The following is a 56,171-nucleotide window of genomic DNA, read 5'->3' on the forward strand; positions in this document are numbered from 1 at the left end:
TGAACGTCCCGTAGCCGGCCGCGGCGTAGCGCGCGAGTTCGTCGGAGACGACCCCGTAGTCGCCAACCAGATACGGGCAGAAAGTCTTATAGTTTTCGAACGGCACCAGCCAATAGGGCGTGTTCTGGGTGACGGCCGTCTCGGCCGAGAGATCGGACATCTGCTTGTGCCACGCCGAATCCGAGACCTTCATGGCCAGCTTGTGCGCCAGTTGCCCCTTCTTGTCGGTCGGGAAGCGTTCATGCGCGACCCGCCAGGCCTCCTCGGCGCTAGCGCGGGCGATGATGCCGACGCGCACGCCCGAGCCGACGCAGTCGGCGTCCGCCTGCCCGTACTCTGCTGCCGGCTTGGGATACTTCACCGGCGTCGCGCCCAGCGTCTTGGCGGCCGCGAGCCCGGCTTCCGAGGAGCCCGACACGAATATGCCGGGCAGCAATTCACGCGGCAGCGGTGGCGTCATCCTCAAATTGCGGACGGCATGGAATTCGCCTTCGAGCGTCACCGGCCCGGCGTTCTCCAGCAGCAGCTTGCTGATGCCGGTGTATTCGACGAGCCTCGCGTACCGCTTGTCGTGCGCCGTCGCATCGCCGAGCGCCGCAAGCTCGGTCGTGTAGCCGCCCGCGACCATGTTCAGATAGAGCCGGCGTCCGTACATATGCGCGAACGAACTCACCATCTTGGCGACGCTGTACGGGTGCATGTAGACCGGCTGCACCGCCACCAGAGGACAGAGTTCCTTGGTGTTCTGCAGGATCACCTGCGAGACGAGCCAGGGATCGACCAGGGAGTTTTCCGTATAGACTAGGATTCCTTTGCAGCCCGCCTCTTCGCTCCAGCGGGCGACGGCCTTCACCCGCTCGACATAGTCCGCCGCTTGCACCGCGCCGGATTGCGGGCACGTGCTGAAGACTTCGAACCGAATGTCGGAAAACGTATCCATCATCCACCTCCGTCCAAAAGGCGTCGAAACACCGTGGCTGGTGGAGAATCGCCATCGTAGCAGATGCGTTCGTGAGCTCCCCCGACGCAAAGGTGGTACTCCGTCAAGCGGGGAACGGATGCTCGGCCGACTATTCGGGGGCGGCGCACTGCACTTATGCGGACCTTGATTTCCGCGGCCTCTCTGCAACGATGCCGCGGCACCTGCTCGAATTTCCCTTGAGCGTGATCCGTCCAGGGGGTGTTGAACATGGCAAAAATAATCGGCATCAGTGGATTCGAGAGCTCGATTCCCTTCAAGAAGAAGCATTGGCCGGGCCTGGAGGAGCGCGAATATCGGATCTCACAGGGCCACGATTCCGCTGCGGTGCTGGTGGTCGACGGCAGGATCGTCGCCGGTGCTGCCGAAGAGCGCTTCAACCGCAAGAAACACAGCGGTGATTTTCCGATCGGCGCGATCAGCTACTGCCTGGAGACCGCCGGCCTGAAGCCATCCGACATCGACGTGATCTCTCACGGCTTCGACTATGCGCCCTACAAGGCCGCCTTCATGCTGGATCCGACCTCCGCCCGACAATACAGGGAGGTGTTATCGCGCGAGAAACTGCTCTCGCAAGTCGATCAGCACCTGCCCGGATTTCCGGCCAGCAGGGTCCACCACGTCAACCATCATCTGTCCCATGCCGCCAGCGCCTACTACACCTCCGGCTGGGACGAATGCCTGGTGGTGATCCTCGACGGCATGGGCGAGGTCCACGCTGTCACCGTCTATCACGCGCACGACAACGCGATCGACAAGCTTGCAGAAATCACCGCCCAGGATTCGATCGGCATTCTCTATTCCACGCTGACGCTGCATCTCGGCTTCGATTTCAACTCCGACGAATACAAGATCATGGGACTCGCTCCCTACGGCGATCCCGCCCGTCACCGTGCTTTCTTCGAGCGGACCGTGGAACTGCGCGACGACGGCCTGATCAGGATTCCGCTGCTCCGCCTCAATACCGAGCGCCATGATCGCGAAACCTACGGCGCGACGCGACGCCATCTCGGAGAGCATCTGATCCCCGCTCGCGCGCCCGACGGCGACGTCACCGACGACCATCGCGACGTCGCCGCGGCGCTGCAGGAATGCCTCGACAGTGTCATGCTCCACATCTGCGGCCATTTCGGCCGCAGCACCGGCCTGCGCAGGCTCGCGATGGCGGGCGGCGTCGCGCTTAACTGCACGGCCAACGGCCGCCTGCTGCAGTCCGGCCTGTTCGACGAGATCTACGTTCAGCCGGCCGCAGGCGACGATGGCGCCGCGCTCTGGTCGGCATCGCGCGACAGCGGCGTGAAGAACGTCCGGATGCCGGTCCCCTTCCTCGGCCCCGCACACGCGCAAACCGAGATTTACAGTGCGCTGGCCGACACTGCCGGCCGCATCGAGATCACGCGCTTTCCGGATCTCGACGAGACCTGCGCGGCGGCGGCCAGGCTGATCGCCGCCGGACGCGTGCTCGGCTGGTACCGCGGACGCATGGAGTTCGGCCCTCGCGCGCTTGGACACCGCAGCATCCTGGCCGATCCCGGTCATCCTGACATGCGCGACCGCATCAACGCGATGGTCAAGATGCGCGAGGCCTTCCGCCCGTTCGCGCCGGCGGTCAGCCTTGAGCAGGTGCATGACTGGTTCGAGGTGCCGAAGGGGCTTGAGCTTCCCTACATGATCATGACCGCCGACGTGCGCCCCGAACATCGCGCCGCGCTGCCGGCGATCACGCATGTCAACGGCTCGGCCCGCGTGCAGACGGTCGGCGTCAGGGACAATCCGGAATTCCACGCGTTGCTGCGCGCGGTCGGCCGGGCGACCGGCCGCGAAATGGTGCTGAACACGAGCTTCAACGTGAAGGGGCAGCCGATCGTCAACACCCCGCGCGAAGCCATCGACACGTTCCTCGGCACCGGCATCGAGTATCTCTTCCTCGAGAACGTGCTCGTCCGCCGCCTGGGACAGAGGTAGCCGGCACTGGAGCGAAAAGGTGAGGGGGCCGAAGCCCCCTCGCGGATGATTAGCGCCGGTGTCCGCCGTGATGTCCGCCACCGTGATGGCCACCGCCGTGATGGCCACCGCCGTGATGGCCGCCGCCACCATGATGTCCGCCGTGATGACGGTACCCGTGATGATGGCGGGGGTAGACGTGCGGACGATGATGCCATCCGTGATGGCGCGGTCCGTAGCCATAGCCCGGTTGCCAGTAGCAGCGGCCCCAGCGATCGCAGACCTGGCGCACCTTGTCGACATTGGACGTTTCGCCTGCGATGTGGCTGGCCTGCGGAAGCCCGTTCGGCATCGCCGATGCCGCACCGGACGTCAACGCTGCGCTTCCGAGCGCGGCCAGTCCAATAATTGCAAGCTTGATATTCATTGAGATCTCCTTGGTTGAAGCCTGAAAACGTCCGTGTGGCCGCTTCGTTGCTGCGACAAGAAAGCCAGGCACATGCACTCGGTTTTGGCGACGCCGGTTCAACGCAGGAAATGCGGGAGTTGTGAGGTCGCTCGGTGCGCGGGCGACAATTGGCCGCGCGACAGAATGGCGAGGCGCAAACAAAACGTGATGACGTTTGGTCGCGCTTCGCGGAAAAGCACTCTACTGCGTGGTCAGGGGATGTTCGGCGGCCTTGTTGAAGAAGGCAGCTTCCTCTGCGGCGGCTTCGAGGAGTTGCTGGTCCTGATCGTAGACGTCGTTGCGGAACTGGATGGTCCGGTCCTTCGTCATCCACGCCGTGAGGTAGATCCAGGCCACGGGCACCTTCTTCAGCATGCGAACGTCCTGACGCTGTCCGGTGGCGATCGCGGCATCGATGGCCGCGCGGGCCCACTGCGGCTGGTCCTTCAGCAGCCATGCCGCGAGATCGCGGACATTGTCGACGCGCGAGCAGCCATGCGAATCGAAGCGATAGTCGTCGTTGAACAGGCTGTGCTGATTGGTGTCGTGCATGTAGACCGAATAGGAGTTCGGCATGTCGATCTTGACCGCGCCGAGCGCATTCCATGTGCCGCTCTGCTGACGCACCGTGATGTTCGGCGCGTGATCGCCCGACCAGTCGACCGAATGCGGGTCGATCGGGTTGTCGTGGGCGTCGAGCACGTCCATGTGCATGCGCGACAGGTAGGCTGGATCCTTGCGCATATGCGCTGCGATTTCCGTCTTGATGATCGACGACGGCACCGTCCAGGTCGGATTGAGAATTACGTCGGTGATCTCGGACGTCAGCGTCGGCGAGGGTTTCTCGGTCTTGCCGACAATCACGCGGTAGCGCCGCACGACCTTGTCGTCCTCGACGGCCTCGGCGAAGGTGGCGGGAATGTTGACCACGACATAGCGCTGCCCGAACTGGAAATCCATCTGATCAAGCCGCTCCAGCGAGGCCTCGAGCTGCTTGATCCGCTTCTGCACGGGAACGTTGAGCGCTGCCAGCGTCCGCGGCGTCACCGTGCCGGTCGCCGCGAGCCCGTGGCGTGTCTGGAAATGCTTCACCGCGTGGGCCACGACTTCATCATAGGCGCCGGCGGCCTTGTCGGCGGCAAGATCGCCGGTGATGATCAGACGCTTGCGCAGCAGATCGTCATTGACGCCCTGGACGCCCAACGCAAATTTCGCGTCCGCGGGGATCGTGGGCCAACCGCCGCGGGCGGCGAGATCGGAATAGCTCTTCACCACGTCGCGAATGCGTTGTGCACTGCCCTGGTCGTAGGTCGGCTCGCGCGACAACGCGAGCGCGGCAGCCGATCGCGTTTCCGCGACCGACGCGGCCGGCTTGGCCTGGCTTGGCTGGGTGGCTGCCGGTACCGCAGCCGGCAGCGCATGATGAGGCGGGACCGCCGCAGTCGGGTCGGGCGCGCCGGCGGTTTGGGCGAATGCCGGTAGAGCCGCAAGCATCGTGGCTACGACGACGAGTGTCACTCTCTGCATATCTCGATTCTCCGGACTGCGTCGCTTGCGCGAAAAATCGGAAGGCTCGGTCCCGGCCGCATGAATGGGGGGCGGCGCGTTCGTTCGGAGGTGATGATCTATCCCGAGACCGTTGCGTCTTGATTAAGTTTTGGTTGCGGTCGGAACATTACCGTGACCGTCCAGCCGGCCCGGGGCTGCCGCCATCGTCGGCATGGCGGCCGCACGACCCTTATGGCGCACATCAACGCGGAGACCGCTCACTCGTTGTGCCGAAGCCGGGGGCAGGGACCTGGCCGTGCCGAACGGTCAAAGAAAAAGCGCTGCCATCGCCGATGGCAGCGCTTCGATATCTTCTCGGTTCGACCGGCGCGTGGCGATCCCAATGACCGGTCGCTGCCGATCCGCTCGCCCTGGTCGATCGCGTTCGCGGTATCGCGATCGTACCTGTGCTGCCGTTCAGTCTTCGTTGGCGGCGATCGATTCCATCAGCGACACCAGCTGGCGCTGCACGGTCTGATCCTTGATCTTGCTGTAGGCGCGCAGCAACCGGAGGCTGAACGCGCTGTCGAGGAACAGCAGGCTCTCGACTTCGCGGGCCTTGTTGTCGCCGTCGTAGAAGAAGGTCACCGGCACGTCCAGCGCGGTCGCGATCTGCTGAAGGCGGGCGGCGCCGACGCGGTTCACGCCCTTCTCGTACTTCTGGACCTGCTGGAAGCTGACGCCCAGCTTGTCGCCGAGTTCCGCCTGCGAGATCTTCTGCTCGACACGGCGCAGACGAATCCGCTTGCCCAACTCAATGTCCGGCTTGCCGGCGCTGCGCTGCTTCATCTTCTTTGCTGCTGATCTGTTCATTCTTGTGACCCGTCCTTCAAATCGAGAATCCCTGGCCCGGTCGGGTCAGGGACACGTTCATGATGTACCGCGTTAAGCTCGAGTGGATCGTCAGTTCGTCTGAACGACGAAATCCAAGAAGATCGCGGGATGGTATCCAAACGCAGATGTGCATCGGAAGCACCCAAGTACCGACTCGGTCGACTACCTGAAGTCGACCGCGCCAAGGTGTCTATCGACACCCCGCCCTCTACATTTGGCAAAATATTGACCAAACCACAACTAGCGCGAGTTTGATCGACACAGATTTTGCGCGCATGCTTACTGGGCGGCATTGCACTCGCCCGTAGTTCTACGGGCAGCCAATATTGTACGAGCGTCCTAGTGTGGATGCAACCCCAGCTAGTGCATCCTGAGGTCGCGGCGACGGTCTGCGGTTGCTTGACGAAAGCGCCGCCAATGCGAAAAGTTTGACGTAAGTCCAAGTCAGGCTTTCGGAATGTTGCTGGACAATTGCCTAAAAGTTCTGAATCATCGGGAACAATTGTGCGCCTACGGAAAGCCGGCGAACTCTGGCAGGAGAGGCCAAATGAAGCGGAAGAGGGGAACACCTCGACTCTACCTCGCGGCTTCGGGAGTGGAAGATATGCCGGTCGCAAATACGGAAGAACGGTTGCTGGCGCTGCTGGCAACCTTGGAAGAGTGTCAGGCATTTCTGACTGACCGGGCGAACACGGAAACGGCGCGGCTGTTGTCCCTTGCCATCCTCGAGCTGCGGATGGAGCTGCACAAGGTGACGGATTCCGAGTTGAAGGCGCTGTGTGACATGATCGCGTCGGACGAGCCGGTACAGGAACCGGCAACCAGGCAGTTGCCGCCGTATCTGCGGCTGATCAAGTAAGCCGGCGCCCCGCGCCATGCGCGGGACGCCGCCGCCCAGCATCGCGTGGCTCAGCCCGCGGTGACGTCGACCGCATCAGCGCCTTCGAGCACGCGACGGGCCTTGTCCCGGTCGAGGTCACCTTCCCATGCCGCGACCACGACGGTGGCGACGCAGTTGCCGATCAGATTGCCGACGGCGCGCGCCATGCCGATGAACCAGTCAACCGAGAGCACCAGCACGAGGCCGATCGCCGGGATGCTCGGCACGGCGTTGAGCGTCGCCGCCAGGATGACGATCGCCGAGCCGGGCACGCCATGCGCGCCCTTCGAGGTGATCAGCGACACGCCGAGCACCAGCAGCAGGTCACCGAACGACAGCGGCGTGTTGGTCGCCTGCGCGATGAACACCACCGCCAGCGTCAGATAGATCGAGAACGCGTCGAGGTTGAACGAATAGCCGGTCGGAATCACGAGGCCGACCACCGAATCCTTGACGCCGAAATGCTCCAGCTTGCGCATCACCTGCGGCAGCACCGCGTCGGAGGATGCGGTGGCGACTACGATCATCAGCTCCTCGCGCAGGTAGCCGAGGAACTTGAGGATATTGATGCCGGCAAGCGCCATCACCCCGCCGAGCACGCCGAGCACGAAAATCGCGACCGAGACGTAGAACAGCGCCACCAGCGACAGTAGCTGCTTCAGCGAGCCGACGCCGTATTTGCCGACTGTGTAGGCGACGGCGCCGAGCACGCCGATCGGCGCGAAGCGCACGATCAGGCCCATGGCGCGGAACAGCACGGTGGAGACCGCGTCGATGAACGAGGAGATTTTCTCGCCCTTCTCGCCGCCGACCAGCGCGAGGCTGACGCCGAAGATGATGGCGAAGAACAGCACCTGCAGCACGTCGTTGCGCGACAGCGCGTCGAACGAGGTGCTCGGGATGATGTTGAGCAGGAAGCTGCCGATGCCTTCGCCCTTCAGCTTCTGCGCATTGCTGGCATAGTTGCCGAGCGCCTTGGCATCCAGCGTCGAGGTATCGATGTTCATGCCGTGACCGGGCCCGAACAGGTAGGCCAGGATCAAGCCGACCACGAGCGCGACCGTCGTCATCGCCTCGAAATACACCAGCGCCTTGACGCCGACGCGTCCGACCTTCTTGAGGTCGCCGGCGCCCGCGATGCCGTGCACCACCACGCAGAACACAATCGGCGCCACGATCATCGAGATCAGTTTCAGGAAGGCATCGCTGAAGATCTTCAGCCCGATCGCGAAATCGGGTGCCGCCATGCCGATGATGATGCCGAGCAGTAGCGCGACAAGCACCTGCACGAACAGCGATGTGTAGAGCGGCTTGCGTGCAACTGTAGCGTCCGCGGCGATGGTCGACATGAACTCCCCCTGTTTTTGGCCGGTGTTCTTGCCGGCCGATCCCGCCCCATCTTAGCAACTTGCGTGCCAAGATGTCGCAGGATTGGGGCCATTTGCCCGGTCATTCGCCGGTTTCGAGGGTGCTGGTCACCGTGTAGACCACGCCGTGGGGCAGGAAATCCACCGTGGCCTCGCCGCCGAGCTGGTCGCGGGCGCTGCGCTCGATCAGCCGGGAGCCGAAGCCGCGCTGCACCGGCGCCGCGACCGGTGGGCCGCCGGCCTCCGTCCAGATCAACCGGAGCATCGGTCCGGGGCCGTCCGCGAGGATCTCCCAATCCAGGGTCACCGTGCCGGTGTCGTTGGACAGTGCGCCATATTTGGCGGCGTTGGTCGCCATCTCATGCAGCAGCATCGACAGCACCAAGGCAAGCCGGGGCGACAGCGGCACGCGCGGCCCGAACATCCTGACCCGTTCGGAGGCGTTCAGCAGATAGGGCCGCAGCACGCGGCTGACCACGTCCTGCAGGTCGGAGCCCTGCCATTTGTCGGTCGAGAGCAAATTGTGCGCCTCGGCGAGTGCGCCGAGCCGTCCCTCGAACTTGTCGCGCTCGGCGCGGCTCGCGCTGCGGAAGGTCTGCGTGGCGATCGATTGCAGGATCGCCAGCGTGTTCTTGACGCGGTGGTTGAGCTCCTCGATCAGCAGGTCGTGCAGCATCTCGCCGCGCGCGATCGTGGTCGCCATCCGCACCGCAAAGCCGAGGCCGACCAGGAGCAGGACGCCACCGATCACGCTGGTGATCGCAAGCGAGCGCCACAGCGGCGCCACCAGCGAGTTCTCGGCGATGCCCGCGGCGACCGTCCAGCCGGTGACGCGCGACCGGGTGAAGCCCGTGATCAGCGCCACGCCTTCGAGCGAGACGGTCGGCAGTGTCGCCTCGCTGCGGCGGAACATCTCGGCAAACAACGTTGGCGATGCGCGCTGTCCGATGGTTGCCTGCGGATTCGGCACGCGGGCGAGGTTGACGCCGTCGCCGTCGAAGATCGAGATGGTCCAGTCCTGGTTCAGGCGCTGCCGCTCGATCATGGCCTGGAAGACCTCGATCGGCGGGCTGAAGGAGATGTCGTACAGCACTTCGCCGTCGCGTATCACCGGCACCTCGACCGTGATGATCAGTTCCTGCTTCACCTCGCCGAAGAACAGGTTGGAGTATTGTGGCTGCCGCGTCGTAAACACCTTCTCGACGATATCGAGATTGTTGCGCGGCGGCAGGCTCGCGGTGTCCGGCGTCAGCGAGGAGAACGCCTGGCGTCCCCTGCGGTCGGCGACCAGCACCACGCCGTCTTTGCCGTATTGGTCGAGAAAGCCAGCCGCGACGCGGCGGAAGTTGTCGAAGTCGCTGTTGCGCAGCGAGTTGGTCAGCGCCAGCACCTGCAGCCCGCCGGTCATGCGCTGCATTTCCGCATCGAGCAGCAGGCGGATGCTGCGCGCCGTCTCCAGCACGCGCTGCGTAGCCGCCTGACGATCTCGCTGGTAATTGTGGAAGACGATCCCGACCGCGAAAACGATCAGTGGCAACATCGTCCCCGCGACCAGAAGCGCGAGACGCACTGGCAATGTCAGTTTCGGCACGAGGTCCCCGGGTCGGTGCCCGTTTGCGGTGAGCTTAGGGGAAGCGGGAAAAGTCCGCCAAAGGAAATGACCGGCAATCGGAAAAATTCCGCGGCGCACACCGTACGCCGCGGAAGAACTTTTGGTCAGAGATTGCTCTCGGTGATCGCGGCGTAGACCATGGTGCGCAGCTCGCGCCGCAGCGGATAGGCGCTCGAGGGCAGCACTTGGGTCATGAAGATCGTGATCAGCTCTTCGGCCGGATCGATGAAGAACGACGTCGTCGCGGCGCCGCCCCAGTTGAATTCGCCCGGGCTGCCCGCGATCAGCGTCTGCGCCGGGTGCATGGTGACGGCGAAGCCGAGGCCGAAACCGATGCCGTTATAGGCGGCCTCGGCGAACATCGAACGCGACATCGCCGGCAGGTCGACGCCGCCGGGCAGATGATTGCTGGCCATCAGCTTCAGCGTCTTCGGGCCGAGCAGCCGGACGCCGCCGAGCTCGCCGCCGTTCAGCAGCGCGCGGCAGAAGGTCAGATAGTCGGCCGCGGTCGAGCACAGCCCGCCGCCGCCGGAGACCAGCGAGGGCGGCGACAGGAACGAGCTGGCGGCCGGATCGTCCTGCAGCGTCAGCGTGCCCTTGCGCTCGGCCGCGAGCGGGTTGAAGCCGCCTTGCGGGTCGGCGGAATAGCAGGCGGCAAAGCGGTGCGCCTTGTCGGCCGGCACGAAGAAGTCGGTGTCGTTCATGCCGAGCGGTTTGAAGATGCGCTCCTTCAGGAACTGCTCGAACGGCATCCCTGAAATCTTGCCGACGAGATAGCCGAGCACGTCGGTGGAGACCGAGTAATTCCAGGCTTCACCCGGCGAGAACTCCAGCGGGATCTTCGCCAGGTCCTCGATCATGCTGTCGAGCGTTCCGGCCTTGAGGACCTCGCCGATCTTCTTCTCGCGATAGGCGGCGTCGACATTGGAGCGCTGCTGGAAGCCGTAGGTGAGGCCCGAGGTGTGGCGCAGCAGGTCGACGATCAGCATCGGCCGGGTCGGTGGGCGGGTCAGGAAGGCGGGCGCGGTGCCGGCGACGAACACGCCGAGGTTCTTCCACTCCGGAATGTATTTGGCGACCGGCTCGTCGAGCGCCACCTTGCCTTCCTCGACCAGCATCATGAAGGCGACCGAGGTGATCGGCTTGGTCATCGAATAGATGCGGAAAATAGTGTCGTCCTTCACCGGCACCTTGCGTTCGAGATCGGCAAAGCCCTGGACGGTGGAATGCACGATCTTGCCGCGGCGGTAGACCAGGACCTGGGTGCCGGGAAAGCGGCCGGAATCGATGTAGCGGCTCTTCAAATGCGCTTCGAGGCGGTTGAGGGCGGTGGTCGACATTCCCGCGGATTCGGGCGAGGCAGGCGTGGGAGCTAACATCGGGCATTTTCTCCGGCTGGCGAGGCAGCCTTGATAGCCGAAAAGTGTCCGCTGCAGCAATCGGCCGCCGCTTACCGGCACCGGGCCGGTAGTGTACGGTCGCCCCTGCAATCGCGCCCTCAAGGGATACGGGAAACGCCGAGATGACCCAGTTCAACGAAACCGAGCTCACCACAGCCGTCATCCGCAGCTTCGACCAGACGCCCGATCCGCGGGCCAAGTTCCTGCTGCAGGAACTGGTGAAGTCGCTGCACGATTTTGTGCGCAAGACCGATCTCACCTTCGAGGAATGGGACCACGCTATCGGCTTCCTGACCCGTACCGGGCAGAAGTGCACCGACATCCGCCAGGAATTCATCCTGCTGTCCGACGTGCTCGGCGTGTCGATGCTGGTCGATGCGGTCAACCACAGGGATCGCGACGGCGCGACCGAGACCACCGTGCTCGGCCCGTTCTATGTCGGCGAGCACAAGGTGACGCCGCACGGCACCGACGTTTCGGCAAGCCTGCCCGGCGAGCGCATGTTCGTGCAGAGCCGCGTCACCGATCTCGACGGCAAGCCGCTGGCCAATGTGCCGGTCGATATCTGGCACGCGGACGACGACGGGTTCTATGACTCGCAGAAGCCGAGCTATGCCACCGAAGGTCCGTCGTCGCGGGCGCGCTTCATCACCGATGCGGACGGCCGCTTCTTCTTCCGCACCATCGTGCCGTGCAGCTATCCGATCCCGACCGACGGTCCGGTCGGGCAGATGATCACGCAGACTAACCGTCATCCGATGCGGCCGGCGCATATCCACTTCCTGGTCAACGCCAAGGGCTATGAGCCGCTGATCACGCACGTGTTTATGGAAGGCGACAAATACATCGATTCAGATGTCGTGTTCGGCGTGAAGGACGAACTGATCGCCAAGGTCGAGCAGCGCACCGATCCCGTGATGCCCGATGGCCAGCGGTCGGATGGCCCGTGGAGCCTGATGACCTACGAATTTCGCGTGAAGCCTGGCGGCGGAATGGCGCCTGCGCCGCTCGGCACCAAGGTCGCCGAAAACGCCTGATCACTGTCGTCCAAGCGCTCTGCCCAATTCATGCGCGGCGCACAAGAATTGGGCGGATCGCATTTTTTGGCAGCGCACGGAGACTCCGCGCGCGATGCGACAAGTTGCGCAAAACATTGCGATAAAATCGATTTTTGCACTGCGGTAGCTTGGCACAAGGCTTGAATAGTCATGTGCCGACGCCATTGAAGCCGTCCCTCGAGGCCACCCCATCGGATTTCTGACGCCGCCAGTCCGGGGCATCCCCGGTGCATGCCCTTTTGCGCCCTGCGCGCGTCGCCACCCGACGGACGGTGCTCGACGCAAAGACGCAACACCGTAATGCAACGACGCAAAGGACGACCGATGACCAAGCCCAGCAACAAGCCCCCAGGCCGCGCGATCAGCCGTCGCCAGCTCCTGAAGGCCACCAGCGGCGCCGCCGCGCTGCTCGCCGCAGCCAAGCTCAACTTTCCCGCCGGCGCATTCGCGCAAGGCGCCGGCCCGGAAGTGAAGGGAGCCAAGCTCGGCTTCATCGCGCTCACCGATGCTTCGCCGCTGTTCGTCGCCAAGGAGAAGGGCATCTTCGCCAAATACGGCATGCCCGATGTCGAGGTGCAGAAGCAGGCCTCCTGGGGCACCACGCGCGACAATCTCGTGCTCGGCTCCGAGGGCAACGGCATCGACGGTGCGCATATCCTGACCCCGATGCCGTATCTGATCTCGGCCGGCAAGGTGACGCAGAACAATCAGCCGACGCCGATGTACGTCATGGCGCGGCTCAATCTGAACGGTCAGTGCATCTCGGTCGCCAAGGAATATGCCGATCTCAAGGTCGGCATCGACACCGCGCCGTTCAAGACGGCGCTGGAGAAGAAGAAGGCCTCCGGCAAGTCGGTGAAGGCCGCGATGACCTTCCCCGGCGGCACGCATGATCTGTGGATTCGCTACTGGCTCGCCGCCGGCGGCATCGATCCCGACAAGGACATCGAGACTATCGTGGTGCCGCCGCCGCAGATGGTGGCGAACATGAAGGTCGGCACGATGGATTGCTTCTGCGTCTGCGAGCCGTGGAATCTGCAGCTGATCCATCAGGAGATCGGCTACACCGCGATCACGACAGGCGAGCTCTGGGACAAGCATCCGGAGAAATCGTTCGGCCTGCGCGCCGCCTGGGTCGACAAGAATCCGAAGGCCGCGAAGGCGCTGCTGATGGCGGTGATGGAAGCGCAGCAGTGGTGCGAGAAGGCGGAGAACCGCGAGGAGACCGCCGCGATCTGCGCCAAGCGGCAGTGGATCAACTGCCCGGTCGAGGACATCACCGATCGGATGAAGGGCAAGTTCGACTACGGCACCGGCCGGGTGGTCGAGAACTCGCCGCAGCAGATGCGGTTCTGGAAGGACAACGCATCCTATCCCTATCAGAGCCACGACCTCTGGTTCCTGACCGAGGACATCCGCTGGGGCAAGTACGAGGCGGGCTTCGACACCAAGGCGCTGATCGCCAAGGTCAACCGCGAGGATCTCTGGAAGGAGGCGGCCAAGGAGCTCGGCGTGCCGGCATCGGAGATCCCCACCTCGACCTCGCGCGGCAAGGAGACCTTCTTCGACGGCAAGGTGTTCGATCCCGCCGATCCCGCCGCGTACTTGAAGTCGCTGTCCATCAAGCGCGTCGACGTCTGAGTTGAGCCCATAGGGCCGCACGTTGCGCGGCCCGTTCTTCGACCACGGAGATCATCTGTCAATGTCGATGCCTGCCATGAAGACCGATATGTCGGCGGTGGCGATTCCGCCGGCCGCTGCCGCGGCGCCGGTCGTAACCATGACGCCGAAGCGCGCGCCGCGCGCCGAAACCTACGCAAAGATGGCGAAGGAGGCCGCGGCGCGCGTGGTGCCGCCGCTGATCGTGGTCGCGTTGCTGCTGGTGGTGTGGGAGCTGATCTGCCGGCGCGCCGGCTCCAGCCTGCCGCCGCCTTCAAAAGTGTTCAAGGACACCAGGGAGCTGATCCTCGATCCGTTCTTCGACAATGGCGGCATCGACAAGGGTCTGTTCTGGCATCTCTCCGCCAGCCTTCAGCGCGTCGCCTACGGCTATTCGCTGGCGGCGATCGCGGGCATCGCGCTCGGCACGCTGGTCGGCCAGTCGGTCTGGGCGATGCGCGGGCTCGATCCGCTGTTCCAGGTGCTGCGCACCATCCCGCCGTTGGCCTGGCTGCCGCTGTCGCTCGCGGCATTTCGCGACGGCCAGCCCTCGGCGATCTTCGTCATCTTCATCACCTCGGTGTGGCCGATCATCATCAACACCGCGGTCGGCATCCGCAACATTCCGCAGGATTACCGCAACGTCGCCGCCGTGGTGCAGCTCAATCCGCTGGAGTTCTTCACCAAGATCATGATCCCGGCGGCCGCGCCCTACATATTCACCGGCCTGCGCATCGGCATCGGGCTGTCGTGGCTCGCGATCGTCGCCGCGGAAATGCTGATCGGCGGTGTCGGCATCGGCTTCTTCATCTGGGATGCGTGGAATTCCTCGCACATCAGCGAAATCATCCTGGCGCTGTTCTATGTCGGCATCATCGGCTTCGTGCTCGACCGGCTCATTGCGGGCCTCGGCAAAGTCGTGACCCGCGGCACGGCTGCGAACTGAGGAGGACCAGTCATGCAGGCCTATCTGAAGCTCGATCACATCGACAAGATTTTCACCCGCGGCAGCGCCACTACGGAGGTGTTGAAGGACATCAACCTGACCATCGAGAAGGGCGAATACGTCTCGATCATCGGCCATTCCGGCTGCGGCAAGTCGACCCTGCTCAACATCGTCGCCGGCCTTACCGGCGCCACCAATGGTGGCGTGCTGTTGGAGAACCGCGAGGTCAACGCGCCGGGGCCGGATCGCGCCGTGGTGTTCCAGAACCACAGCCTGCTGCCGTGGCTGACCGTCTACGAGAACGTCAAGCTCGGCGTCGACAAGGTGTTTGCCAGGACCAAGAGCCGGGCCGAGCGCGACGCCTGGGTGATGCACAATCTGAGTCTCGTGCAGATGGCGCATGCCAAGGACAAGCGGCCGAGCGAAATCTCGGGCGGCATGAAGCAGCGCGTCGGCATCGCGCGTGCGCTCGCGATGGAGCCGAAGGTGCTGCTGCTCGACGAGCCGTTCGGCGCGCTCGACGCGCTGACCCGGGCGCATCTGCAGGATTCGGTGATGGCGCTGCACCAGAAGCTCGGCAACACCATCCTGATGATCACCCACGACGTCGACGAGGCCGTGCTGCTGTCGGACCGCATCGTCATGATGACCAACGGCCCGAGCGCGCGGATCGGTGAGGTGCTCGAGGTGCCGCTGGCGCGTCCGCGCAAGCGGCTCGAGCTCGCGACCAACCCCGGCTACCTGAAGTGCCGGCAGCGCGTGCTCGAATTCCTCTATGAGCGCCACAGCTTCGTCGAGGCGGCATGAGCAGCGCGTCGCTCACGTGAGAGCTTTTTCTGCCTCGCCGCAATGGCGCGGCGAGGAAGCAGCGTGCACGGAGGCACACATGACGGAAGACCAGGTCAAGCTCGTCCAAGAGACCTTCGCCAAGGTCGCACCGATCTCGGAGCAGGCGGCGGTCATCTTCTATGACCGTCTGTTCGAGGTCGCACCCGGCGTCAAGGCGATGTTTCCCTCAGATATGACCGAACAGCGCAAGAAGCTGATGGGAACGCTTGCCGTCGTCGTCAATGGATTGAGCAATCTGCCGTCGGTGCTTCCCGCCGCGAGCGCGCTCGCCAAGCGCCATGTCGGCTATGGCGCCAAGCCCGAGCATTATCCGGTGGTCGGCGGCGCATTGCTGTGGACCCTGGAGAAAGGCCTCGGCGAAGCCTGGACGCCCGACGTCGCCGCCGCCTGGACCGCGGCCTACGGCACGCTGTCCGGCTACATGATTTCGGAAGCCTATGGCAACGCGCAGGCGGCGGAGTAGGGCGGCTGGTTCCGCTGTGAGCGCAAGCTCTATCCGCGTCATTGCGAGCGAAGCGAAGCAATCCATAGCTCGATTTGTCGAGAGATGGATTGCTTCGTCGCTTCGCTCCTCGCAACGACGATGGGGACGTTTGGCCGCTCAGTTGATTTCCTCTATGGTCCCACCCGTTCCGCCAACGGGTGAACCAGAAAAATGATGTTCCTGGAAACGCCGCCGAAACTCATCCCGACCGAGATCTTCTCCGCCGTGCCGACCAAATTCCGCCGCAAGGTGGCGAGCGAATGGGCCGACGCCAATCGGCCCGGCGTGGTGACCGACTGCTTCATCGAGGGACCGTCGTTCGATGTCGCTGGCAATCTCTACATCGTCGACATTCCGTTCGGCCGCATCTTCAGGATCGCGCCGGACAAGTCATGGACGCAGGTCGCCGAATATGACGGCTGGCCGAACGGTCTGAAGATCGATCCGATGGGCCGCATCCTGATCGCCGACTACCGGCACGGGCTGATGGAGCTCGATGCCAGATCGGGCGAGGTCACGCCGCTGCTGCGTTCGCGCAATTCGGAATCGTTCCGCGGCTGCAACGATCTGCACATCGCCTCGAACGGCGACATCTATTTCACAGACCAGGGCCAGACCGGGCTGCACGATCCGACCGGCCGGGTCTATCGGCTGCGCGCGAGCGGAGCGCTGGACTGCCTGATCGACACCGGCATCAGCCCGAATGGGCTGGTGCTCGATCCGCACGAGGCGGTGCTGTTCGTCGCCATGACGCGCGACAATGCGGTGTGGCGCGCGCCGTTCATGAAGGACGGCAGCATCTCCAAGGTCGGCCGCTTCTGCTCGCTGTTCGGCCCCAGCGGACCCGACGGCATGACGATGGACAGAGCGGGGCGGCTGTTCGTCGCCCACGCCTCGCTCGGCCACGTCTTCGTGTTCGCGCCGAACGGCGAGTGCATCGCGCGGATCAAGTCCTGCGCCGGGCAAAGCTGCACCAATGTCGTAATCGGCGGCGCCAACCGCGACCGGCTTTACATCACGGAATCGGTGACGGGCACGGTGCTGGTCGCCGATATCAGCGGGCTCGGCTAGGCTGCGTCACGCGGCCTTTCCGGGAATGGCGAGTCGTACAGCCAGGCCAGCTTGTCGCAGAACTTCTCGAGGCTGGTCTCGCGGATGAGTTGATTGCGCAGCAGCGCGTGTACGCCGGCCGGATGATAGACGTGGGTGCCGAGCTCGCGGGCCTGAAGCTGGACCCGCGCCGTGCGCATCAGCCGAACCTGCCGGTATTTCTCCAGAGCTTGTTCGAAGCGATCCGGCATCTCGCCCAGCAGCTCGGCGAGCCAGACCGCGTCCTCCAGCGCCATGCAGGCGCCCTGGGCGAAGTATTGCAGCATTGGATGCGCGGCGTCGCCAAGCAGCACCGCGCGCCCGTCGACCCAGCGCTCGGTGGGATCGCGATCGCAGGTCACCCAGGCCTTCCAGTCCTTGCCGTGGTGGATGATTGCCTTGGCGCGGGGATGGACATCGCGAAAGCCCTCCAGCACCTCCTCATGGGTCACGGGCCTGGCGGCAAGCGCTTCCGCTGGATCGTTGTGGCAGGTGATGGCGAGGTTGAACACCTTCCAGCCCGACAGCGGGTAGTGCACGAGATGGCACTTGGCGCCGGCCCATAGGGTCGCGGCATTCCAGCGCAGATCCTCCGGCATCTGTTCGGTCGGAATCACCGATCGATAGGTGGTGTGGCCGGCGATGCGCGGTGGACCGTCGTCGACCATCTGCTGGCGAATGCGTGACCTGAGCCCGTCGGCGCCAATCAGCAGGCAGCCTTTGATGCGCTCGCCGGATTTGAGCCGCGCGACAACCGTCTCGCCGTCCTGGTCGTATCCGATCACGTCGCAATCGCTACGCAAGGCGATGCCTGGATGTGCCTCGCAGGCGCGCAGGAAGATGCCATGCAGGTCGCCGCGATGCACCACCGCATAGGGATTGCCGAAGCGCTGGCGGAAATAGCTGGTGAGATCGATGCTGGTGATCTCCTCGGCGGAAATGGCGTCCATCAGTCGCAACTGATCGATGAACACCGCAATCGAGCGGGCGGCATCGCCGAGATCGAGATGGTCGAAGGCGTGGAAGGCGTTCGGTCCGAGCTGGATGCCGGCGCCGATCTCCTGATAGCGCGGCGCGCGCTCCAGCACGGTGACCTGGAATCCCCTGCGGGCCAGCGCGACCGCCGCGGCCAGTCCGCCGATGCCGCCGCCTGCAATGATGATCGGATCCCTGCGCATGTCCTCTCCCTGAGTTTGTGGCTCTATTTCCTCGGTATCTTGCGCTGGCGGCCCGCGCTGCCTTTGGCGTCGCGCTTGACGTCGACCTTGGGCTCGCGCGTTTCTTTCTGCACGGCCGCTGCAGGCACCTCGATCAGGCCGGCCTCGACCTCTTGCTCGAGCCGATCGAGATTCTTGTAGAGTTCGACCAGCACCTGCTTGAGCTCGGCCGCTTCCTTCGCCGACATCGCGCCGGTTGCGACTTCCTCATAGTGTTGGGCGATCGGCATCAGCCGGGAGGCCAGCTCGGCGCCCTTGGGCGTCAGCGCGACCTGAAGGCTGCGCTGGTCGTTCTCCGGCCGGTCGCGCGTCAGCAGCCCGGCGCGGCTCATCTCGGCCACGATGCGCGACAGCGTCGAGACGTCGGCCGACGTCAGCTCGGCGATCTCGCCGAGCCGCAGCGGGTGTCCTTGCTCGGAAAGCGCGGCGAGCGCGCGGTACATCGGCAGCGTCAACTTCTCGTGACGGATGACGCGGACGAAGAGGTCTCCCATCCGCACGCCGAGCCGGGCGAGCAGATAGGGCAGCGAATTTGAAAATCGGTACATGGGCTTAGGTCCGGGCTTAGTTCCTGGCAGCAGACGTCCGCCCGGAATAGCCGCCGGTCTTCGCATCGACAACAGTTGCATCTCAATTATTTGCATTTGCAACTTTCGCATTGACAAATATTTGGACCGGATGTTTTGTCCTGTCAACACGGAAACGAGGCACGAGCCGGAAAGGACGACGCCATGCAGGGAAAGATCGCGCTGGAAGAGCACTTCGCCATCGAGGAGACGGTTCGCGACAGCGCAGGCTTCTCGCCCGCCGACGACTGGGTCGAGCTCAAGGCCCGGCTGCTCGACATCCAGGACCGCCGTCTTGCCGAGATGGATGCGCACGGCATCGAACTGATGCTGCTGTCGCTCAACGCGCCGGCGATCCAGGCCATTCCCGACCGCAACCGCGCGCTCGAACTGTCGCGCCGCGCCAATGACTTTCTGGCCGAGCAGGTCGCGCGACGGCCGCAGCGCTTCCAGGGCCTGGCCGCGCTGCCGATGCAGGACCCGGAAGCCGCCGCACGCGAGCTCGACCGCTGCGTGAGCGCATTGAAATTCCGCGGTGCCCTCGTCAACGGCTTCAGCGAGGTCGAAGGCCACGACGGCGCTGTCTATTACGACCGCAAAGAGTTCTGGCCGTTCTGGTCCGAGGTCGAGCGTCTCGACGTTCCGTTCTACCTGCATCCGCGCAATCCGCTGGCGAAGGACGCCGCGATCTACGAGGGGCATCGATGGCTGATGGGGCCGACCTGGGCGTTCGGCCAGGAAACCGCGGTGCACGCGCTGCGCCTGATGGGTTCGGGATTGTTCGATGCCTATCCGCGGCTGCAGATCATCCTCGGCCACATGGGCGAGGGCCTGCCGTATTCGATGTGGCGCGTCGACAACCACAACAAGTGGATGCGCGCCCAGAACGTCTATCCGGCCAAACGCAAGATCGCGGATTACTTCCGGGAGAATTTCTACATCACGACGTCAGGCAATTTCCGCACCCAGGCGCTAATCGACGCGATGCTCGAGATCGGCGCCGACCGCATCCTGTTCTCGGCCGACTGGCCGTTCGAGAACATCGACCATGCCGCCGAGTGGTTCGACACCGCGACCATCGCCGAAGGCGACCGCACCAAGATCGGCCGCGACAACGCCCGCAGCCTGTTCAAGCTCTAAGACGCGTGATTTCAACCTGCCGCAGAGCAGGGCGCAGCATCAGTTGCAATGGAGGAAACCGTGAGCACTTCGCCTGACATCGACGTGCATGAGGAGTTGTCTAGTGCGGCCGTCGGCCGGCTGCACATCCTTCTCGGCATCCTGATCACGCTCATCACGCTGTTCGACGGTTATGACACGTTCAATCCGGCCTATGTCATCCACTACGTGGCAAAGCCATGGGGACTGTCGCCGAGCCAGGCGGGACTGCTGGTGAGTTCGGGCCTCGTCGGATTCCTGTTCGGGGCGGTCGGTCACGGCACGGTCGCCGACCGGCTCGGCCGGCGCGGCACGCTGCTGGCGGGCCTCTGGATCGTCAACGTCTTCACGCTGCTGACTGCAACGATCGGCAGCGATTTCTGGAGTTTCTGCGCGCTGCGCTTTGCGACCGGTCTCGGTCTCGGCGTGCTGTTGCCGCTGGGCACGACCTTCGTCAACGAACTGGCGCCGCGCCGTGTCAGCAACGCATTCTCATTATGGGGCGTGACGCTGGGCTGGTCGCTCGGCGGCGTCTGTGCCGGGCTCGTCGGTGTCTATCTGACGCCGCATTACGGCTGGCAGATCCTCTATTACCTCGGCGCGCTATCGATCCCGCTGACCCTCGTCGCGCACGCGGTGCTGCCGGAAAGCCCGCAATTCCTGGCGGCGCGGCGCCGCACCGAGGAGTTGCGCGCATTGCTGGCGCGGCTTCGCCCGGAACGGGCCGCGGTCTATCGCAGTGCGAGCTTCGTCTCCGGCGATGCCGGCAGCGTGCCGAACCCGATCGCAGCGCTGCTGAGCCCGCGCTATCGCCGCGTCTCGCTGACGATCTGGATCACCGCGTTCCTCAGCCTGTTCGCGATCTTCGGCCTGACCGGCTGGATCCCGACCGTCATGCAGAAGCGCGGCGAGACCTTTGCCGCATCGTTCGGCTTCGGCGCGCTGATGCAGGCGATGTCGTTCGTCGGCGGGCTGACGCTTGCGATGCTGGCCGACCGCAAGATGTCGCTGACGCCGCGCTACCTCGCAACATGGTGGCTGACCGGCGGCATAGCCGTGCTGACGCTGGTGTTCGTCAGCGGTCACGGCGTCAATCTCGCGATCGTCGCCATCGCCGGCTTCTGCATCATCGGCGCGCAGCACGTACTCAACAATTTCACCGCGGGCTCATACGAGACCCTGCTGCGCGCGAGCGGCGTCGGCATGGAATTGGGTGTCGGCCGGGTCGGCGCGATCCTCGGGCCCTATCTGATCGGGTTGCTGCAGCAGGTGACCGGTGGTCCGGACATCGTGTTCTGGGTGATCGGCGGCGCCGCGATCGTTGGCGCGTTTGCGATCGGCTCGCTTGGACTGGCCACCGCCGTGCGGCCCGCGGCCATCGACCCGGCACCGGCTGAGTAACGATCGACACGAAAGGAAATCTCTGATGTCCAGCTCTACCCATACCGCCGCAGACACCGGCGCGGCACGACTTCCGGAATCCCTGGTGCTGCTGTTTGCCCGGCTGGCGATCGCGCCGCTGTTCCTCTACAGCGGCATCGGTAAGTTGATGGCCTTTTCCGTCACCGCCGGACGCCTCGGCGGCGCCGACGGCATCGGTGCGGTTCTTGCGGCCGGTGCGACCGCGGTCGAGCTTGGCTGTGGTGTCGCGCTCGTGCTCGGCCTATTCGCGCGTCCCGCCGCCATCATCCTGTTCCTGTTCACGATCGCCGCGACGCTGATGTTTCACAATTTCTGGGCGGCACCGGAGGCGCAGGTCATGACCCAGACCGTCAACTTTCTGAAGAATCTCGGCCTGCTCGGCGCACTCGCGATGATCGCGGTCTACGGGTCCGGCAGCTATGCCGTCAGTGCGGGCGCGCGATCGGGGGCAAGCTCCTGATTGCGATCGCCACAGCGGCAAAGCTTGCGCCTGTTCAGGCACCTGCGCTGGAACGAAGCACGCCGTCGCTTGGCGCGATGGACAAGAGCCAGTCGCCGAACACCTGCTCGGCTTGCACGGCAATCGGCCTTGCCAGCGCTTGCGTCGTCGCGCGCAGCTCTGGAATCGAGATTTTCGCCGCCGACAGCTCGACGGCGTGGCCGACATACCATTCCTCGAGCTGCCGCGGATCGGCCTCGAGGTGGAATTGCAGCGCGAGTGTGTTGCGGCCCCAGGCGAAGGCCTGGTTCTCGTAGTTGCCGTTCGAGGCCAGCCGCACGGCATCCTTGGGCAGGTCGAAGGTGTCGCCGTGCCAATGCAGCACTTTGCTCTGCAGGTTGCGCAGGCAGGATGATTTGCCGTCCGCCGTCAGGTCGACCGGGCCCCAGCCGATCTCCTTGACCTTGCCCGGGAACACGCGGCCGCCCAGCGCCTGCGCCATCAGTTGCGCACCGAGGCAGATGCCGAGCGTCGGCAGTCCGCGGCGCAACCGGTGCTCCAGCAGCGCAAGCTCGGTCGAAAGGAACGGATAAATGTCGGTCTCATAGACCCCGATCGGCCCGCCCAGCACGATCAGGAGGTCTGCGTCGCGAATCGCGCGATCGGAGAGGTCGTCGACCGGCGCGTCGCAGAACGACACGCTCCAGCCGGCACGCTCCATGATTGGGGCCAGCAGCCCGAGATCCTCGAACGCCACATGGCGGATGGCAATGGCGGAGCGGGGTGGTCGCATCGGCAACGTCCAGTCATTTCGCTATATACTGTCAAATATATCGCGGCGGATCGCGACGAGTCCAGCCGCCACGGCACAGGGCTGATCAGCGGTCGGAATGCATCTTCTCGAGAAAATTCTTCGCGCCGCTGACGGCGCCGGTATTCGAAGCGACATAGCCGGGGAGTGCGCCCACGGCCTTGTGAAACTCGCTGCTCTTCATGATGTCGAGCACCCGCTGCATCGGCTCGGTCTCGAGGAACGCACGCTTGCAGACGAAGAAGTAATCCTCCGTGAGCAGGCGGATGAAATCGAGGCCGAACTGCCGTGCGGCGGCCTCGACACCAAAACTCGCATCCGCCATGCCGCTTGCGACATAGGCGGCGACCGCGGCATGAGTGAACTCCATGTGCTGGGCGCCGTTAATCCGGCTTTGCGGGATCTTGTGCAGCGTCAGCAATTGATCGAACAGCAGCCTTGTGCCGGAATCATGGTCGCGGTTGACGAAGCGGGCCTTGCGCTCGACCAGGTCCTTCAGCGACGTGATCTTCAGCGGGTTGCCGCGCTTGACCATCAGGCCCATCTCGCGCGTGACGAAATTGATCACACGGTCCTCGCGCGGGTCGAGCCATTCCCGGCAGGCCTTGATGCCCCGCGCGCGGAGTTCGCCGTGCGGCAGATGCACGCCGGAAAGATCGCAGGCGCCTTGCGCCAGCGAGACCAGCGAGTTCTGGTTGCTGACGTAGCGGAGATCGACGCCCACGCCGCCTTCGCGATCGAGGAATTCGCGCAGCTTGGACACGGCAAAGCCGTGGCTGGCATGGACGCGGATGACCTGCGGCCGTTGCTCGAGGAACGGCTTGATCTCGGTGACCAGTTCCTGCGCGAGGTTCTCGAGCTGCAACCCGAGCCGCGCCTGCATGCGCTCGCCGGCCCACACCAGCCTCTCGCCGAACGGTGTCAGCTTCGAGCCCTTGCCGCGCTGGGTCTCCACCAGCGGCACGCCGAAGAATCCGGACCATTGCTCGATCAGATTCCAGACATGGCGATAGGACAGCTGCGCATCGCTGGCGGCGCTGGTGATCTTCCCGGTCTTCCTGATCTCGTTGAGGATGCCGAGCATCACGACCGCGGTCTGCGGTGAGTTCTCTTTCCGAAAGCGCCAGACGGTTTCGATCTCGATCTGCAGCATCGTGGTCACCACTTATGAAGTGGACTTCATATCCTGGTATACCAATAGGCACAAGATATCATATTTACTGTGCATCAAAGCCTCCTACGTTGAGTCACAACACCAGGAGGAAATATGATGTCAGTTGCATATGACTATGAACGCGACGCCCGCGCCCCGACCGTTCGGGACGAATTGCTGCTGATCGATGGCGCCCGCGTCCGCTCGCTGTCAGGAAAGACCTTCAAGTCCCTCAATCCCGCCACCGAGCGGGTGATCGCTGTCGTCGCCGAAGGCAATGAGGCGGATGTCGACCGCGCGGTCGCCGCTGCACGCCGCGCCTTCGAAGGTCCGTGGCGCACCATGCGCGCTGCCGAGCGCGGCCACATCCTCTTGAAATGGGCCGAGCTGCTCAAGCAGCATGCCGATGAGATCGCAGCGCTGGAAAGCCTCGATGCCGGCAAGCCGATCGCGGGGGTACTGCGGCAGGATTTTCCCGCCGCCATTGATACGCTGACCTATTACGCCGGCTGGGCCGACAAGATCAGCGGCGATGTGGTCTCGACGCGCGACGACGCGCTGACCTACACCGTGCGCGAGCCGGTCGGCGTGGTCGCGGCGATCGTGCCGTGGAATTTTCCGCTGATGATCGGCATGTGGAAGCTCGCGCCGGCACTGGCTTGCGGCTGCACGGTGGTGATGAAGCCGGCCGAGCTGACCTCGCTGTCGGCGCTGCGGATCGGCGAACTCGCGCTCGAGGCCGGACTGCCGAAGGGTGTACTCAACATCGTGACCGGGCCCGGCCGCGTCGTCGGCGATGCGCTGGTCAATCATCCCGATGTCGACAAGGTGACGTTCACCGGCTCGCCCGGCGTCGGCCGCGGCATCATGAAGGGCGCCGCCGGCAACTTCAAACGGGTCTCGCTCGAGCTCGGCGGCAAGTCCGCCAATGTGATCTTCGACGACGCCAATCTCGAGGCCGCCGCCAAGGCGGCCGCGGCCGGCATCTTCTTCAATGCCGGACAGGTCTGCTCGGCCGGCTCGCGCGTGCTGGTGCAGGAGAACGCCTATGACGAGGTGGTCGAACGGCTGGTCGCCCGCGCCGAAGCCTTGCGCATCGGCGATCCCGCCGACCGCGCCACCGTGCTTGGGCCTGTGATCTCCGAGAAACAGATGCGCTCGATCCTCGATTATGTCGAGATCGGCAAGAACGAGGGCGCGCAGCTCGCCACCGGCGGCGAACGCGTCGGCGACCGCGGCTATTTCATCAGCCCCGCGGTGTTCGCCAATGTCGCGCACGAGATGCGCATCTCGCAGGAGGAAATCTTCGGTCCCGTCGTCAGTGTGATCAAGTTCAAGGACGAGGCTGATGCGCTGCGCATCGCCAACGGCACCGCCTACAGCCTCGCCGCCGGTGTCTGGAGCGCCGATATGGGCCGCGTGCAGCGCTTCGCCAAAAAGGCCCGCGCCGGCACGGTGTGGATCAACACCTATGGCTACACCGACGTGCGGTTGCCGTGGGGCGGCGAACGCGACTCCGGCCTCGGCCGCGAGCACGGCACCGCCGCGCTCGACAATTTCACCGAGCCGAAGGCGGTGTGGATGAATCTCAACGTGTGACCGCGCGTAACGCGAGCAACACGGGCGCGGATCGGAGGATCCGCGCCGTTGGGATTGCGCGAGAGGGCGCAACATATTCGCCGTCGTCCCGGCGAAGGCCGGGACCCATAACCACGAGTGGCTGTTGTTACGCACAGGTGGAATGACGAGTCTCGTCAACAACGACTGCTGCGGAGTATGGGTCCCGGCCTTGGCCGGGACGACGATGTGGAGACACTGTCGGACGGTACGGAGACATTGTCGCCCATTTGCTCTATCGTTCGGCGTGGGGCGAGCTAGAACGAGGCGATCGTGCAGACAAGAAAATTCGGCAACAACGGCCCGCAGGTCTCGGTGATCGGGCAGGGCACCTGGTATCTCGATCGCGGTGACCGCAAGGCGGCGATCGCTGCGCTGAAGCGCGGCATCGACGCCGGCATGACGCATATCGACACGGCGGAGATGTATGGCGACGCCGAGCTCGTGATCGCGGATGCGATCACCGGACGCCGCGACGAGCTGTTCCTGGTCTCGAAGGTGCTGCCGAGCAACGCCTCGCGTCGCGGCACCATCATCGCCTGCGAGCGCTCGCTGAAGCGGCTGAAGACCGATCGCCTCGATTGCTATCTGCTGCACTGGCGCGGAACCACCCCGCTCGCCGAGACGGTCGCGGCGTTCGACGAATTGATCGCGGCCGGCAAGATCCGCTCCTGGGGCGTCAGCAATTTCGACGCAGACGATCTCGATGAACTGCTCGATGTCGCGGGTGAGGGCAAGATCGCCTGCAACCAGGTGCTCTACCATCTGCGCGAGCGCGCCATCGAGCACGCCGTGATCCCGTGGTGCGAGCAGCATGGCGTGGCCGTGGTCGCCTACTCGCCGTTCGGCCACAATGATTTTCCCGCGCTATCGAGCAAATCAGGTGCGGTGTTGCAATCGATCGCGCAGGCGCACCAGGCGACGCCGCGCCAGGTCGCCCTGAGCTTCCTCACGCGGCTGCCGTCGCTGCTCGCGATTCCGAAGGCGTCGAACGCGGACCACGCGGCGGAGAACGCCGCGGCGGGAACGCTCAAGCTCAGCGGGGACGAGATCGCCGCGCTCGATGCGGCGTTCCCGCGCGGGCCGAAGCCGCGCTCGCTGCCGATGCTGTAATTCGCGGGATTCACTGGAAGCTCGGCTCCACACAGTTCTTAACAAACTGTTGCAGTTGCGACCGCGCACAGGCTGCGGCGGGCGGTCGCGCGCGCTGGTGCATATCGGAGTCCCGTTTTCGGGCATTGTTCTTGCAGCGGAATTGGCGTTTTGTATGAACAGCAGATTCCCCTTATTTTGCCTTCGAGATTGCCGTGACACCGCCCCCCGCCGTAGCCGCCAGGCTGGACAGCGTTCCCCTTGCATTGCCCGCGAAAACGTCCGTTGCACGCAAGGCGCCGGCCCGCACGGACAGTCCGTTCAAGGGCATTGCGCTGATCCTGCTGTCGACGGTGTTTTTGGGCACCTCCGACGTCACCGCGAAATATCTGTCGTCCTCGCTGCCTTCGATCGAGATCGCCTGGATCCGCTTTCTGGTGTTCGCGCTGATCATGACGCCGGCGATGCTGCCGGGCACGCCGCTGTTCGCGCTGCGCAGCAGCCGTCCCGGTCTGCATGTGCTGCGCGGCGCAGCGCTGCTTGGCTCCTCCCTGATCTTCATCACGGGGCTCGGCTTCCTGCCGATCGCCGAGGCCTCGGCCACCAGCTTCGTCTCGCCGCTGTTCGTCACCGCGCTGTCGATCGCTTTCCTCGGTGAGAAGGTCGGCATGCGACGCTGGATTGCGACCGCGGTTGGCCTCGCCGGCGTGTTCATCATCCTGCGACCGGGCACCAGCGCCTTCCATCCCGCCGCGATCTTTCCGATCGTCTCGGCGCTGGCCTGGGCCGCCACGCTGATCCTGACGCGCATGATGAGCGGCAGCGAACGTCCGATCACCGTGATGACCTATTCGTCCATCGTCGGCGTCGCCATCGTCAGCGCGCTGGTGCCGCTTGTCTGGGTCACGCCGAGCTGGCACGACATCATGTTCGGCATCCTGATCGGCGTTGCGTCCACGGTCGGACAGTGGATCGTGGTGCTGGCGTTCCGCTATGGAGATGCCTCGGTGCTGGCGCCGTTCTCCTATACGCAGCTGCTCTGGGTCAGCATCCTCGGCTTCCTGATCTTCGGCGAAGTCCCCGACCGCTGGACCATCCTCGGCGCCGGCTTCATCGTCGCCTCCGGTCTCTACACAGCGCATCGCGAGCGCATGCGCCGCTCGCAGTTGCTCGCCGTGGCCAGCGAGCCGTCGCCAAACGCCTGACCAGCCGGACGAGATCATGCGCTGGTTGCCTAGATACGGCAAGGCGTGCTGCAACGGCTGGTCGGCGGCTGCGACCTTCGAGGGCGAATTCTCCAACGTCACCCAGTCCTACGCCCGCAAGGGCGTTATGCGCTATACGTGGTGACCCTCCGTGCTATAGCCTCCCGCAGCGAAAGCCTGTCCCGGACTTGATCCGCGACAGTGTATTTCGCGGGACGAAATACGCATCAAAATGAGTGGGAAGAAACCCACGCGGGAGGAAACATGCGCGCAGCGATCTTCAGAAATGGCGAGATTGTCGTCGACCAGATGCCGGAGCCGAAGCCGGGCGCCGGCCAGGTGCTGGTCAAATCGCTCGCCTGCGGCATCTGCGGTTCCGATCTGCACGCGCGCAAGCACGCCCACCGCATGGTGGAGCTGAGCAAGTTCCTGCCCGGCCGCACGGCGATGGATCTGTCGCGCGACGTCGTGTTCGGCCACGAGTTCTGCTGCGAGATCCTCGATTACGGCCCGGGCACCACGCGCAAGCTGAAGCCCGGCACACGGGTCTGTTCGCTGCCGGCGCTGCTGACGCCGGAGGGGCCGAAGGGCATCGGCTATTCCAACGACTATGCGGGCGCCTATGCCGAGCAGATGCTGCTCAGCGAGCCGCTGCTGCTCGAAGTGCCGAACGGACTTGCCGCCGAGCACGCCGCGCTCACCGAGCCGCTTGCGGTCGGCGTCCACGCGGTGGCGATGGCCAACATCAAAGGCGGCGAGGTGCCGCTGGTGATCGGTTGCGGGCCGGTGGGCCTTGCGGTGATCGCGGCACTCAAGATCAGGGGGCTCGGCCCGATCGTCGCCGCCGACTACTCGCCGGCGCGACGCTTGCTCGCCGAGAAGATGGGCGCCGATGTCGTGGTCGACCCCGCCAAGACGCAGCCTTACGCGAGCTGGGCCGAGCACGCCCAGATGAGCGAAGCAGAGAAGGCGGCGCGGCCGCCGATGCAAGCGCTGCTGCCGCCGCTGAAGCCGGCGCTGATCTTCGAATGCGTCGGCGTGCCCGGCGTGTTGCAGCAGGTGTTCGAGGGCGCGCCGCGCAGCGCCCGTGTCGTCGTGGTCGGCGTCTGCATGGAAACCGACAAGTCCGAGCCGATGCTCGGCATCATCAAGGAACTCAACGTCCAATACGTGCTCGGCTACACGCCGGAGGAGTTCGCCTATTCGCTGCGGCTGATCGCGGAAGGCCAGGTCGATGCCGCATCGCTGGTCACCGGCCGCGTCGGCATCGACGGCGTTGCGCAGGCGTTTGCCGATCTCGCCAATCCCGAGGCGCACACCAAGATCCTGGTCGAGCCGTGGCGCTGAGCTGACGGCGGCGGTTTGCTTTTCGCGACGCCGAACCTATAGTTCGCCGTCTCTTATCGCACTGACAGCACGCACCGCATGCGCGTTTCTATCATCACGGGAGGCGGCTCCGGCATCGGCGCCGCGGTTGCACGCCGGCTCGCCGGCCCCGATCAGGGGCTGATGCTGCATGGCCAGGGCGCCGAAGCTAGCGGGCTCGCGCGGCTGAATTCGGTTGCGGAGGAGTGCCGTGGCAGGGGGGCGAAGGTCGCGGTCTCTACCGGCGATCTCGCCATGGCCGGCGCGGGCACGTCGCTGGTCGAGGCTGCGCGCGCCGCATTCGGGCCGATCGACAGCATCGTGCATGCCGCGGGCTTTGCCGACCGCCGCGAGTTCGCCAGCCTGCCGCGCGCGGCGCTGGAGCGCGCCTTTGCCGTGATGGCAGCGGCATTCCACGAGATCGCGGCGGCCGCGCTGCCCGACCTCGCGCGCAGCGCGCAGAGTCGCGTCGTCGCGGTTTCCAGTTTCGGGCCGCATCGTTTCGTGCCCGGCGCCACCTATCCGGGATCGGCGGCCGCCAAGGCCGCGCTCGAAGTGCTGGTGAAGTCGCTCGCAATCGAGCTCGCGGCATCAGGCGCCACCTCCAACGCGGTGATGCCCGGCTATACGCGCAAGGATCCCGGCCTGTTCGGCGCGCTGGACACCGCGACCTGGGAGCGGGTGGCAAAGGCCAATCCGATGCAGCGGCTGGCCGAGGCCGACGAGGTCGCCGCCGTCGTCGCCTTCCTGCTGTCGCCGGAAGCAGGCCACATCACCGGCGCCACGCTGCCGGTCGATGGCGGCCTGACCTTGATGTGATGGCATGAGCGAAGGCGCGTCCGCACAGCAGGTTGACGTCGTCGTGCTCGGCGCCGGCATGGTCGGCGTCTCGGCCGGCCTTGCCGCGCGGCAGCGCGGTCTCTCCGTCGTCATGGTCGACCGTCGCGAGCCGGGCAGCGAGACCTCCTACGGCAATGCCGGCATCATCTCGTCCGGCTCGATCCTGCCGCTCAACACGCCACAGCTTTTAAAGAACCTGCCGAAATACCTCACCAACACCCACCCGGCGCTGCGCTGGAATCTTCCGTGGGCGGTCGCCAATGCCGGCTGGGTGATCCGCTTTCTTGCCGCGGCGACACCGTCGCAGACCAAACCACGCGCCGCCGCGCTGCACGGCCTGATCGGGTCGTCGATGACACTGCATCGCGACTGGATCGTGCAGGCGGGCGCCGGCCATCGCATCCGTGAGACCGGCTGGCTCAAGGCCTGGCGCGGCGACGGACTCGCGACCGCCAGGGCGGAGCAGGCGGCGCTCGCCGAATTCGGCATCAAAAGCGAGGTGCTCGACCGGCAGGCCATCTCCGCGGTCGAGCCGAACATCATCCCTGCCTACAGCGTTGGCCTGCTGCACAGCCAGACGGCATCGGTCGATTCACCCGGCGCGGTGGTCAAGGCCTATGCGCAGATGCTCGCCGCCAGCGGCGGCACCGTGCGGCAATCCGAGATCCGGCGGATATCACAAGGAGACGACGGGTGGCGCGTGCAGCTTGCCGACGGCGAGATCGCTGCGCGCCATGTCGTGGTCGCGCTCGGGCCGTGGTCAGCCGAGCTGCTGCGGCCGCTCGGCTATCGCGTGCCGCTGGCATTCGAGCGCGGCTATCACCAGCATTTCATGCCGAACCCGGCACGCAAATTGCTGCGCCCGATCCATGATGCGGAGGGTGCATTTCTGATGACGCCGATGGAGCAGGGCGTTCGTGTCACCAGCGGCGTCGAGCTGACCGCGCGCGATGCGCCGTCGAATTATGCGCAGCTCGAGGCCGTGGTGCCGATGGCGCGCAGCGTGGTCGAATTCGGCGATGCAGTCGGCGAGCGCTGGCGCGGCGCGCGGCAGACGCTGCCCGACAGCCTGCCGATGATCGGCGAGGCGCCGCGGCATCGCGGCCTCTGGCTCGCCTTCGGCAACCAGCATATCGGCTTCACCACCGGTCCCGGAACGGGCGCCGCGGTCGCGGCGATGATCGCGGGCGCGGCGCCGCCGTTCGACGTGAAGGCTTTTTCGCCGGGCCGGTATATCGCGTGACTCGCGCGAGGCCGCCTGCAATGCTGGGACGTCAAGCCGGCACGCAAAGCGTTTTCGAGCGAAGTGGGCACCGGTTCGCGTGAAGAAAACGCGTCAAAACTAGAGTCAACCGAGGGGCAGGATGAACTACGTCTGGGATTTCGGGATCCTCGCCAAGTACAGCCATCTGTTCTGGCTCGGGCTCGGCTGGACCATGGCCTACACGATCGGCACCATCATCCTCGGCACCTTGATCGGCCTGATCGTCGGCATGCTGCGGCTGCGGCGGATTCCCGTGATCGACTGGCTGCTGATCGCCTATATCGAGCTGTTCCGCTGCACGCCGCTGCTGGTGCAGATCATCTGGTTCTACTACGCGTTTCCGGTCGTGATCGGCGTCAACATCCCGGCGCATGTCGCAGCCGTCAGCGTGCTGTCGCTCTATGGCGGCGCGTTCTATGCCGAGATCGTGCGCGGCTCCATCGAGAGCGTGCCGGTCGGGCAGTGGGATGCGGCGAAGGCGCTCGGCTTCCGCGGCTGGCGGCTGATGCGGCTCGTGATCCTGCCGCAGGCGCTGAAACCGATGATGGCGCCCTATGTCAACCAGTCGGTGACGCAGCTCAAGAACACCTCGCTGGTCTCGATCATCGCGGTGCCCGATCTCGTTTACAACGCCACCTTGATCAACGCCGACACCTACCGGCCGCTCGAGGTCTACACCATCGTGGCGCTGATCTATTTTGCGATCCTGTTTCCGTCGACGCTGGTGGCGCGCCGGCTGGAGCGTGGACTGACCTATGACAAGGTGTGAGGCTGCCTCTTCTCCCTCTCCCCGCTCTTCGCGGGGAGAGGGTTGGGGTGAGGGGCCTCCATCCGGCGAGCAATTCGCGACTTGTTGAGCAGTGTGCCTTGCCCCTCACCCGGACCGCATCTGCGATGCGATCCGACCTCTCCCCGCGAAAGAGCGGGGAGAGGTGAAGAGGCCGCAGTGTGATCGATAAAGACGCGCTCTAGATGTTCAGTTCCACCGGCACGTCCTCCGGCTTGACGCCGGCGAGGCCGAGGCCTTTGACGAACCATTCGCGCATCTGGCCGATGCCGCGGTTGTAGTCGATCCACACCGACAGGAAGTCGCGCCAGCGCTTGTCCTGTTCGCGCCGCACCGCTGTGCCGCTTGCGATCGTCACCGAGGGTGAGGCCAGGATCTTGTAGGTGCCGAGGTTCGGGTTCTTGGCGATCGCGGTCAGCCCGAGCACCAGTGCGTTGACGACGCAATCGACGCGGCCCGACGACATCTCCAGCATCACCTCGTCGCGCGACTTCAGCGACTTGATGGTGGCGTTCGGCGCGAAGCGCCGGGCCACCGCCTCGTTGGCCGAGCCGACGTCAACCGCGATCTTGACCTCGGGCTTGTTGATGTCGGCCCAGGTCTTGGCCTCCAGCCCCTTCTTCAGCATCGCGCCGAACGGATGCGGGAACACCAGGCTGGTGAAGTCCACCACCAGCGCCCGCTGCGGGGTCGGGTTGAGCGCAAAGCCGAGATCGATCTTGTTGGCCTGCAAATCGAGAATTGAATTGCCGTAGGTCGACTCGACATATTCCAGCTTGACGTCGAGCAGCTTGGCAAGGTCGTTGGCCATCTCGATCGAGAAGCCGGACCAGGTGCCGGTGGCGAGGTCCTTGTTGAAATAGGGCAGCTCGCCCGGCAGCACCGCGATCCGCAGCACCTTGTTGGCCCTGATGCGGTCGAGCGTGTTGTCGGCCTGGGTTTGCGCCGCAGCCGGGGTTGCCATGGCGGCCGCGAGTGCCGCGCCGCTGCCGATCCCGAGCGCATAGCGCAGCGCGTCGCGGCGATTTTCGGAAATTGCGATGTCGTCGGATTGAGTCAAGCGGGCCTCCCTGCACCAGATCGGTGAAGCCTAGCGTCGGGTTCCGGTGCCAGCAAGGGCGCGGGCCTGCGCCATTGGTAGGCGAGGCGTTCTTACCTCGCCCCGCGTGCGGGGAGAGGTCGGATTGCATCGCAGATGCAATCCGGGTGAGGGGGAGTCTCCGCAGGCTCGTCTGTCGTCGTACTCGCGGAGGCAGCCCCTCACCCCAACCCTTTCCCCGTAAGAACGGGGCGAGGGAGCGCAGTCTCGCCCGGTCCGATCAATACGTTCCCGGCACGTACATCTCCGGCGGGATCGGGCCGCGGTGATAGTCGGGGTTGCGCACCCGCGGCGGCAGCACCACCGGTTGGTGGGTGACCTGCTGATAGGGGATCTGGGTCAACAAATGCGAGATGCAGTTGAGCCGGGCGCGCTTCTTGTCGACGGCATCGACGATCCACCACGGCGAGTCCGGCAGGTGCGTGCGCTCCAGCATCGTCTCCTTGGCTTTGGTGTAGAGCTCCCAGCGGGTCCGCGCCTCGACATCCATCGGGCTCAGCTTCCACTGCTTCAGCGGATCGTTGATCCGCATCGAGAAGCGGAACGCCTGTTCCTCGTCGGTGATCGAGAACCAGTATTTCAGCAGGATGATGCCGGAGCGGATCAGCATGCGCTCGAATTCCGGCACCGACCTGAAGAACTCCTCATACTGCTCGTCGTTACAGAACCCCATCACCTTCTCGACGCCGGCGCGGTTGTACCAGCTGCGGTCGAATAGCACGATCTCGCCGCCGGCCGGCAGGTGCGAGACATAGCGCTGGAAGTACCATTGCGTGCGTTCGCGCTCGTTCGGCGCCGGCAGCGCCGCGACGCGGCAGATGCGCGGGTTGAGCCGCTGGGTGATGCGCTTGATGACACCGCCCTTGCCGGCGGAATCGCGGCCCTCGAACAGCACCACGACCTTCCTCTTCTCGTGCTGCACCCAGTCCTGCAGCTTGACCAGCTCGCCCTGCAACCGCAGCAATTCGCGGAAGTAGAGCTTGCGGTCTATCGACGGCTGTCCGGTGACGCCGCCGTGGTCGAGCTGGTCGAGCCTCATGTCGTCGAGCTCGAGCTCGAGTTCCTCGTCAAGGCTGTCGGCCATCTCCTGATGGATGCGGGCGCGCAAGGCTTCGTCGCGGGAGGCTTCGTCGCGCAAGGCTTCATCTCGGGTGGCGTCGTCGGTGAGGTCGGAGGCGGTCATGAAGGTCCGTCTTTCAGTATGTTAGATGGATCGACGGGAGCATTGACGGGCGATGTTACCCCTCTATGACAACGGCATGACCGCTGTTTCACGCAAGCGCGCGGACTGTGCTAACAAGCGCTGACAAGATCAAAAAAGGAGACGCCGATGATTTCGCTCACGCCAAAGGACGTCCTGCCGGAGGACGGCACCGCCGGCACGCTGGTTGGACGGGTCTGGCTGCCGCAGGCCGGCGGACCCGCCGTGGTCGCGGTGCGGGGCGACGGCGTGTTCGACGTCACCGCGCGCTTCCCCACCGTGAGCGCGTTGTGCGAGGAAGCCGATCCTGCAGCCGGGTTGCGTGGCACGCGCGGCGAGCGGATCGGCGATTTCGAGGCGATCCTCGCCAACACGCCGCCCGACGGCCGCGACAAAACGAGGCCGCATCTGCTCGCGCCGGTCGACCTGCAAGTGCTGAAAGCCGCCGGCGTCACCTTTGCGATCTCGATGCTGGAGCGCGTGATCGAGGAGCGGGCGCGCGGCAATCCATCGTCGGCGGAGGCCATCCGCAAGGAGGTGGTGCGCCTGGTCGGCGACGATCTCTCCAAGCTGAAGCCGGGCTCCGAGCAGGCGATGCGGTTGAAGCAGGTGCTGATCGACCAGAACGCCTGGAGCCAGTATCTCGAGGTCGGCATCGGTCCCGACGCCGAAGTGTTCACCAAGGCGCCGACGCTGTCCTCGGTCGGCACGGGCATGGATGCCGGGCTGCATCCGAAATCGACCTGGAACAATCCGGAGCCGGAGGTCGTGCTCATCGTATCCGGCACCGGCAAGATCGTCGGCGCCGCGCTCGGCAACGACGTCAACCTGCGCGATTTCGAGGGCCGCTCGGCGCTGTTGCTGTCGAAGGCCAAGGACAACAACGCCTCCTGCGCGATCGGCCCGCTACTCCGGCTATTCGACGGGACCTTCTCGCTCGACGACGTCAGGAAGATGGACGTCGGCCTCACCGTGAAGGGCGCCGACGGCTTCGTGCTCGAGGGTCATTCCTCGATCAGCAAGATCAGCCGCGACCCGACCGATCTGGTCGCCCAGACCATCGGCCCCGTGCATCAATATCCTGATGGATTTGCGCTGTTCCTCGGCACGATGTTCGCGCCGGTCAAGGACCGCGACGCCAAGGGCGAAGGCTTCACCCACAAGCGCGACGACATCGTCACCATTGCCGCGCCGCAGCTCGGCAAGCTCGTCAACCGCATGCGGGGCAGCGACGAATGCGAGCCCTGGACCTTCGGCGTTGGCGCGCTGATGAAGAACCTCGCGCAGCGCAAGGTGCTGTGAGGAGGAGCGCAGCGCGTAGGGTGGGTTACGCTTTCGGCTAAACCTACCCTACGCGCTACGCGACGACGTGCTATTGTGTTTGCCGTCGCCACCGGTGTTGTCGAACATGTTCAGAAACCTGCGCGGCAGATCAATCGCGTGCTGCAACTTGAGGGCGCGCGGATGCATGAAATTCGCAGCGACCGCTTGTCGCGCCCTTATGTGATCCAGTTCATCCTCGTTTGCGCTGCTTCGCTTCAGCATACTGGCTCGGCGCGAACAGAAGGAGTCGCGGACATGAGCGAGCAGCCATCGAATGGAATGCCTGATTGGCTCACGACCGACATGCTGGTGATTGCCGTTGCACTGGCCATCATCGTGGTTGGCATGTGGATTGCGCCGTAGCCTCCGGCTGGTTGCCCCGCTGGGATATCGCGGGTGGTGTCACCGCCATACGCGCGAGGCGATGGCAAGTCCTACAAGCCGATCATCCGGAAGATCATGCCGCCGATGTTCGGGCCATGACGGTGATGGCGGCGATGATGACCTCGCGCCGGCTCGTCGCCGCCTGCGGCGGTCATTGCGGCGTTGGCGATCCTGCCGCCGTCCCGCTCGGGGCCAACAGCGTCGAACGCGGCCTTCTGCTCGTCGCTGAGCGCGCTGTAGAAGCTGTCCAGCGCCGGACGCACCGTGCCGATCGCCTGCAGCATCGAATCCAATCTGGCTTCGGCCGCGGCAAGGCGTGCCGGCGGCGTGCGTGCGTCGGTGGGCGGGCAGGACGATTTCAGGGTGTCCTCGGCTTTTGTCGCCGCATCGCGCAAGGCATCGAGGCTCGCCCGCTGCGCGTCGGTCGGCTTGACGTCGCGTTCGATGACCTCGCCCGGCCAAACGATGGTCGCGGGCTGCGCCGTATTGCAGTTTCCGTTGTCCGCCGTCGCCTCACGCCTGGTGCGGCGCTGATCCGCTGCCAGCGCCGTCACCTTGGCTTTCTGGTCGTCGCTGAGCAGCCCGTAGAACTTCTGCAGCGCCGGCTGAAGAATGCCGACCGCGTCGCGCATGGCCTGGAGGCGCTGCTGCATCGCGACGAGGCGGCTCGGCGCGGTCAGCGGCACGTCCCTGGGACATGAATTGAGAATGGTCTCCGACGCCTTCTGCGAGGCGCTGGCGAGTTCGTCGAGCGCTGCGCTCTGCTCCGCATTGGGCTGAATGGCGCTGCGGAATTGCTCGATCGGGAAGCCCGCGATGTCGCTCCTGTCGCTGCCGCACATGTCGGCGAGCGTCGTCGTCGCAGCCGCGCGGTCGCTGTTGGACGCGGTCGGCTGTCGCGAGCTGCCGCGGCTCGGCAGGTAATCGGCATAGCCGCTCAGGGCATTGTAATCGTACGGGCCGAACAGACCGGTATAGATGTCGCCATAGCCATAGTCCCAGAAGTATGGGTCGTAGTCATCGCCCCACCAGGCATAGTCATAGAGATCGTAATAGGCATAGGGCCAGAATACCGGACCGACCCAGCCGAACCCGCCATGCGGATGGCGCCACCACCAGCCGCCATTGCGGTTGTGATATCCCCAAGCCGCCCTGGCGGCGGCCGTCATGATCGCGGCGCGCGCCATCGGATTCCGCAAACCGCCCGGTCTCTGCATCGCGGTGCGGATCTGATGCGAGGCCAACGAGTGGCCGACAGCGTTCGCATTGTGGCGCATCGCGGCGGGCGAGGCGGCATGACGGCCGGCGGCTAGGCTCGGCGCGACGCGCGCGGCATGAGCGGCGGGCCGGAATTGATTATGACGCGCGCCGGAGCCACCGCTGAGCCTCATGCCTCCCCTTGCAGCGGGATGGATGGTGTGAAAGCCGCCGCCACGCGCGCCGCTGGCATGAAATCCACCGCCGTGGAAACCGCCACCGTGGAAGCCGCCTCCGCCGCCATGAAATCCGCCCCCACCACCATGAAAGCCGCCACCGCCATGACCTCCACCACCGTGGCCACCGCCGCCACCGCGAGCGGCATAGGCGCTGCCCGCGAACAGCGCGGCCGATGCCGCGACTGCGAGGATCGCGGCGAGCGCCAGCACGGTATGTTTGCAGCGGGCAGCCCTCAGCATCTGTCCTCACCCTTCGGATAGTCAGTGATGCCTGACATCAACATCGAACGCCGCCGCCGGGTTCCCGCGGGCGATCCGGTCGCGACGATTTAATTTGCAGCATCGTCGTCCTGGCGAAGGCCAGGACCCATTACCCCAATTGTTCGTCGTTGCATGACGCTAGGGCCAGTTTCCCTTCACAACCAAATTCGGTGGTTATGGGGCCTGGCTTTCGCCAGGACGACGCGGTGGTGTTGGCCCGATTGGAGTTACCAACCAACGCCCTCACACCGGCAATGCCGTCGAATACTTCACCTGGCTCAGCGCAAAGCTCGACTCGATCGAGGCGATGCCGTCGAGCCGGGTCAGCTTGTTCTTCAGGAACGCTTCATAGGAGGAGAGGTCGGCGGCGACGACGCGCAGCAGATAGTCGCGGTTGCCGGTCATCAGATAGCACTCGAGCACCTCATCCCATTTCGAGATCGCGCGCGCGAAGCGGTTGAGGTCTTCCTCCTTCTGGCGCGCGAGCTTGATCGAGATGAAGACCGAGACGTGCAGCCCGAGCGATTTCTGGTCGACGGTCGCGATGTAGCGAGAGATCACGCCGCGCTCCTCGAGCAGCTTGACCCGGCGGTGGCAGGGCGACACCGACAGCCCGACCTTGTCGGCGAGTTCCTGCATGGTCATGCGGCTGTCGGTCTGGAGCAGACTCAGGATCTTGCGGTCGATGGCGTCGAGGGCAGGCATTGGGATGAACTCGCAGGTGAGGGCCGGATCGTGGGAATTTATCCCAATTTTTCCTGTGCTGTCGCGCGGAATTGAGATTTTCGGCGGTCGCCGCGGCAGTAACATCCGACATATTCGCCCGGAGTATTGCCATGGGAATCGCGCCTGAACGCCTCGACATGCTCACAGCCCTGGCCCGCAAGGTGCTGTGGCTGTCGTCGTGGACCATCCACCACGCCAACCATGTGCGGCCATCTGCCGACGGGCTGAAAGTCGGGGGCCATCAGGCCTCGTCGGCCTCGCTCGCCAACATCATGTCGGCGCTGTATTTCTCGGTGCTGCGTCCGCAGGACCGCGTCGCGGTGAAGCCGCATGCGAGCCCGGTGTTCCATGCGATCCAGTATCTGTTCGGCCACCAGACCCGCGACAAGCTGGAGAACTTCCGCGGCTACAAGGGCGCGCAGTCCTATCCGTCGCGCACAAAGGATGTCGACGACGTCGATTTCTCCACCGGCTCGGTCGGGCTCGGCGTGGCGCAGACGCTGTTCGCCTCGCTGGTGCAGGACTACGTCAAGGCGCATGGCTGGATGCAGGACCGAGCCGAAGGGCGCATGATCGCGCTGGTCGGCGACGCCGAGATGGACGAGGGCAACATTTTCGAGGCGCTGCTCGAGGGCTGGAAGCACGGTCTGCGCAACACCTGGTGGGTGGTCGACTACAACAGGCAGTCGCTCGACGCGGTGGTGCGCGAGGGGCTGTGGGCCAAGTTCGAAACCATGTTCCGCAATTTCGGCTGGGACGTGGTGATCGTGAAATACGGCAAGCTGATGCTCGAGGCGTTTGCCGAGCCCGGCGGCGAGGCGTTGCGGCGCTGGATCGACAATTGCCCGAACCAGATGTACGCGGCGCTCTGCTTCCAGGGCGGGGCTGCGTTCCGCAAGCATCTGCGCGACGATATCGGCGACCAGGGCGACGTGTCGGCGCTGATCGAGCGCCGCAGCGACGACGAGTTGCTGGCGCTGATGTCGAACCTCGGCGGCCACGACATGGCGAGCATGATCGAGGCCTTCGAGGCGATCGATCATGATCGGCCGGTGTGCTTCATCGCCTACACCATCAAGGGCGTTGGCCTGCCGATGCAGGGCCACAAGGACAACCACGCCGGCCTGATGACCGTGGCGCAGATGGAGAAGTGGCGCGCCGCGCAGAACATCCGCACCGGCCACGAGTGGGACAAGTTCGAAGGCCTGTCGCAAGAGCCCGCGAAGCTCGAGGCTTACCTCGCCGCCGCGCCGTTCAACCGCGAAGGACGCCGCCGGCTCTCGGCGCCCGCAATCGACGTGCCGGAGCGACTGGCCTTCAAGGCCTCCGCGCAGATGTCGACGCAGCAGGGCTTCGGCCTCGTGCTGCATGAGCTCGCGCGCGGCGACAGCGAGCTTGCGTCACGCATCGTCACCGTTTCGCCGGACGTCACGGTGTCGACCAACCTCGGCGCCTGGGTCAATCGCCGCGGCCTGTTCGCCAAGGCGGAGAACCACGACCTGTTCCGGCAGGAGAAGATCCCGTCCGCCTACACCTGGGAATATTCGCCGAAGGGCCAGCACCTCGAGCTCGGCATCGCCGAGATGAATCTGTTCATCATGCTCTCGGCGCTCGGCCTGTCGCAACAGATCAACGGCGCGCGGCTGCTGCCGGTCGGCACGCTGTACGACCCCTTCATCGAGCGCGGCCTCGATGCGCTGAACTACGCCTGCTACCAGGATGCCCGCTTCATGGTGGCCGCGACGCCGTCGGGCATTTCGCTGGCGCCGGAAGGCGGCGCGCATCAGTCGATCAAGACGCCCTTGATCGGGATGGGACAAGACGGGCTCGCCTCGTTCGATCCGGCCTTCGTCGATGAACTTGCCGTGATCATGGGCTGGGGCTTCGGCCACATGCAGCGCGAGGGTGCTGAGGGAGGTTCGGTTTACTTGCGACTCTCGACCCGGACGCTGGAGCAACCGCAGCGGATCATGACGCCGGACCTGCAGCGCGACATCACCGATGGCGCCTATTGGATGCGCAAGCCGGGCCCGAACTGCGACATCGTTGTTGCGTATACCGGCACCGTCGCGCCGGAGGCGATCGAGGCGGTCGGCCTGATCGGCGAGAGCCACCGCGATGTCGGTCTCCTGGCGGTAACCTCGGCCGACCGGCTCTACGCCGGTTGGTCCGCCGCACGGAATTTACGCCGCGACCGCCGCGGCGCGCAGCATTTGAGTCATATCGAGCGCATGCTGGCGCCGCTCGGCCGCGACTGCGGCATCGTGACCGTGATCGACGGCCATCCGGCCTCGCTCGGCTGGCTCGGCAGCGTGCGCGGCCACCGGGTCGAGGCGCTCGGCGTCGAGCATTTCGGCCAGACCGGGACGATCGGCGACCTCTACCGGCACTATGGCATCGACGCCAACGCCATCATCGACGCGGCGGAAAGCGTGTCGATCGGCGCGCCGGTGCGGCATCGCAAGATGGCGGTGTGACGAGGGACCTCTCCTCATCGTCATCCCGGCGCAGGCCGGGATCCAAAACCACAAGTGGTAGCAAGTAAGCGCGGCTCGTTCTAACAGGACCCATTACCGATTGCCGTCGGTGGTTATGGGCCCCGGCCTTCGCCGGGGCGACGAAGCCAACCTTGCCACCGGTGCGGCAGCGACATTATATGCCGTGGGCGTGCACGAGCCGCGCCCCGCATATGGCGGGTTCAATTCGCCCTGCTTTCGTGCAAGGATGCCTGCCGAACGCTTTCCGTTCCCCTTATCCATACGCCCCCTACAAGAGGTTTCCGATGGTCAATCGTATGCAATTCTACATCGATGGCGCCTGGGTCGATCCGGTCGTCAAAGGCAAGTCTACCCCCGTCGTCAATCCGGCGACTGAAGAAGCGATGTATGAGATTGCGCTCGGCTCCAAAGCCGATGTCGACAAGGCAGTCGCCGCCGCCAAGCGCGCGTTCGAGACCTATTCCCAGACCAGCCGTGAGGAACGCGTCGCGCTGCTCACCAAGGTCGTCGAGGTCTACAAGGGCCGCATGAAGGAGATCGGCGCGGCCGTCTCCGACGAGATGGGCGCCCCGCTGCCGATGGCCGAAAAGCTGCAGGCCGGCGCCGGCCTCGGCCATCTCATGAACACCCTCGAAGTGCTCAAGAAGTACGAGTTCGAGGAGACCATGGGCACCGCCGTGATCGTGCGCGAGCCGGTCGGCGTGATCGGCATGATCACCCCCTGGAACTGGCCACTCAACCAGATCGCCTGCAAGGTCGCGCCCGCGCTCGCCGCCGGCTGCACCATGATCCTGAAGCCGTCGGAGTTCACCCCGACCTCGGCGCTGATCTTCGCGGAAATCCTCCATGAAGCCGGCGTGCCGAAGGGCGTGTTCAACCTCCTCAACGGCCTCGGCCCGGAGGTGGGTGCTGCGATGAGCGAGCATCCGGACATCGACATGATCTCGTTCACCGGTTCGACCCGCGCCGGCGTCGATGTCGCCAAGCGTGCGGCGCCGACCGTGAAGCGCGTCAGCCAGGAACTCGGCGGCAAGTCGCCGAACGTGATCCTCGAGGGTGCCGACCTCGCCAAGGCGGTGACCGGCGGCGTGATGCACATGTTCAACAACTCGGGCCAGTCCTGCAACGCGCCGTCGCGCATGATCGTGCCGCTCTCCAAGATGAAGGAAGTGGCCGCGATCGCGAAGGGCGTCGCCGACAAGACCAAGGCCGGTGATCCGCGCGCCGACGGCACCACGATCGGTCCCGTGGTCAACCGCGGCCAGTGGGACAAGATCCAGGCGCTGATCCAGAAGGGCATCGACGAGGGCGCAACGCTCGTCGCCGGTGGCCCGGGCCTGCCCGAGGGCGTCAACAAGGGCTTCTATGTCCGCCCGACCATCTTCGCCGACGTCACCAACGACATGACGATCGCCCGCGAGGAAATCTTCGGACCGGTGCTGACCATCCTCGGCGCCAAGGACGAGGCTGAGGCGGTGAAGATCGCCAACGACACACCCTATGGTCTCGCCGGTTACGTCTCGGCCGACACCGTGGAAACCGCGCGCCGCGTCGGCCGCCAGATCCGCGCCGGCAACGTCAACCTGCAGGGCGTGCCGAACGAGCGCTCCGCGCCGTTCGGCGGCTACAAGCAGTCCGGCAACGGCCGCGAGTGGGGTCGTTACGGTCTGGAAGAATATCTCGAGGCCAAGGCCGTCGCTGGCTACAACGCCGCGTAAGCCGAGCCACGAGAGTCAACATTTGGCGCCGGGGCAGGTAACTGCTCCGGCGTCAGACATTTGGGGATGCAAGGTTTTGAGAGTTCGAGTCTAGCGACGATTACGACCGCAGGTTCTTCGTCATTGCGAGCGAAGCGAAGCAATCCATCTTTCCTCACGCGCGGAAAGATGGATTGCTTCGTCGCTTCGCTCCTCGCAATGACGTTCCGTTTAGCCCCCGAGCGCGCCTTGGGTGTTGACGTAGAGCGCATAGATCGACTGGCTCGCCGCCATGAACAGGCGGTTGCGCTTCAGTCCGCCGAAGCAGAGGTTGGCGCAGCGCTCCGGCAGCGCGATGCGGCCGATCATGACGCCGTCGGGCGCGAACACCACGACGCCGTCGAGCTCGGGGTCGCCCATGCCCCAGCCGCACCACAGATTGCCGTCGATGTCGCAGCGCATGCCGTCGGGCGTGCCGGGGCCGGCGTCGATGAACACGCGCTTGTTGGAAATCGTCTTGCCGTCGGCGGAGACGTCATAGGCCAGGATCTTGCGGTTCGGCTCGCCGCGGGATTCCACGACGTAGAGGATCTTCTCGTCCGGCGAGAAGCACAACCCGTTCGGGCCGAGCACGCCCTCGGCGACGATGCTGGCCTTGCCGGTTTCGGGATCGAGCCGGTAGACGTTGGGCTCGATCTCCGGATCGGCCTTGTAGCCCTCGTAATTGCCGAGCAGGCCGAAGATCGGATCGGTGAACCAGATCGCGCCGTCGGATTTCACCACGACGTCGTTCGGCGAGTTCAGCCGCTTGCCGCCGAAGGAATCGATCAGCACCGTAATCGATCCGTCATATTCGGTGCGCACCACACGGCGACCGCCATGCTCGCAGGTGATCAGCCGGCCCAGACGGTCGCGGGTGTTGCCGTTGGCGAAGTTCGACGGCTTGCGGAAGATGCTGACCGCGCCGGTCTCTTCCTCCCATTTGAGGATGCGCTGGTTCGGGATGTCGCTGCACAACAGATAGCGGCCGTCGCCGAACCACACCGGACCTTCGGCCCAGCGCAGGCCGGTGGCGATGCGCTCAACGGCGGAGAGTTTTAGCCAGTATTTCTCGAAGCGCGGGTCGAGCGCGTGGATCGCGGGATCGGGATAACAGGTCGCGGGACGCCAGCCGGCGGAATGAACATCGGACATTTGCTGTTCTCGTTGTTGTGTTTCGATGGTGTTTCCTTGAGCGCATGGTTTGCTATCATTGTCGGCCTGCGACCGCAATTCGACTGCAGCAAACAGGAAAGACGAGGGACGGCATGCCACGCATATTGATGACCGGCGCATCGGGGGGGATCGGCACGAGCCTGCGCAAGCTGCTGCCGCCGATCTATCCGGATCTCTTGCTGAGCGACATCAAGCCGCCCGCCGATCTCGGCAGCAACGAGAAATTCAAGGCGGCCGATCTCGCCGACCTCGCTGAGGTCGAGGCGATCTGCGAGGGCGTCGACGGCATCCTGCATTTCGGCGGCTATTCGGTCGAAGGTTCCTGGGATGCGATCCTGCAGGCCAACATCATCGGCGGCTACAATCTGTTCGAGGCGGCGCGCAAGAAGGGCGTCAAGCGCGTGATCTTCGCCTCATCCAATCACGCGGTCGGCTTCTATCCGCGCCATCACCGTATCGGCACCGACGTTACCGCGCGGCCGGACAGTCGTTACGGGGTGAGCAAGGTGTTCGGCGAGGGCGTCGGCGCGCTCTATGCCGACAAGCACGGCATCAAGGTGACCTGCATCCGGATCGGCAATTTCGGCGAGGCGCCGCTCGACCACCGCAGGCTCTCGATCTGGCTCAAGCCCGAGGATCTGGTTCAGCTCTGCCGCATCGGGCTCGAACATCCCGACATTCATTTCGAGGTGCTGTACGGCGCGTCCTACAACGAGCGCTCGTGGTGGGACAATCACCGCGCCTACGATCTCGGCTATCGTCCGAGTGGCCGTGGCGAAGACTTCCGAGAGCACGCGATGGCCGAGCAGGCCAAGCTGCCGCCCGATCCCATCGGCGATTATTACCAGGGCGGCACGTTCTGCAGCACGGAGTTCGATGGCGACAGGACGAGGGTGATCGACTGGAAGAAGTGATCAGTCGTCGCACTGCGGCAGCTGCTTCACCGCTTCGGTGTGCTCCCGTTGCGCCTCGCTCGAGCTTTGCCCGGATGCCTTGGGCGCGCTTCCGGGCCCGTCATAGGTCTGGGAAAAATGCGCAAGCGGGAAGTTGAGGCTGATCTTCTGCCCGGTCAGGTTCTTCGCTTCCACCACGATCGCTTGCGCGTGCTTCAGCCGCTCGATCAGCTCGCCATTGGCCTCCAGCGTGCCGCCGCAGCCGAGCGTGTAGCAGTGCGTCCTGGCGACCTGCATCGGCTCGTCCTGATCGATGCGGAGGCTGATCGTGCCTTCCAGCATGGTCCGCGTGGCGACATTGGCGGTGAGCAGCGCGCGCGTGCTGCTCTGTGGCGAGACGCTGATGGTGCCGCCCGACGGCGCGCACTGGCCGCGCGCTGCGGCGGCGACGAAGCAGCTCGCTTCGGTCAGGCAGGTCTTGGTCCAGGGCTCATAGGTGAGCTCGGTCGCGCGCGGATCGGCCGCGTCGGCAATTCCACCGAGTGCGAGCTGCACGGCGAACGATCCCATCAACAAAGCCACGTAACGCATCGCCGTCTCCTTCGCGAGGAAGGCCGCGTATCGCGCTATTGCGGCTTTTTGTCGTTGGAGATGCGGACGAGATAATCCGCCTTGCTGTACTGCATGTGATCGACGCAGAGCTGCGCCAGCGCCCAGCTGTCACGGCCTTTCAGGAGCTCGATCATCAATTCGTGCTGGCGGCGCGACAGCGCAAGACCCTCGCTGTCGGCGAGGTTCTTGGCGCGCATCGGCAGCGTCAGGTTCATGTAGTCCTGCAGCGAGCGCACCAGGTAGGGATTCCCGCAGGCGGAGAACAGCGCGAGGTGGAACGCATCGTTGGTCTCATGGATTCCGCGCATGTCTTGCGCGTCGGCCTTGATACAGTAATGCCGTTGCAGCTCGCTCAATTGGTCGATCAGGCTGTCCGGCGCGGGGAGGGTGATCATTAGCGCGGCCTGGCGCGTGAGCATCTCGCGCACCTCGTAGATCTGCCGCACCTCTTCGGCGGAATAGAACCGCACCGTGGCGCCGACATTCTTCTCGCGCAGTACGATGCCTTGGTGTTCGAGCTGGAATAGCGCCTGGCGCACGAAATGCCGGCTCGCGCCGTAGCGCTGCATCAGGGTATCCTCGACCAGCCGCAGGCCGGGCGCGAAGCGGCCGAAGATGATGTCCTCCTCCAGCCGGCGGATCACTTCCGCCTGCTCCTCCTCCCGCGAGGGGGCCTGGAGTTCGGGCAAGATGGGTTCGGCTGTCATGCGCGCTCGGCTTCGGGTCGATATCGGAGGTCAGCATGACGCCATGGCTATTGTCAATAATGGGGGCGATTTTGCCGCAGACCAGCCGCGCTCTACCGCCAGATTATCTCATATTGACAATAATTCTCGCCGCTCCTTAAGTGCGGCCGAACAACCACGGGAAGAGAAGAAAATGGCCGACGGACTTCGCAAGGGACTGACCAGCTATGGTGACGCCGGCTTCTCGCTGTTCCTGCGCAAGGCGTTCATCAAGGCGATGGGCTATTCGGATGATGCGCTCAATCGCCCGATCGTCGGCATCACCAACACCTACAGCGACTACAATCCCTGCCACGGCAACGTGCCGCAGATCATCGAGGCGGTGAAGCGTGGCGTGATGCTGTCGGGCGCGATGCCGTTCGTGTTCCCGACCATCTCGATCGCCGAGAGCTTTGCGCATCCGACCTCGATGTACCTGCGCAACCTGATGGCGATGGATACCGAGGAGATGATCCGCGCCCAGCCGATGGATTCGGTGATCGTGATCGGCGGCTGCGACAAGACCCTGCCGGCGCAGCTCATGGCCGCCATCAGCGCCGATCTGCCGACGGTTGTGATCCCGGTCGGCCCGATGGTGGTCGGCCATCACAAGGGCGAGGTGCTCGGCGCCTGCACCGACTGCCGCCGGCTATGGGGTAAGTATCGCGCCGGCGAGATCGACGATGTCGAGATCGAGGCGGTGAACGGCCGCCTCGCGCCGTCGGTCGGCACCTGCATGGTGATGGGCACGGCTTCCACCATGGCCTGCATCACCGAGGCGCTCGGCCTGTCGCTGCCGATGAGCGCGACGATCCCGGCGCCGCATGCCGAACGCTTCCGCTCCGCGGAGGCCAGCGGCCGCGTCGCCGCCGAGATGGCGAAGACCAAGGGACCGAAGCCGAGCGAGATCCTGACACCGTCGTCGTTCCGTAACGCCCAGGTCGTGATGCAGGCGATCGGCGGTTCGACCAACGGGCTCATTCACCTCACGGCGATTGCCAACCGTTCGCCTTACAGGATCGATCTGGAGGCTTTCGACAGGCTCGGCCGCGAGGTTCCGGTGCTGGTCGACCTCAAGCCCTCAGGTGAGCATTACATGGAGCATTTCCATCACGCCGGCGGTGTGCCGAAGCTGATGGCCCAGCTCGGCGATCTCATCGACCTCGATGCCAGGACCATCACCGGTCAGACCCTGCGTGAGGTTGTGGCCGGCGCGGAGGACGTCCCGGGACAGGACGCGATCCGCTCCAAGGCGAACCCGATCAAGTCCGAAGGCGCGATGGCGATCCTGCACGGCAATCTCGCGCCGCGCGGTGCCGTCATCAAGCAGTCGGCGGCGAGCCCAAAGCTCTTGCAGCACACCGGCCGTGCCGTGGTGTTCGAGTCGGTCGAGGACATGACGCTGCGGGTCGACGATCCCGCGCTCGATGTGACCGCCGACGACGTGCTGGTGCTGCGCAACGCCGGCCCCAAGGGCGCCCCGGGCATGCCGGAGGCGGGTTACCTGCCGATCCCGAAGAAGCTCGCGCGCACCGGCGTGAAGGACATGGTCCGTATCTCCGATGCGCGGATGAGCGGCACGGCGTTCGGCACCATCGTGCTGCACATCACGCCGGAGTCCGCCGTCGGCGGTCCGCTCGGCCTGGTGCGCAACGGCGACATGATCCGGCTCGATGTTGCCAAGCGCAGCATCGATCTCTTGGTCGACGAAGCCGAGTTGCAGAAGCGTCGCGCCGCGCTGACCCCTGCCGGCACGCCGGACTGGGCCAGGCGCGGCTACGCGCATCTCTTCAACGAGACGATCCTGCAGGCGGACGAGGGCTGCGATTTCGACTTCATGCGTGCCAAGGGGAAGTAGCACGCGTCTTTCGACGAAATTACCGAATTGTCGATAATTCCGGCGATGCAGTGCACGAGAACGCCTGCAGTCGTCTAATTCCTTCTGTTTTATTGACAATCCCGCGGGACTGGTGGGATGATCGCGTCAATCAAAAACAGGGGGAACGTCGCGATGGGCTATTCAGCCAGGATCGTCGGGATCGCCATGGCCGCGGCAGCGCTGCTGCTGACGGCGCGCGCCGGCGCGCAGGAGGTCAAGCACTTCCGCTTCGCCTATGACCAGCCGCGCAACACCGGCTATTCGGTCGCCGGCGATCTGTTCGCCGAGAAGCTCAAGGAATTGAGCAAGGGGACGATGATCGTCGACCAATATCCCGGCGCGCAACTCGGCCAGGAGCCGCAGCTGCTGCAGCTCGTGAAATCAGGCGATATCGAGTTCGCGATCGTCTCCTCCGCCAACACGGCGACGATCTCGCCGCAGGCCGGCGTGATGTCGCTGCACTTCCTGTTCCGCAACGACGCCCATGTGATCAAGGCGCTGGCGGACCCGCAGGTGTTCGACGCCATCCGGACGATGATCGACGAGACTGCGCAGGGCCTGCATGTGATCGGCACCGGTTCGCAGGGCGTCCGCCACATCTACAGCAAGAAGGAAATCCACAACGTCGGCGACCTCAAGGGCGTGAAGGTCCGGGTGCAGGCGACCGCGACCGAGGACACCATGTTCCCGGCCTATGGCGCGCAGACGGTTCATATGCCGTTCGGCAGCGTCTACACCTCGCTGCAAACCGGCGTGGTCGACGCCGCCGAGAACAGCATCAACGTCTATCTCGTCAACAAGCACTATGAGGTCGCGCCGGTGCTGTCGATCACCGAGCACGAGGCCAACAATGCGCTGCTGTTCGTCTCCGACAAGCTGTGGCAGAGCCTGTCCGCCGAGCAGAAGCAATGGGTGCAGGCGGCCGCCAACGAGGTCAGCGCCAAGGAGCCGCAGAAGGCCTTCGAGCTCGAGCGGAATGCGCTGACCAAGCTGAAGTCGTTCGGCGTCAAGGTGGTCGATGACGTGGACAAGAAGAGTTTTACCGCGATCGCCGATCCCTATCTCGACAAGCTCGCCAAGGAACTCGGCCCGCATGCGGAGAAGATCAAGAACCTGATCCGCGCGGTTAACTAGCCCACTTCATGCGTCGTCCCGGCGAAAGCCGGGACCCATACGCCGCGGCCCGTCCATTGAAGCGCCAGGCCGCCGTTCTTTCTCAAAGCAACAGGCGCCGGTGGTTATGGGTCCCGGCCTTCGCCGGGACGACCTACGAGGACGGAGCATTCGATGGCCATCGCCGACAGACTGGTGCTGCAACGGCAGCGGCACCTGAAATGGCGGGCGCTGGACCGGCTCGAGCTGATCCTGATGATGCTGTGCGGCCTGTTGTGCTTCGGCTTCTCGCTCTCGGTCACCGCCGACATCGTCACCCGCACCATCGGTCATCCCTGGCTCTGGCTGCAGGAGGTGACCTCGACGCTGTTCATCTACGCGATCTTCATTGGCGCTGCGGTCGCGACCAGGCGCAACGATCATCTCTATCTCACCGCGCTCTCGGAGGCGATGCACGGCCGGTCGCGGCTGGTCGTCGAGATCGTCATCCGACTGGTGGTGCTGGGCGTCGCCTTTTGCCTGGTCTGGTACGGTTATCAAAATTACCTCCGCGGCTTCGGTAGTTTCCGGCTGCCGTCCGGCACGCCGATCGCCTCGCTCTATGCGGTGATCCCGCTGTCCGGCATCCTGATCGGCCTGTTCACGGTCGAGCAGCTCGTCAACGGCATCCGTAACGGCTTTGATCATCCGGAGCCGCCGGACGAGGATCTTGCGATTCCCGCGATCAACAGCAGCGCGACCACGGGAGTGCAGCCGTGAGCGCACCGGTCGTGCTGGTGCTGATGTCGTCCTGCTTCCTGTTCTTCGGTTATCTCGGCGTGCCCGTGCCGTTCTCGCTGATGGCCGGCGTGTTCGTCGGCGCAATGCTGTCGGACGTCTCGCTTGCCGCGATCATTCAGAAAATATTTGACGGCGTCGATTCCGAGGCGCTGCTTGCGATCCCGTTCTTCCTGCTGGTCGGCGAGCTCATGAGCTCGGCGAATGTCGTGGTCCGCATTGCCAACCTGTCGGTCTCGCTGGTCGGGCACATCAGGGGCGGGCTATCACAGGTCGTCGTCGTGTTCAGCATGTTCTTCTCGGAAATGTCGGGTTCGACCACAGCCGACGTCGCCGTGATGAGCCGTGCGCTCGGCGGGCCAATGCGGCGCGAGGGCTATGAGCCGGCCTTCATCGCCGCGATCATCGCCTCGGCTTCGACCATCGCGGCGCTGGTGCCGCCGAGCATCACCGCCGTGGTCTATGGCGCGGTCGGCAATGTCTCGATCGCCGGCCTGTTCATGGCCGGCGTCGTGCCCGGGTTGATGATCGGCTTCGGGCTGATGATCTATTGCTATTTTTTCGGTCCGTCAGGCCTGCGCAAGCCGCGCGCGCCGCTGCGCCAGATCGCATTCGCTGCCGGCGACGCCGCGCTGCCGCTGATGATCCCGGTGATCCTGCTCGGCGGCATCCTGACCGGCTGGTTCACGCCGACCGAGGCCGGCGTGGTCGCAGTGGCCTATATCATCCTCGTCGTGATCCCGGCGCTGAACCGCGGGCACCTGAAGAAGATCCCGTATGATTTTTGCCTCGCCGGCCTGATCTTCTCGCTGCCGCTGATCACGATCGGGGCTGCGAACGCTTTCGGCTGGATGTTGGCCTATCTGCGCGGCGCCATCTACATCGCCGACTGGATCACCTCGATCGCCGGCAACGATCCGCACCTCATCATGCTCTTGATGGTGCTGCTGTTCACCGTGGTCGGCGACTTCATCGAGCCGGTGCCGACCATCATCATCTTCATGCCGCTGGTGAACGCGCTGACCCAGGCCGGCGACATCAACGGCGTGCATATGGGCGTCGTGCTGATCGCGACGCTCGCGTTCGGCCTGATCACGCCGCCCTACGGGCTCGTGCTGCTGATGGCCTCGAAATTCGTCGGCGTCAGCTTCGCAAAGGCACTGCGGGCGGCGCTGCCGATCTACGTCGTTTTCCTGGTCACGATCTGCTTCACGATCTATTTTCCGAAGGTCGTGCTGTGGCTGCCCAAGCAGGTGATCCCGGAATCGGTCGGCTGCTTCAAGGCGCCCGGCGGCACCGGATACATCTGCCCGAACTAATCGATCTGCTCCACCTTCCAGCCATCGCCGTTCCGTGCATAGCGGAACGGCGTCCCATGACGGTTCTCGAAGAAGCCTCCGCACAGCACCTGCGCTACCGCTTGCATCACGCCATCGTGGCAGACGAACAGGATGTCGGCGGCCGGATGCCGATCCTGCCACGTCGCTACGCAACGCAGCGCGCGTTCGGACACCGCGGGCCATGGTTCGCCATCCGCAGGAAGGACCGAGGTGATGTCATCCATCGCGGTGATGCCATGCTGTTGCATCGTCTCACGGATCGACTGGCCCTCGAGGCTTCCGAAATCGCACTCGATGATGCCGGCATCGATGTTCACCTCTTTGCCCAGCGTTGCCGCCACGACCTCCGCCGTCTGGACGGCGCGGCGCAGCGGGCTTGCGACGATCGCGGCCATCGCAACGCCCGCAAGCCGCTGGCCGGCGACGCGCGCTTGCGCGATGCCGGCCTCGTTCAGGGCATTGTCGGTCAGGCCCTGAAAGCGGCCTTGCTTGTTCCAGTCGGTGGTCCCGTGCCGGAGGCACAGGAACGAGCGCGAAGGAAGCGCCACGCGATCACTTCGACTTGCTGGTGAACTTCTTCACCGCCACGCGGAAATCCTCGGTATGCATCGACGTGATGATCTTGTGTTGCTCGGCATCAAGCTGCTGCTTGGTCGGCGTGGTGGCTGCCTGATAGACCAGCGACTTGGTCCCGGCGATCGCGGCGGGCGGATTTTTCGCCAGGCGCTCGGCGAGCTGCCGGGTGGCGGCCTTCAGCTCGGCCGCGGGGACGGTCTTGACAACCAGCCCCCATTCATAGGCCTGCTGCGCGGTGAAGCCGTCCTCGGCCAGGAAAATCTGCAGCGCGCGGCGGGTCCCGACCGTGCCGACGATGCCGACCGTGCTGCCGCCGTCGGGCGATACGCCGATCTTGGCATAGGCGGGCGTGAAGCGGGCATCCTCCGCGGCGATGCACAGGTCGGTCACGAAGGCGAGGCCCATGCCGGCGCCGGCCGCCGACCCGTGCACGCTGGACAGTACAATCTTCGGCATCCGCCGAACCGTCTCGATGAAGGCATGGTAGTGATGCAGCATCTCGCCGACCACGGGCGCGATGTTGTTGGCTTCGGTCGCAGCACCGATGGTTTGCAGATCGCCGCCGGCGCAGAAGGCGCGGCCTTCGCCCTCGATGACCAGCACGCGGACGTCCTTGTTGGCTTCGACCTCGGCGCCGAGCTGTTCGAGTTTTTTGGCGATCGTCATGTCGATCGCGTTGAACGCGGCTGGCCGGTTCAGCGTGATGGTCGCGATGGCGCCGTCGATGCGGAGCAGGGCAGGGTCGTTGGCAGAGGCGGGTGCTGGCATTTTGAAGACCTTGGGCTTGTTATTTCCGGACATTTAAGGCCTTGGCGGCAGCTGTGGCAATCCGGCAGGGGTCCGGAGGCGGCTTTCGGGTGCCCAGATTTGCCGGAGACCCCTTGCATCGGCGCGAGCCATGGGGCCAAATAGCGCGCGCCTTCGGTACGCAGACACGAGCGCTGTGGTGACGGGGCACGCAAGCTAACATCGACAAGAGGAAACGGGATGGGTCACTCCTGCTCGCGCGTATTTGGGTTGTTCCGATGACAGGCTCGGTCATCATCGTCGGCGCCGGACATGCCGGCTTCCAGCTCGCGGCGTCGTTGCGCCAGGCCGGCTTTGCCGAGCCTATCGCCCTGCTCAATGACGAAGGTCATTTGCCGTACCAGCGGCCGCCTTTGTCGAAGGCCTATCTGAAGGGGACCGGCGGGCCCGAGACCCTGATGTTCCGGCCCGACAAGTTCTACCAGGACAACAAGATCGAGCTGATCACCGATCGCGCCCATGCGGTCGACCGCCATGCGCGGAAGGTGGCGCTGGCCTCCGGCGCGTCGCTCGACTACGGCCACCTGGTGTTCGCGACCGGCGCGCGGAACCGGCTGCTCGATATTCCCAACGCAAAGCTCGACGCCGTGCGCTACCTGCGCATCCTCGACGAGAGCCAGGCGCTGCGCGATCTGCTCGCACCCGGCATGCGCGTTGTGGTGATCGGCGCCGGCTTCATCGGGCTCGAATTCGCGGCCACCGCGCGGGCCAAGGGCCTCGAGGTCGACGTGGTCGAGCTCGCCTCGCGCGTGATGGCGCGCGCGGTGACCGCGGAGATTTCCGAGTTCTCGCAGTCGCGCCACGGCGCGGCCGGCGTCCGGATCCACCTCGGGGTGCAGGTCACGGCGATCGAGGCCGATGGCGCCAAGGTCACGGGCGTCAGCCTGAGCAATGGGACGCACATCCCGGCCGATCTCGTCGTGGTCGGCGTCGGCGTGCTGCCGAATGTCGAGCTCGCTGCGGAGGCCGGCCTGCCGGTCGCATCGGGCATCATCGTCGACGAGCATCTCTCGACCGCCGATCCGAATATCTCCGCGATCGGCGATTGCGCGCTCTACACCAGCAAGCGCTTCGGCGGATCGCTGCGGCTCGAGTCGGTGCAGAATGCGACCGACCATGCGCGCTGCGTGGCGTCGCGGCTGACCGGCAAGACCGAGGTCTATGACGGCCTGCCGTGGTTCTGGAGCGACCAGGGCCCCGACAAGCTGCAGATGGCGGGTCTCACGACCGGCTACGACCGCGTCGTGGTGCGCGGCGACCGCGCGCAGGGGGCGTTCTCGGCGTTCTGCTACCGCGGCAACAAGTTGCTCGGCATCGAGTCGGTCAACCGTGCCGGCGATCACATGTTCGGCCGCCGGCTGCTCGGCGCGGGCGGTTCGATCACGCCGGAACAGGCGGCGGATGCGAGCTTCGATTTGAAGAGCGCGCTGGCACAAATGTAAGCAAGCGTCGTCCCGGCCGAGTGCGCGATTGCGCACGGAGCCGGGATCGATACTCCGCGGCCTATGTTGTGAACGGGACCGTCGTTCCAGCGCCGCACAACATTTGAGATTTGTGGTTATGGGTCCCGGCCTTCGCCGGGACGACTCGGGGAGAGAATAGCGGTCACCTCCTGCGCCGTCGGCATCGACGGCGCGGCCCCCATCCGTTGCACGCAAATCGAGGCGGCAATGTTGGCGTAGGCTAGCGCGTCGCCGAGCGGCTTGCCGATGGCGAGCTGCGAGGCGAGGGCACCGACGAAGCAATCGCCGGCGCCTGTGGTGTCGACGGCCTTGACCTCGCGTCCGGGCACGAGCAGCGGCTGGTCCTCGACCAGCGCCAGCACGCCGCGCCTGCCGAGCGTGACGCAGATCGTCTTGCCACGCCCCAGGCTCCGTGCCGCCTCGGCGAAGCGGGAGGGATCATCGCTGTCGCGCAGCTCTGCTCCCGTCAGCAGGCCGAGCTCGGTCTCGTTGAGGATCAGGACATCGACGAGATCGAGCAGCGCCTTGTCGGCCTGTTTCGCCGGTGCCGGATTGAGGATCGTGGTGGCGCCGGCGGCGCGGGCGCGGCTGAAGAATGCGGCGATCGTCGGCAGCGGGATCTCGAACTGGCTGACCGCGACGTCACCCCTGGCAAGCACGGGTGCTGCGACATCATCGGCATCGACCAGCCCGTTGGCGCCCGGCACGACGACGATTGTGTTGTCGGCATTGGCAAGCGTGATGATCGCCGTGCCCGAATGGGTACCGCCGGTGTCCTTGACAAAGCTGAGATCGACGCCTTGCGCGGCAAGGAAGGCGCGAAGCTCCATGCCGAACGCGTCAGTGCCGAGCCGGCCGACCAGCGTGGTCGGCACGCCCTGCTTGGCCGCCGCCACCGCCTGGTTGGCGCCCTTGCCGCCGGGAAAATACAGCACGGCCTCGCCCGCGACGGTTTCGCCGATCCGCGGATGGCGCTCGGCGGTCGCCACCACGTCCATATTGATGCTGCCGGCGACGAAGACGCGCCTCATGCCTTACCCCACTCCGTCCCGTCACACCGCGGCGCCGAACTCCTGCTTGACCGCGGCGATGTCCGCGAGCGTCGGCAGGCCGGCTTCGTTGCCGAGCTTCTGGATCTTGTAGGTCGACGCCGCGCGCGCAAACTCAAAGTGGTCATGCCAGGCTTTGCCGGGATTGGCGAGATAGGAATAGATGTAAGCGCCATGGAAGACGTCGCCGGCGCCGTTGGTGTCGATCACGCGCTTGCGTGGAATCGGAAATGCCGGCAGCGTTTGCACCGTGCCCGCCTCGTCGTACCAGAGCAGGCCGCGCTCACCCATGGTGATGCCGCCGACCCGGCAGCCGCGGCTCTTGAGATAATCGAGCATCTGCTCCGGCGTCTTGTCCATCTGCTCGCACAGCCGTTCGGCGACGATCGCGACGTCGATGAATGCGAGCAGCTCGTGGGTGTTGGTGCGCAGGCCGCCGCCGTCGAGCGAGGTCAGGATGCCGTCTTCACGGCAGAGCTTTGCGTAATGGATCGCGGCGTCCGGCTGGTGGCCGTCGATGTGCAGGGCGCGGCAACCCTTGATGTTGAGCAGCGGAAAGGGGTGGATGTGCTGGTCGTCGCGGCAGCGGACGATGGCGCGTTTGCCGTCGTTGGGCATGATGAAGGACAGCGAGGAGGAGTTCACCTTGCGCGGATGGAACGAGATGCCGTACCTGTCGGCCATGTCCCAGAACATCCGTCCCAGCCAGTCATTGGCCATCGTGGCGATCAGGTCAGGCTCGACGCCGAGCTTGGCGCAGCAGAACGCCGCGGTCACCGCGTTGCCGCCGAACGACACCGCATAGGCGTCTGCAACGTGCTTCTCGTCGCCGACTGGCATGTGATCCGTGATGAAGGTGACGTCGATATAGGTCTGTCCAATGAAGAGCGCCTGCATTCGCTTCCCGTGATCGCTTGGTGTGGTCCCGGCCGACGATCAGACTAGCACCGCTGATCGGCCGATATCGCTGAAATTATTCGCAACCCTGCTTGGTTTACAGGTAGAGATGATGGATGTGCCGCCCCGTTCTGGTATGCGGCATAACGGCCGGCGGCAGGCCGCGG

50 protein-coding genes and 1 pseudogene (1 of these 51 running past the window's edge) are annotated in these 56,171 nt (G+C 64.8%); 29 read left to right on the top strand and 22 right to left on the bottom strand.

The window, feature by feature from the left end; genetic code table 11:
* A protein-coding gene (locus ACVIGA_RS33550; protein WP_456669379.1) for an LLM class flavin-dependent oxidoreductase crosses the window boundary here: on the bottom strand, positions 1–940 show its 5' portion. The gene continues 116 nt to the left of window position 1, outside the view; the window shows 940 of its 1,056 coding nt (coding positions 1–940); its start codon is at positions 938–940; its stop codon lies off the left edge, out of view.
* A 249-nt stretch (positions 941–1,189) separates the two neighbouring features.
* Between ACVIGA_RS33550 and ACVIGA_RS33555 the strand changes: the two genes are divergently transcribed.
* Positions 1,190–2,944 carry a carbamoyltransferase family protein gene (locus ACVIGA_RS33555; RefSeq protein ID WP_456669380.1) on the top strand — a complete coding sequence of 585 codons (1,755 nt, stop codon included), beginning with the start codon at positions 1,190–1,192 and terminating at the stop codon, positions 2,942–2,944.
* A gap of 49 nt (positions 2,945–2,993) precedes the next feature.
* Here ACVIGA_RS33555 and ACVIGA_RS33560 read toward each other — a convergent pair whose 3' ends face one another.
* The 3 genes from ACVIGA_RS33560 to ACVIGA_RS33570 form a co-directional block, all read right to left on the bottom strand.
* Positions 2,994–3,350, bottom strand: a complete 357-nt coding sequence (locus tag ACVIGA_RS33560; protein ID WP_456669381.1) for a hypothetical protein — start codon at positions 3,348–3,350, stop codon at positions 2,994–2,996.
* A gap of 222 nt (positions 3,351–3,572) precedes the next feature.
* Entirely contained in the window at positions 3,573–4,898 is a 1,326-nt protein-coding gene (locus ACVIGA_RS33565; RefSeq protein WP_456669382.1) for a L,D-transpeptidase family protein, read from the bottom strand.
* Positions 4,899–5,336: 438 nt separating this feature from the next.
* The gene (locus ACVIGA_RS33570) at positions 5,337–5,732 is read right to left on the bottom strand and encodes a helix-turn-helix domain-containing protein (protein WP_016844123.1); all 396 of its coding nucleotides are present in this window, start codon (positions 5,730–5,732) and stop codon (positions 5,337–5,339) included.
* Positions 5,733–6,300: 568 nt separating this feature from the next.
* Here ACVIGA_RS33570 and ACVIGA_RS33575 point away from each other — a divergent pair.
* Positions 6,301–6,612: a hypothetical protein gene (locus ACVIGA_RS33575; protein ID WP_143046883.1), complete on the top strand. Its 312-nt coding sequence runs from the start codon at positions 6,301–6,303 to the stop codon at positions 6,610–6,612.
* A 50-nt stretch (positions 6,613–6,662) separates the two neighbouring features.
* Here ACVIGA_RS33575 and ACVIGA_RS33580 read toward each other — a convergent pair whose 3' ends face one another.
* From ACVIGA_RS33580 to ACVIGA_RS33590, 3 genes are all read right to left on the bottom strand, one after another.
* Positions 6,663–7,982 (bottom strand): dicarboxylate/amino acid:cation symporter, encoded by a 1,320-nt coding sequence (locus tag ACVIGA_RS33580; protein WP_456669383.1) that lies wholly within the window; start codon positions 7,980–7,982, stop codon positions 6,663–6,665.
* 100 nt (positions 7,983–8,082) lie between these two features.
* Complete coding sequence (locus ACVIGA_RS33585) at positions 8,083–9,540, bottom strand: sensor histidine kinase (RefSeq protein WP_456670945.1); 1,458 nt, start codon at positions 9,538–9,540, stop codon at positions 8,083–8,085.
* 176 nt (positions 9,541–9,716) lie between these two features.
* Positions 9,717–10,991 (bottom strand): serine hydrolase domain-containing protein, encoded by a 1,275-nt coding sequence (locus ACVIGA_RS33590; RefSeq protein WP_456669384.1) that lies wholly within the window; start codon positions 10,989–10,991, stop codon positions 9,717–9,719.
* A 143-nt stretch (positions 10,992–11,134) separates the two neighbouring features.
* Between ACVIGA_RS33590 and ACVIGA_RS33595 the strand changes: the two genes are divergently transcribed.
* The 6 genes from ACVIGA_RS33595 (at position 11,135) to ACVIGA_RS33620 (ending at position 17,079) form a co-directional block, all read left to right on the top strand.
* Positions 11,135–12,049, top strand: coding sequence for an intradiol ring-cleavage dioxygenase (locus ACVIGA_RS33595; protein WP_456669385.1), 915 nt, complete (start codon positions 11,135–11,137; stop codon positions 12,047–12,049).
* A gap of 345 nt (positions 12,050–12,394) precedes the next feature.
* Positions 12,395–13,711: a CmpA/NrtA family ABC transporter substrate-binding protein gene (locus ACVIGA_RS33600; RefSeq protein WP_223968109.1), complete on the top strand. Its 1,317-nt coding sequence runs from the start codon at positions 12,395–12,397 to the stop codon at positions 13,709–13,711.
* Positions 13,712–13,772: 61 nt separating this feature from the next.
* Positions 13,773–14,675, top strand: coding sequence for a nitrate ABC transporter permease (gene ntrB / locus ACVIGA_RS33605; RefSeq protein WP_456669386.1), 903 nt, complete (start codon positions 13,773–13,775; stop codon positions 14,673–14,675).
* 12 nt (positions 14,676–14,687) lie between these two features.
* On the top strand, positions 14,688–15,482 hold the full coding sequence (locus tag ACVIGA_RS33610; RefSeq protein ID WP_223968107.1) for an ABC transporter ATP-binding protein: 795 nt from the start codon (positions 14,688–14,690) through the stop codon (positions 15,480–15,482).
* A gap of 79 nt (positions 15,483–15,561) precedes the next feature.
* On the top strand, positions 15,562–15,987 hold the full coding sequence (locus ACVIGA_RS33615) for a globin family protein (RefSeq protein ID WP_456669387.1): 426 nt from the start codon (positions 15,562–15,564) through the stop codon (positions 15,985–15,987).
* Positions 15,988–16,179: 192 nt separating this feature from the next.
* On the top strand, positions 16,180–17,079 hold the full coding sequence (locus tag ACVIGA_RS33620) for an SMP-30/gluconolactonase/LRE family protein (protein WP_456669388.1): 900 nt from the start codon (positions 16,180–16,182) through the stop codon (positions 17,077–17,079).
* On the opposite strand, the gene ACVIGA_RS33625 is transcribed toward ACVIGA_RS33620, so the two are convergent.
* Together ACVIGA_RS33625 and ACVIGA_RS33630 are read right to left on the bottom strand one after the other, a co-directional pair.
* On the bottom strand, positions 17,076–18,275 hold the full coding sequence (locus tag ACVIGA_RS33625) for a 3-hydroxybenzoate 6-monooxygenase (RefSeq protein ID WP_456669389.1): 1,200 nt from the start codon (positions 18,273–18,275) through the stop codon (positions 17,076–17,078). The genes ACVIGA_RS33620 and ACVIGA_RS33625 overlap by 4 nt on opposite strands.
* Before the next feature lie 23 nt (positions 18,276–18,298).
* Positions 18,299–18,862: a MarR family winged helix-turn-helix transcriptional regulator gene (locus ACVIGA_RS33630; RefSeq protein WP_456669390.1), complete on the bottom strand. Its 564-nt coding sequence runs from the start codon at positions 18,860–18,862 to the stop codon at positions 18,299–18,301.
* Between the two features lie 183 nt (positions 18,863–19,045).
* Between ACVIGA_RS33630 and ACVIGA_RS33635 the strand changes: the two genes are divergently transcribed.
* From ACVIGA_RS33635 to ACVIGA_RS33645, 3 genes are read left to right on the top strand one after another with little or no spacing between them, the layout of a single operon-like run.
* Complete coding sequence (locus ACVIGA_RS33635) at positions 19,046–20,020, top strand: amidohydrolase family protein (protein WP_223968102.1); 975 nt, start codon at positions 19,046–19,048, stop codon at positions 20,018–20,020.
* A gap of 60 nt (positions 20,021–20,080) precedes the next feature.
* Positions 20,081–21,439: an MFS transporter gene (locus ACVIGA_RS33640; RefSeq protein ID WP_456669391.1), complete on the top strand. Its 1,359-nt coding sequence runs from the start codon at positions 20,081–20,083 to the stop codon at positions 21,437–21,439.
* Between the two features lie 25 nt (positions 21,440–21,464).
* Positions 21,465–21,920, top strand: a complete 456-nt coding sequence (locus ACVIGA_RS33645; RefSeq protein WP_456669392.1) for a DoxX family protein — start codon at positions 21,465–21,467, stop codon at positions 21,918–21,920.
* A 34-nt stretch (positions 21,921–21,954) separates the two neighbouring features.
* Here ACVIGA_RS33645 and ACVIGA_RS33650 read toward each other — a convergent pair whose 3' ends face one another.
* Both ACVIGA_RS33650 and ACVIGA_RS33655 read right to left on the bottom strand, forming a co-directional pair.
* Positions 21,955–22,692 carry a glutamine amidotransferase gene (locus ACVIGA_RS33650; protein WP_456669393.1) on the bottom strand — a complete coding sequence of 246 codons (738 nt, stop codon included), beginning with the start codon at positions 22,690–22,692 and terminating at the stop codon, positions 21,955–21,957.
* A gap of 85 nt (positions 22,693–22,777) precedes the next feature.
* Complete coding sequence (locus ACVIGA_RS33655) at positions 22,778–23,863, bottom strand: substrate-binding domain-containing protein (protein ID WP_456669394.1); 1,086 nt, start codon at positions 23,861–23,863, stop codon at positions 22,778–22,780.
* Positions 23,864–23,980: 117 nt separating this feature from the next.
* Between ACVIGA_RS33655 and ACVIGA_RS33660 the strand changes: the two genes are divergently transcribed.
* The 8 genes and pseudogenes from ACVIGA_RS33660 (at position 23,981) to ACVIGA_RS33695 (ending at position 32,015) form a co-directional block, all read left to right on the top strand.
* Complete coding sequence (locus tag ACVIGA_RS33660; RefSeq protein WP_456669395.1) at positions 23,981–25,462, top strand: aldehyde dehydrogenase family protein; 1,482 nt, start codon at positions 23,981–23,983, stop codon at positions 25,460–25,462.
* A gap of 291 nt (positions 25,463–25,753) precedes the next feature.
* Positions 25,754–26,593: an aldo/keto reductase gene (locus ACVIGA_RS33665; protein WP_456669396.1), complete on the top strand. Its 840-nt coding sequence runs from the start codon at positions 25,754–25,756 to the stop codon at positions 26,591–26,593.
* A gap of 194 nt (positions 26,594–26,787) precedes the next feature.
* Positions 26,788–27,777 (top strand): DMT family transporter, encoded by a 990-nt coding sequence (locus ACVIGA_RS33670; protein WP_456669397.1) that lies wholly within the window; start codon positions 26,788–26,790, stop codon positions 27,775–27,777.
* Positions 27,778–27,829: 52 nt separating this feature from the next.
* Positions 27,830–27,922: pseudogene (locus tag ACVIGA_RS33675) on the top strand (autotransporter outer membrane beta-barrel domain-containing protein); the annotation flags it as partial.
* A gap of 119 nt (positions 27,923–28,041) precedes the next feature.
* The gene (locus ACVIGA_RS33680; RefSeq protein WP_456669398.1) at positions 28,042–29,124 is read left to right on the top strand and encodes a zinc-binding dehydrogenase; all 1,083 of its coding nucleotides are present in this window, start codon (positions 28,042–28,044) and stop codon (positions 29,122–29,124) included.
* A gap of 78 nt (positions 29,125–29,202) precedes the next feature.
* Complete coding sequence (locus ACVIGA_RS33685) at positions 29,203–29,961, top strand: SDR family NAD(P)-dependent oxidoreductase (RefSeq protein ID WP_456669399.1); 759 nt, start codon at positions 29,203–29,205, stop codon at positions 29,959–29,961.
* A 4-nt stretch (positions 29,962–29,965) separates the two neighbouring features.
* On the top strand, positions 29,966–31,225 hold the full coding sequence (locus ACVIGA_RS33690; RefSeq protein ID WP_456669400.1) for an NAD(P)/FAD-dependent oxidoreductase: 1,260 nt from the start codon (positions 29,966–29,968) through the stop codon (positions 31,223–31,225).
* Between the two features lie 121 nt (positions 31,226–31,346).
* Positions 31,347–32,015 (top strand): amino acid ABC transporter permease, encoded by a 669-nt coding sequence (locus tag ACVIGA_RS33695; RefSeq protein WP_097670409.1) that lies wholly within the window; start codon positions 31,347–31,349, stop codon positions 32,013–32,015.
* A 199-nt stretch (positions 32,016–32,214) separates the two neighbouring features.
* Here the strand turns inward: ACVIGA_RS33695 and ACVIGA_RS33700 are convergent, their stop codons facing one another.
* Both ACVIGA_RS33700 and ppk2 read right to left on the bottom strand, forming a co-directional pair.
* Positions 32,215–33,093, bottom strand: a complete 879-nt coding sequence (locus ACVIGA_RS33700; protein WP_456669401.1) for a transporter substrate-binding domain-containing protein — start codon at positions 33,091–33,093, stop codon at positions 32,215–32,217.
* Between the two features lie 259 nt (positions 33,094–33,352).
* On the bottom strand, positions 33,353–34,315 hold the full coding sequence (gene ppk2, locus ACVIGA_RS33705; protein WP_456669402.1) for a polyphosphate kinase 2: 963 nt from the start codon (positions 34,313–34,315) through the stop codon (positions 33,353–33,355).
* Positions 34,316–34,462: 147 nt separating this feature from the next.
* On the opposite strand from ppk2, the gene ACVIGA_RS33710 reads away from it, so the two are divergent.
* Both ACVIGA_RS33710 and ACVIGA_RS33715 read left to right on the top strand, forming a co-directional pair.
* Positions 34,463–35,635 (top strand): fumarylacetoacetate hydrolase family protein, encoded by a 1,173-nt coding sequence (locus ACVIGA_RS33710; RefSeq protein WP_456669403.1) that lies wholly within the window; start codon positions 34,463–34,465, stop codon positions 35,633–35,635.
* 75 nt (positions 35,636–35,710) lie between these two features.
* On the top strand, positions 35,711–36,019 hold the full coding sequence (locus ACVIGA_RS33715) for a hypothetical protein (RefSeq protein WP_456669404.1): 309 nt from the start codon (positions 35,711–35,713) through the stop codon (positions 36,017–36,019).
* Positions 36,020–36,090: 71 nt separating this feature from the next.
* Here ACVIGA_RS33715 and ACVIGA_RS33720 read toward each other — a convergent pair whose 3' ends face one another.
* Positions 36,091–37,716 (bottom strand): Spy/CpxP family protein refolding chaperone, encoded by a 1,626-nt coding sequence (locus ACVIGA_RS33720; protein WP_456669405.1) that lies wholly within the window; start codon positions 37,714–37,716, stop codon positions 36,091–36,093.
* A 264-nt stretch (positions 37,717–37,980) separates the two neighbouring features.
* Entirely contained in the window at positions 37,981–38,442 is a 462-nt protein-coding gene (locus ACVIGA_RS33725) for an Lrp/AsnC family transcriptional regulator (RefSeq protein WP_024579268.1), read from the bottom strand.
* A 131-nt stretch (positions 38,443–38,573) separates the two neighbouring features.
* Between ACVIGA_RS33725 and ACVIGA_RS33730 the strand changes: the two genes are divergently transcribed.
* Entirely contained in the window at positions 38,574–40,940 is a 2,367-nt protein-coding gene (locus ACVIGA_RS33730; protein WP_456669406.1) for a transketolase, read from the top strand.
* 305 nt (positions 40,941–41,245) lie between these two features.
* Positions 41,246–42,679 carry an aldehyde dehydrogenase family protein gene (locus ACVIGA_RS33735; RefSeq protein WP_223968086.1) on the top strand — a complete coding sequence of 478 codons (1,434 nt, stop codon included), beginning with the start codon at positions 41,246–41,248 and terminating at the stop codon, positions 42,677–42,679.
* A 210-nt stretch (positions 42,680–42,889) separates the two neighbouring features.
* Here the strand turns inward: ACVIGA_RS33735 and ACVIGA_RS33740 are convergent, their stop codons facing one another.
* Positions 42,890–43,852 carry an SMP-30/gluconolactonase/LRE family protein gene (locus ACVIGA_RS33740; RefSeq protein ID WP_223968085.1) on the bottom strand — a complete coding sequence of 321 codons (963 nt, stop codon included), beginning with the start codon at positions 43,850–43,852 and terminating at the stop codon, positions 42,890–42,892.
* Between the two features lie 113 nt (positions 43,853–43,965).
* On the opposite strand from ACVIGA_RS33740, the gene ACVIGA_RS33745 reads away from it, so the two are divergent.
* Entirely contained in the window at positions 43,966–44,787 is an 822-nt protein-coding gene (locus ACVIGA_RS33745) for an NAD-dependent epimerase/dehydratase family protein (RefSeq protein WP_456669407.1), read from the top strand.
* Here the strand turns inward: ACVIGA_RS33745 and ACVIGA_RS33750 are convergent, their stop codons facing one another.
* Both ACVIGA_RS33750 and ACVIGA_RS33755 read right to left on the bottom strand, forming a co-directional pair.
* Positions 44,788–45,357 carry an invasion associated locus B family protein gene (locus ACVIGA_RS33750; protein WP_456669408.1) on the bottom strand — a complete coding sequence of 190 codons (570 nt, stop codon included), beginning with the start codon at positions 45,355–45,357 and terminating at the stop codon, positions 44,788–44,790.
* Between the two features lie 35 nt (positions 45,358–45,392).
* On the bottom strand, positions 45,393–46,085 hold the full coding sequence (locus ACVIGA_RS33755; protein ID WP_456669409.1) for a GntR family transcriptional regulator: 693 nt from the start codon (positions 46,083–46,085) through the stop codon (positions 45,393–45,395).
* 172 nt (positions 46,086–46,257) lie between these two features.
* Here ACVIGA_RS33755 and ACVIGA_RS33760 point away from each other — a divergent pair, with 172 nt between their 5' ends.
* The 4 genes from ACVIGA_RS33760 (at position 46,258) to ACVIGA_RS33775 (ending at position 51,191) form a co-directional block, all read left to right on the top strand.
* Positions 46,258–47,961, top strand: coding sequence for an IlvD/Edd family dehydratase (locus tag ACVIGA_RS33760; RefSeq protein WP_456669410.1), 1,704 nt, complete (start codon positions 46,258–46,260; stop codon positions 47,959–47,961).
* A 153-nt stretch (positions 47,962–48,114) separates the two neighbouring features.
* On the top strand, positions 48,115–49,116 hold the full coding sequence (locus ACVIGA_RS33765; protein ID WP_456669411.1) for a TRAP transporter substrate-binding protein: 1,002 nt from the start codon (positions 48,115–48,117) through the stop codon (positions 49,114–49,116).
* 153 nt (positions 49,117–49,269) lie between these two features.
* Positions 49,270–49,854: a TRAP transporter small permease gene (locus ACVIGA_RS33770; RefSeq protein WP_456669412.1), complete on the top strand. Its 585-nt coding sequence runs from the start codon at positions 49,270–49,272 to the stop codon at positions 49,852–49,854.
* Entirely contained in the window at positions 49,851–51,191 is a 1,341-nt protein-coding gene (locus ACVIGA_RS33775; protein WP_456669413.1) for a TRAP transporter large permease, read from the top strand. Before ACVIGA_RS33770 ends, ACVIGA_RS33775 begins: the two co-directional genes overlap by 4 nt.
* On the opposite strand, the gene ACVIGA_RS33780 is transcribed toward ACVIGA_RS33775, so the two are convergent.
* Positions 51,188–51,760: a histidine phosphatase family protein gene (locus tag ACVIGA_RS33780; protein WP_456669414.1), complete on the bottom strand. Its 573-nt coding sequence runs from the start codon at positions 51,758–51,760 to the stop codon at positions 51,188–51,190. The genes ACVIGA_RS33775 and ACVIGA_RS33780 overlap by 4 nt on opposite strands.
* Before the next feature lie 4 nt (positions 51,761–51,764).
* Positions 51,765–52,556 (bottom strand): enoyl-CoA hydratase/isomerase family protein, encoded by a 792-nt coding sequence (locus tag ACVIGA_RS33785; protein WP_456669415.1) that lies wholly within the window; start codon positions 52,554–52,556, stop codon positions 51,765–51,767.
* A gap of 257 nt (positions 52,557–52,813) precedes the next feature.
* On the opposite strand from ACVIGA_RS33785, the gene ACVIGA_RS33790 reads away from it, so the two are divergent.
* On the top strand, positions 52,814–54,037 hold the full coding sequence (locus ACVIGA_RS33790) for an NAD(P)/FAD-dependent oxidoreductase (protein ID WP_456669416.1): 1,224 nt from the start codon (positions 52,814–52,816) through the stop codon (positions 54,035–54,037).
* Positions 54,038–54,153: 116 nt separating this feature from the next.
* On the opposite strand, the gene rbsK is transcribed toward ACVIGA_RS33790, so the two are convergent.
* Together rbsK and ACVIGA_RS33800 are read right to left on the bottom strand one after the other, a co-directional pair.
* On the bottom strand, positions 54,154–55,089 hold the full coding sequence (rbsK, locus tag ACVIGA_RS33795) for a ribokinase (protein ID WP_456669417.1): 936 nt from the start codon (positions 55,087–55,089) through the stop codon (positions 54,154–54,156).
* A 21-nt stretch (positions 55,090–55,110) separates the two neighbouring features.
* Positions 55,111–56,004 carry a sugar kinase gene (locus ACVIGA_RS33800; RefSeq protein WP_223968075.1) on the bottom strand — a complete coding sequence of 298 codons (894 nt, stop codon included), beginning with the start codon at positions 56,002–56,004 and terminating at the stop codon, positions 55,111–55,113.
* Between the last annotated feature and the right edge of the window lie 167 nt (positions 56,005–56,171).

The sequence above is a fragment of the Bradyrhizobium sp. USDA 3240 genome (assembly GCF_054063295.1).

Excerpts from the sequence above, each read along its gene's own strand:
- ACVIGA_RS33630 (WP_456669390.1), bottom strand. The coding sequence starts at position 18,862 with ATGTACCGATTTTCAAATTCGCTGCCCTATCTGCTCGCCCGGCTCGGC.
- ACVIGA_RS33595 (WP_456669385.1), top strand. The coding sequence starts at position 11,135 with ATGACCCAGTTCAACGAAACCGAGCTCACCACAGCCGTCATCCGCAGC.
- ACVIGA_RS33565 (WP_456669382.1), bottom strand. The coding sequence starts at position 4,898 with ATGCAGAGAGTGACACTCGTCGTCGTAGCCACGATGCTTGCGGCTCTA.
- ACVIGA_RS33790 (WP_456669416.1), top strand. The coding sequence starts at position 52,814 with ATGACAGGCTCGGTCATCATCGTCGGCGCCGGACATGCCGGCTTCCAG.
- ACVIGA_RS33570 (WP_016844123.1), bottom strand. The coding sequence starts at position 5,732 with ATGAACAGATCAGCAGCAAAGAAGATGAAGCAGCGCAGCGCCGGCAAG.
- ACVIGA_RS33770 (WP_456669412.1), top strand. The coding sequence starts at position 49,270 with ATGGCCATCGCCGACAGACTGGTGCTGCAACGGCAGCGGCACCTGAAA.
- ACVIGA_RS33580 (WP_456669383.1), bottom strand. The coding sequence starts at position 7,982 with ATGTCGACCATCGCCGCGGACGCTACAGTTGCACGCAAGCCGCTCTAC.
- ACVIGA_RS33735 (WP_223968086.1), top strand. The coding sequence starts at position 41,246 with ATGGTCAATCGTATGCAATTCTACATCGATGGCGCCTGGGTCGATCCG.
- ACVIGA_RS33680 (WP_456669398.1), top strand. The coding sequence starts at position 28,042 with ATGCGCGCAGCGATCTTCAGAAATGGCGAGATTGTCGTCGACCAGATG.
- ACVIGA_RS33590 (WP_456669384.1), bottom strand. The coding sequence starts at position 10,991 with ATGTTAGCTCCCACGCCTGCCTCGCCCGAATCCGCGGGAATGTCGACC.
- ACVIGA_RS33650 (WP_456669393.1), bottom strand. The coding sequence starts at position 22,692 with ATGCGACCACCCCGCTCCGCCATTGCCATCCGCCATGTGGCGTTCGAG.
- ACVIGA_RS33600 (WP_223968109.1), top strand. The coding sequence starts at position 12,395 with ATGACCAAGCCCAGCAACAAGCCCCCAGGCCGCGCGATCAGCCGTCGC.
- ACVIGA_RS33610 (WP_223968107.1), top strand. The coding sequence starts at position 14,688 with ATGCAGGCCTATCTGAAGCTCGATCACATCGACAAGATTTTCACCCGC.
- ACVIGA_RS33695 (WP_097670409.1), top strand. The coding sequence starts at position 31,347 with ATGAACTACGTCTGGGATTTCGGGATCCTCGCCAAGTACAGCCATCTG.
- ACVIGA_RS33745 (WP_456669407.1), top strand. The coding sequence starts at position 43,966 with ATGCCACGCATATTGATGACCGGCGCATCGGGGGGGATCGGCACGAGC.
- ntrB (WP_456669386.1), top strand. The coding sequence starts at position 13,773 with ATGTCGATGCCTGCCATGAAGACCGATATGTCGGCGGTGGCGATTCCG.
- ACVIGA_RS33555 (WP_456669380.1), top strand. The coding sequence starts at position 1,190 with ATGGCAAAAATAATCGGCATCAGTGGATTCGAGAGCTCGATTCCCTTC.
- ACVIGA_RS33615 (WP_456669387.1), top strand. The coding sequence starts at position 15,562 with ATGACGGAAGACCAGGTCAAGCTCGTCCAAGAGACCTTCGCCAAGGTC.
- ACVIGA_RS33765 (WP_456669411.1), top strand. The coding sequence starts at position 48,115 with ATGGGCTATTCAGCCAGGATCGTCGGGATCGCCATGGCCGCGGCAGCG.
- ACVIGA_RS33660 (WP_456669395.1), top strand. The coding sequence starts at position 23,981 with ATGTCAGTTGCATATGACTATGAACGCGACGCCCGCGCCCCGACCGTT.
- ACVIGA_RS33725 (WP_024579268.1), bottom strand. The coding sequence starts at position 38,442 with ATGCCTGCCCTCGACGCCATCGACCGCAAGATCCTGAGTCTGCTCCAG.
- ACVIGA_RS33730 (WP_456669406.1), top strand. The coding sequence starts at position 38,574 with ATGGGAATCGCGCCTGAACGCCTCGACATGCTCACAGCCCTGGCCCGC.
- ACVIGA_RS33760 (WP_456669410.1), top strand. The coding sequence starts at position 46,258 with ATGGCCGACGGACTTCGCAAGGGACTGACCAGCTATGGTGACGCCGGC.
- ACVIGA_RS33785 (WP_456669415.1), bottom strand. The coding sequence starts at position 52,556 with ATGCCAGCACCCGCCTCTGCCAACGACCCTGCCCTGCTCCGCATCGAC.
- ACVIGA_RS33560 (WP_456669381.1), bottom strand. The coding sequence starts at position 3,350 with ATGAATATCAAGCTTGCAATTATTGGACTGGCCGCGCTCGGAAGCGCA.
- ACVIGA_RS33625 (WP_456669389.1), bottom strand. The coding sequence starts at position 18,275 with ATGCGCAGGGATCCGATCATCATTGCAGGCGGCGGCATCGGCGGACTG.
- ACVIGA_RS33585 (WP_456670945.1), bottom strand. The coding sequence starts at position 9,540 with ATGTTGCCACTGATCGTTTTCGCGGTCGGGATCGTCTTCCACAATTAC.
- ACVIGA_RS33720 (WP_456669405.1), bottom strand. The coding sequence starts at position 37,716 with ATGCTGAGGGCTGCCCGCTGCAAACATACCGTGCTGGCGCTCGCCGCG.
- ACVIGA_RS33740 (WP_223968085.1), bottom strand. The coding sequence starts at position 43,852 with ATGTCCGATGTTCATTCCGCCGGCTGGCGTCCCGCGACCTGTTATCCC.
- ACVIGA_RS33800 (WP_223968075.1), bottom strand. The coding sequence starts at position 56,004 with ATGCAGGCGCTCTTCATTGGACAGACCTATATCGACGTCACCTTCATC.
- ACVIGA_RS33645 (WP_456669392.1), top strand. The coding sequence starts at position 21,465 with ATGTCCAGCTCTACCCATACCGCCGCAGACACCGGCGCGGCACGACTT.
- ACVIGA_RS33655 (WP_456669394.1), bottom strand. The coding sequence starts at position 23,863 with ATGCTGCAGATCGAGATCGAAACCGTCTGGCGCTTTCGGAAAGAGAAC.
- rbsK (WP_456669417.1), bottom strand. The coding sequence starts at position 55,089 with ATGAGGCGCGTCTTCGTCGCCGGCAGCATCAATATGGACGTGGTGGCG.
- ACVIGA_RS33710 (WP_456669403.1), top strand. The coding sequence starts at position 34,463 with ATGATTTCGCTCACGCCAAAGGACGTCCTGCCGGAGGACGGCACCGCC.
- ACVIGA_RS33620 (WP_456669388.1), top strand. The coding sequence starts at position 16,180 with ATGATGTTCCTGGAAACGCCGCCGAAACTCATCCCGACCGAGATCTTC.
- ACVIGA_RS33685 (WP_456669399.1), top strand. The coding sequence starts at position 29,203 with ATGCGCGTTTCTATCATCACGGGAGGCGGCTCCGGCATCGGCGCCGCG.
- ACVIGA_RS33575 (WP_143046883.1), top strand. The coding sequence starts at position 6,301 with ATGAAGCGGAAGAGGGGAACACCTCGACTCTACCTCGCGGCTTCGGGA.
- ACVIGA_RS33750 (WP_456669408.1), bottom strand. The coding sequence starts at position 45,357 with ATGCGTTACGTGGCTTTGTTGATGGGATCGTTCGCCGTGCAGCTCGCA.
- ACVIGA_RS33755 (WP_456669409.1), bottom strand. The coding sequence starts at position 46,085 with ATGACAGCCGAACCCATCTTGCCCGAACTCCAGGCCCCCTCGCGGGAG.
- ACVIGA_RS33690 (WP_456669400.1), top strand. The coding sequence starts at position 29,966 with ATGAGCGAAGGCGCGTCCGCACAGCAGGTTGACGTCGTCGTGCTCGGC.
- ACVIGA_RS33635 (WP_223968102.1), top strand. The coding sequence starts at position 19,046 with ATGCAGGGAAAGATCGCGCTGGAAGAGCACTTCGCCATCGAGGAGACG.
- ppk2 (WP_456669402.1), bottom strand. The coding sequence starts at position 34,315 with ATGACCGCCTCCGACCTCACCGACGACGCCACCCGAGATGAAGCCTTG.